This is a genomic window from Sphingomonas sp. (assembly GCF_041661825.1).
Taxonomy (GTDB): Bacteria; Pseudomonadota; Alphaproteobacteria; order Sphingomonadales; family Sphingomonadaceae; genus Sphingomonas.
In genome coordinates this window covers 282,624-339,637 of the sequence record NZ_JBAZTU010000006.1, presented here as the reverse complement: position 1 = coordinate 339,637, position 57,014 = coordinate 282,624, and the positions used below count along the sequence as shown (strand labels likewise).

The following is a 57,014-nucleotide window of genomic DNA, read 5'->3' as shown; positions in this document are numbered from 1 at the left end:
AAGGTGGGCGACGAGGTGTCGGTGTATGCGACACTCGTCAGCACTGGCCGGACGTCGATGCGGATCAACGTCGAAGCCTGGCGGCGCCCGCGTCACACAGCCGCGGCGGAGAAAGTGACGGCTGCAGCGTTCACGTTCGTGGCCGTCGACGAGGAGGGGGTTCCCCGCGCCTTACCCGACGTCGATGATTCGACGGAAGTCGCCAGGCGGGACTGAGGGCGGGCCGCGCCTCCTGGTGATTATTGCCTGCCGATTGAGGCACGTATTATCCGTCGGCCAATTAGGGCCGTTGCCATTGGCGAGCCCGCCGCTATGACTTGAGCATGAACCCGGTTCCTCAACGGCGGCGTCGCGGCCGCCCCCCCGCCAGCGAATCAGGCGCCGCCCTGACCAAGGAAAAGATCGTCGACGCCGCGCTCGAGCTGATCGATGCCAACGGGCTGTCGGCGTTCAGCGTGCGGGATGTCGCCAAGCGACTGGATGTCTACCACGCGGCGATTCTCTGGCATGTCGCGACCAAGAACCAGCTCCTGGCAGAAGTCGTTTCCCATGTGCTGAGGGACCTTCAGCCACCCCTCTCGACGGGTCCGTGGCAGGACTGGATTCGCGAACTTTTCCGCCGGTATCGCCAGGCGATTCGCGCGCATCCCAACATCGCGCCGTTGATCGGCGCCGAAATGGTATCCAACGCGCATATCGATTTTCGTCTGATCGAGACCCAGCTCAGCGCGCTGACGAGCGCGGGTTTCACCGGCCAGGATCTTATCGATGCGTTCAATGTCGTGACGGCGGCACAAGTCGGATTCGTGACCCTCGAATTTGCGCCGCCCCCGCCGGATGCCGCCGATCAATGGTCGCAGGACATGCAGAAGCGCATTCACGCGGTCGATCCCGATGAGCATCCGCTGCTCGCCGAGCATATCGAGCAGATGGCCAATCGCGCCTTCACGGTGCGATGGCAGAATGGCCGCGACGTACCGCTCGACCGCGGCTTTGATGCCTATGTCGAAACGGTCGTTCTCGGCCTCGAGGCGATCGCCGCGCGTTCGAGGCCTTGACGTAAATTATCCTTTGGACAATAAACCTCTCACATAGTTGAGAGGTCATGATGGAATTAGACGTCCTGCATGGCGAGGTACCCCTCGCCGATGCCGTTGATGCGGCACGCGCCCACTATATCGATCGCAATCCGGAAAGCCGGCGTCGCCTCGAAACCGCAAGGCAGTTCATGCCGGGCGGTAATACGAGGAGCGTGCTCTATTACGGCCCGTTTCCGATCGTGCTCGCGCGGGGCGAAGGCTGCCGGCTCTGGGACGTCGATCAGCACGAATATGTCGACGCCCTGGGAGAGTTCACGGCCGGGCTGGTCGGACACAATCATCCCGTCATCCGGGCCGCGCTGATCGAGACGTTCGACAACGGGATCAACCTTGGCGGCCACAACACGCTTGAGCCGGAACTGGCGCGGATCATCTGCGAGCGGTTCGCGTCCATCGATCGTGTTCGTTTCACCAACTCGGGCACCGAGGCCAATCTCATGGCGATCGTGCTGGCGCAGGTGTTCACGGACCGGAAGAAGATCGTCGTCTTCTCGGGCGGCTACCATGGCAGCATCCTGGGCTTTACCGAGGTGTCGCCGGCAACGGCGCCGCACGACTTCATCATCCTGCCCTATAACGACACCGCCAGGGTCGTTGAGACGCTCGCTGCGCAGGGCAAGGACGTCGCTGCCGTGCTGGTCGAGCCGATGCTGGGCGCCGGCGGCTGCATCCCGGCCGATCCCGAGTTCCTCGCCACGATCCGAGCAGAGACCGAGAAGGTCGGTGCGCTCATGATCCTCGACGAGGTGATGACATCGCGTATGTCGGGTGGCGGACGGCAACAGCTCCTGGGCCTGACGCCCGACCTGACCACCCTCGGCAAATATATCGGCGGCGGCATGTCGTTCGGTGCCTTTGGCGGTCGCCAGGAGATCATGGCGCTGTTCGACCCCGGGGCGCCGAAGGCGCTGCAACATGCCGGCACGTTCAACAACAATGTGCTGACCATGGCAGCCGGCATCGCGAGCATGAGTGAGATCTTCACCGCTGAAAGGGCCGATGCCTTCTACGCGCTCGGCGAGGCGTTTCGGGATCGCCTCAATGCCATTTGCCGCGCGCACGACGTGGCAATGCAGTTCACCGGCCTCGGGTCAGTGATGAACGTGCAATTCCGAAGCGCTCCCATTCGCACGTTCGAGGATGCCACGGATCAGGATACGAAGCTCAAGGAGCTCTACTTCCTCGATATGATCGAGGCCGGGATCTACATCGCGCGGCGCGGCCTGACCACGCTGATGCTGCCGATGGCCGATACGGACCTCGACCGTATAGCCGCCGCCGTCGAGACCTTCGTCGTCCGGCGCAAGGCCTATCTCGGCTGATCTCGCCATCTGGCGGCGTGCCGAGTGCCGCCGCGATGACCACACCGTATGAGGATATGCCAATGGCCAGACCGCCGCTGCGTTCCGCAACCATCCGCGAAGGGCTGGTCAGAGCACCGACCCGCAGTTTCCTCTATGCGCTCGGGCTCGACGATGAGGAGATCGTCCGCCCGCATATCGGCGTGATTCATACCGGTGGCGAGATGAGCCCGTGCAACCTGACGCTGCAGGCCCAGGCCCAGCATGCCAAGACCGGGATTTATGCAGGCGGCGGCGTGGCGCACGAGTGCCCGGTCGTTTCTGTGTCCGACGGGCTTTCCATCGCCCATTCGGGCATGCGCTTCTCGCTGATCTCGCGGGAGTTGATCGCCGACAGCGTCGAGGCGACGACGCGCGGTCACCAATGGGACGGCATTTTCGCGATCGGCGGCTGCGACAAGAATATCCCTGGCCTGCTCATGGGGATGGTCCGCTGCAACGTGCCGTCCCTGTTCCTGTTTGGAGGATCGAGCCTGCCCGGGCGGCTGCACGGCCGCGATATCAATATCGTCGATACCTATGAGATGGTCGGCAAGGTGATCGCCGGCGTGGCGGAAGAAGATGAGCTGGACGCCTATACCCGCAACTGCCTGCCCACTGCCGGAAGCTGCGCTGGTCAATATACCGCCAACACCATGGGCATGGTGTCCGAGGCGCTGGGTCTCGCGCTGATGGGGTCATCGATGGTGCCCGCGGTCTTCTCCGCCCGCGCCGCGATCGCCCGCCGTGGCGGGAAGGTGCTGATGCAGGCGGTCGCGGGCGACGCCCCGCTGCCGCGCGATATCGTGACGCGCGCCGCGATCGAAAATGCCTGCGCGCTGGTCGCGGCAACCGGCGGGTCGACCAATGCGGCCCTGCACCTCCCGGCGATCGCGCACGAGGCGGGCATCCGCTTCACGATCGACGATGTCGCCGAGATGTTTGCACGGACGCCGCTGATCGCGAACCTCCAGCCGGGCGGCCGGTACCTTGCGCGCGATGTCTTCTATGTCGGCGGCGCGCCCGTCATCCTGAAGGCGCTGCTCGACGGCGGCCATCTCCACGGCGATTGCCTGACCGTGACCGGCCGCACGATCGCAGAGGAACTTGGCGGCGCCGCCGAACCGGACGGGGAAGTCGTAAAGTCCTGTGAAACCGCCATCTCGCCCACCGGCGGGGTTGCGGTGCTGAAGGGCAATCTCGCGCCGGACGGCGCCCTCATCAAGGTCGCCGGCCTCAAGACGCTCAGCCACCGCGGACCGGCGCGCGTCTTCGAGTCCGAAGAGGCCTGCCAGAAGGTGATCGAGGCGCGCGGGTACGAGCCAGGCGACGTCATCGTCGTCCGCAACGAAGGTCCGCGCGGGGGCCCTGGCATGCGGGAGATGCTGGGGATCACTGCCCTGATCTACGGCCAGGGCAATGGCGAGAAGGTCGCCCTCATCACCGATGGACGCTTCTCCGGCGCGACGCGCGGCCTGTGTATCGGATATGTTTCGCCGGAAGCCGCCGCTGGTGGCGTGATCGGCCTGCTGCGTGACGGCGACATGATCTCGATCGATGCCGCACAGGAGCGCTGCTCGCTGCTGGTGGAGCTTGACGAAGCCGAACTCGCCCTGCGCCGTGCCGAAGCCCTGGCATGTCCCCGCCCGCCACTGGGCGGCCTGCTGGAGAAATATGCCGCCATGGTCGGATCCGCCCATCTCGGCGCCGTCACGCATTCAGGCGCGGTGCAGTGGGAGCGCGACCAATGACCTGTGTTGGCTTCCTGGGACTCGGCGATATGGGGCTTCCCATGGCGCGCCGACTGTTGGGCGCAGGGTTCGACGTCATCGTGTGGAATCGCAACCGCGCAAAGGTCGACATGCTCGTCGCCGACGGCGCTGAAGCGGCTGGAAACCCCGCTGAGGTGATGGCGCGGGCAGAGCTGATCGGGCTGTGCCTTACCTCCGACAAGGTGGTGGCCGAGATGGCGTTCCAGAGCGATGGCCTGCTGTCGGTACCGCGAGCGGACCGCCGGCGGTTGATCGCGGACTTTTCGACTGGCGCCCCCGCCGCAGCGCGCCAGCTCGCTAGCGCGGCAGGGCAGCTGAATATCGGCTGGGTGGACGCGCCCGTTTCAGGCGGCGTCAGGGGTGCCACGGACGGCAGCCTGGTCATCTTCGCCGGGGGCGAGCCTGCCGACGTGGACGGGCTCGCGCCGCTGTTTGCCCCCTTGTCCGCCCGGGTCACTCATATGGGCGCGTCTGGCGCTGGCCAGGCGGCAAAACTGTGCAACCAGATGATCGTGTCCGCCAATCTGATGGCGATCGCGGAAACGATCGCGGTGGCGCGAGCCGCGGGTGTCGACGTCGATCGCTTGCCCGAGGCATTCCGCGGCGGGTTCGCCGACTCTGCGCCGTTGCAGATCTTCGGGCCGCGCATGGCGGCCCGCACGTTCGAACCACGGTTGGGCGCGATCGCGTTGATGGACAAGGACGTCCAGCTCGCGCACCACATGGCGAGCGCGGCAGGTGTCGGGACGCCTGTCCTCGATGCGATCAGCGCGCTTTACGCGAGCGCCATGGGCGGTCCGGACATTCATGGCAGCGACGATCTGACCAGGCTGATCGACCTGTTCGGGGCGATCTAGGCCTTCATTTGCGGCCCATGCCGCGGGCTCCGGACGAACATGGTCATTGTCGGGAGCCGCTCTTGCCTTTTCCATTCGGCGCGCTCAAGATTCGGATTGCGTCGCCTTTCGGGTGGCGTCGAGGCGTGAGAACCTCGGGGTTTGTGATCTCCCACACCCCCGCCCCGCGCGGCGGCTCGCCGTCGCAGAGCGCCGGAAACAAGGTGTCCAGGATATGCGGCCGCGAGGTCGGCAGCAGCCGAGCGGATGCAAGATGACGGCCGTCATCACTGAGGAGGATCAGGTAGCGCGCGAGATCGTCATCGAACTGGTCGATTTCGTGGCGGCCGTCGCGAACGGGCACATTCCAGCGCAGCAGATCGACGAACACGCTCTTGCGCGCGGCAAACATCAGGTTGAGCGCGGCATCGCCGGCATCGTGCAGCGTCGTATCAAGCAGTTGAACCATGGGGGCCTCCAGCGGATGAGAGGCCCAGTTTCGCGACGCTGACGAGGGTCGCCTATACCAACAAATTGGTATGGTCAGCGCCGTCCGCCCACTTCAGAGAAGGCGATCATCCCGTCATGCAGGGCCCTGATCGAGAGTTCGCCCGTCTTGTGGACGTCATAGCGTTCTCGCGCGTGCTTCAGATGCTGGATCACCGTCCCCTTGCTGATGCCGAGAATCTGGGATGTCTCCCAGTCGGTCTTGCCCCGGGCCGACCACAAGAGACAGGCACGCTGGCGGTCGGTGATTGGCCTGTCTGGCGCCGGCCAGATCCTGCGGATGTTCGCCAGCCGCCGTGCCGCATCGAACGCATTGCCGGCGAGGACCTGCGCCGCGGAGTGCAGGTGTCGCGGAAAGGGTATCCCGGGATCCATCGCGAACGAGCAAGACCCGGTGAATTCACCCGGCACGTTGGCGGGCACGGTGTAGCCATCGCCGATCCCGACGATTCTGGCTTGCGCAAGAACGCTTCGGTCCATTGGTGTCAGCGTGATCATGGACGGCACGGCTGACCAGGCGAAGCCGGCACAGGTAAGCTGGCTTGCCCGGTGGATCGGGTCCGATCGGCCTAGCCGGTTCTCGTCGAACCAGTGCTGCCATGTCTCGGGATAATTGTGCAGGCGTATAGCGGGCGCAGTGTCGAGCCCGAAATCTACGTGGTGCACCAGCGCGAAGTAGCGAATCCCGATCGCTTCGCAGCAGTGAAACAGCAGGTTGAACAGCTCGGCCTCGCTGGTTGCAGAGCGAGCGCTGTCGACGAACGCATCAGCGATCGCCATTCGTGGCATAACGAACCGAAACGGTCGCAAGGCCGTTCCCAACCCCTGACTTGCGACACGCCCTTATCTCGCTTCGAACCGCGTCGCTTCTCACGGCGATCGCTCGAGCTGTTGCTTCCCGGGCACAAGAGTTTCAAAACAGTGTTTGGCGTCAGATAGATAAGGTTATTATGGGATGACGGTCGCCGCGATTCTGGAACCTTTGACCGTCAGCCCGGCACTTCTCTTCGAGCGCCATAACCGCTCTCCGGACCTGATGGTCGCGCGTGATCGGCTCGTCGTTACCCAGCATCTTCGGTGTGCCGGGAACAATCGCACGGCCCCGAGTTTGAGAAACCGTCTGCGCAACGCCAGCGTCACGACGCGTAGGATCCCGTTGCGACATCCTCGAGAATGTCGGTTCGGCCCGGCGCCCAGCCAAGCAGGTCCCGTGTCTTCTGCGTATCCAGCCGCTTGCTCAGTGCGAGGCTGATCCCCGGCGGTCCCGCGGCGGCGTACATTTCGTCGAGCGAAACCGTAACCGTCTCGGCATCGATGCCCAGACACGTATTCACAGCCCCTGCCAGATCTTTCATGGAGACATCTGCAGCCGCTCCATGAATCACGGTTCCCCGCAGGGCTTTCTCGACCGTCAGCCGGTAAAGCTCGCCAAGGTCGTCAATGTGTAAATAGCTGTGAAGGAAGGCGCCCTCCCCGAAATGCGGGGCGCCGCCGAGCGCACGCGCCGCGCTGATCAGCGCGGGAATGTCGAAACTTCCCCCATATCCATAAACGAGACCTGGCCTGATCACGACGCCTCGAACACCGGTAGCCGTCAGTACCGCCTTCTCGGTGTCGATTCGCGCGCGCATCGCCGCTCCAAGCGCGGCGGTCAGCATCGGATTAAGGTTCAGGTGCGGAGGCGCGACGCTGTCCGGCGCCAACGGGAGAGAGGCATATTCGTCGTGGACCTCGTCGGAACAGGCACCGCCGGTAAAGGTGCCGATGACCGCAGATCCGCTGGTGAAGATCACCAGCTTGCCCGAACCCCGTAGCGCATCGATCATGGCCGTGACAGCAACCTGGTCGCGATCGAACCCATTGCCCTGACCAGGCATGGCAGCGGTACTTGCAGTGCTGACGACCGCATCGACGCCAAGCACCGCCGCAGCAAGGCTGGCAGGGTCAGCAAAGTCGCCGGCAACCGGGGCCAATCCAGCGAGCTCCAGTCGCGCCGCGGAGTCCGGCGACCGCGCAAGGCCGAATACGTCATGGCCGGCGACTTTGAGCGCTCGGGCGACGCTTGCACCGATATAGCCAGTCGCCCCGGTAACGAGAATTTTCATTGATTATCCAACGGAAAATGATTGCCCTTTGAGATACCATGTGGTTTCCAGATGGCAACTGGTTTTGCAATGGGTGCGATTTGAAAAGCGATTGGAACTGATGATGTCATCGAGAGACCGTATCGATCCCGAGCTGATGCCGCTGGTTGAGATGAGCGCTGAATGGTCGGCGGCAACGCTTCCAGCTCAGCGGGAAGCATTGGATGCAATGGGTCAGGCCGTGGGCGCCATCCCGTTGCCCGATATGACCAGGGCCGAGCTGCGAGCGATCGACGGGCCGGATGGAGCGCCGCCGGTGCAGCTGCTCATCATGACGCCGACCGCCTCCGCGGGGAAAATGCCGGCGATCCTACATATCCATGGCGGTGGCTTCGTGGCGGGGTCGGCCCAACTGTACAGGCCGCAGCTGGCCAGCCTCTCGGCACAACTCGATGCGGTCATCGTATCCGTGAACTACCGCCTCGCTCCGGAAACGATCTTCCCAGGCGCCATCGAAGATTGCTTCGCGGCGCTCAAATGGCTTTTTGCCCAGGCCGAGGAGCTTGGTGTCGACCGCGAACGGATTGTCGTGGCGGGCGAGAGCGCAGGAGGAGGTCTGGCGGCAGCGCTGGCCATCCTCGCGCGCGACCGCGGGGTAGGTCCGCTGGTCGCCCAGATGCTCGCTTTTCCGATGCTTGACGACCGGACTGGTTCAACCCGCGACGCCGGCGACTTCGTGGGTGAATTTGTCTGGACGGCGGCCGACAACAAGTTCGGCTGGTCATCGCTGCTCGGCCGGTCCCCAGGCGACAATGAAGTTTCGCCATATGCCGCACCGGCTCGATGCGAGGATTTGTCCGGCCTGCCGCCGGCGTTTATCGCGGTTGGCGATCTTGACCTCTTTCTCGAGGAGAATCTGGAATATGCCCGGCGCCTCGCACGCGCTGGCGTACCGATCGAACTGAAAGTCTATCCTGGCGCAGTTCACGGATTCATGCTCGTCGAAACCAGCCGGGCTGCCCGGCTCTATGCCGCGGATCAGCGAGCGGCCTACCTCCGGGCTTTCGGCTGATTTCAACGCCAATATTCCTCGCACCAGCCCCGCGCGACATAGTTGATTTTCTACCCGTCTGTCGCGCGGGTGCTCCACCTGTGGCACGGCTTTTGAGGCAGGCGATTTTCGGCCTTGGCACCTTTCCAAGCCGCCCTCCGCCATTCACGTTCCGTTTCTGCGGTTGTGACAAGGTCGATTCCGGTGACGCCGGCGTGCTTCTAGCGTCGCCCTTCCGAGAAGCGACGACTTGGTACAAAATGGTCAGCGCGGGCGGATTCACGAAAACCCAGGTGGCGAGCACATGGCGCTTTGCAGACTAGGTCGTGGCTTGTGATCCATCGTTGTCGAAGGTGGCGCGAAGCCCGCGCTTGTCGATCTTGCCTACGCTGGTCCGAGGAAGTGAGGTCAAGAACGCGAAGCCTTCCGGGAGCGCCATTCGCGTGAGCCTGCCGCTGTCCACGAATGTCGACAGATGCATTCGCAGCGTTGACGCATCTCGTTCACCTGCCGTTGATACGACGAACGCGAAGGGGCGCTCTCCCCAGCGGTCATCAGGAATCGCGATGACGGCCGCCTCGCCAACGGACGGGTGCAGCAGCAGCAGCTCCTCGAGATCGCTTGGCACGACCCATTCTCCGCCCGTCTTGATGACGTCCTTGATGCGGTCCTGAATGGTCACGGCGCCGTGCGCGTCAATGGTGGCAAGATCCTGCGTATGGAGCCAACCACCAGTCCAAAGCGCCTGACTAGCCGCTTCATCGCCAGCATAGCTCGCCGTCAACCACGGTGAGCGCACCACCAACTCACCGGCGCTTGCGCCGTCCCACGGCAGCTGGCGCATCGAATCGTCAATGATTGCCGTCTGAACGAGCGGCAATGGATAGCCGGCGCGCCGCAGATCGACGTCGACCTCGGCGGATGTGCCGCTCGTCCTGGCGATGCACGTCGCGGGTCCGGTCTCAGACATTCCATAGCCTGCGAAAGCCGTGATCCCGGCCGCTTCGGCCGCCCGGCGAAGCGAGCTCGTCAGGACAGACCCACCGATCACCATTGCCCAGGGACCGAGGATCGATTGCTGGCCCGCCTGGGCCGCCTCGAGGATCATCTGCAGGACGGTAGGAACGCAGTGCGAAAAGCTGACGCGCTCCTGCCGCTGGAGCTGAAGGATCAATCGGGGATCGTAGCGGCCGGGATAGACGTGCTTCACTCCCAGCATGGTCGCGACAAAGGGCACGCCCCAGGCGTGGACATGAAACATCGGCGTCAGCGGCATGTAGACGCTATCGCGGCGCAGCGCCTGGCCGTCCGGCTGCGCGGCCAGAGTCGCCATGAGCGCGAGCGCCTGCAGCACGATTTGCCGGTGGCTGAAGCTGACCGCCTTGGGCAGGCCGGTGGTGCCTGTCGTGTGGAACGTGGTCGCGAGTGCGTTCTCGTCAAAATCCTCGAACGGAAACGCCGGAGCCGCGGCAGCCAGCATGGCCTCATAGTCGTGACGACCGGCAGGCATATCTTGGCCGTCAGCGATGACGACGACCACGCGCACCATTGGCAAGCGGTCAAGAAGGTGTTCGATCGCGCCCGCAAAATCCCGGTGCACCAGGATCACCTCGGCTTCGGAGCCGGCGAGGCAGTGAATGAGCTGCTCGGAAGACAGGCGCAGGTTAACGGTTTGGAGCACGGCCCCCATCATCGGCACCGCGAAATATCCCTCGAGGTAGCGATGACTGTCCCAGTCCAGCATCGCGACTACCGTCCCCGGCACAACGCCGAGCCCTGAGAGAGCCGAGGAAAGCCGATGAACGCGCTCGCCAAGCTGAGCGTAGGTCATTCTGGTCTGGTCGCGGTAGACGACCTCCTGGTCGCCGTGCTGCGCGAGCGCTCCCTCCAATATATGTCGAATCAGCAACTGCGGACGATGCGTTTCCGGACCGGGGTTTGCAAATCTGAGCGCCATGGGGAGAGAACGCCTTCAGTTTAAAATGCTGGCAGGGCGACTGTCAGCTCGCCTGGACCTGGAACCACTCGGCGAGCGAAATCCCCGCGGGCGCCCACCCCAGGCGCCTCGCATTGGCGGCAATGACCCTGCTGTTCGAGGCGAGGCCGTAGCGCGCGGCAAGGCCATAGCCTTGGGTGACTTCCTCGACATCGAGACTGTGGGTCTTGCCGTCCTGGCCGATCACGCGAGCGATGTTCTCGGCGATCTCCTTGAACGACATTTCACCGTTGGACGCGAAGAAGAGCGAGGCCGCCGGCGCCTTGGCGATTGCAAGCGCATAGAGTGCGACCACGTCGTCGATATGCACGTTGGAATACCGCGCCAGGCCCTTACCGAGATAGAGGCCCGCGCCCATCTGCCGCGACAACGCGGTGAGCTTCGGGAGCTGATCGCTGTCTGGATGGAGTCCGCGGCCTTCGCCGTAAATCATCGATGGACAGATAACGACCGAGCGGATGGCGTGGTTGATACCTGCTTCACGCACGCGCCGGACCATGTCGACACGCGCTTCTCGAAACGGGACTGGCGTGTAGGCTGTGTCCTCGGTCAGTTCGACGCCCGGATGCTCGCCCTGCGCATCGTCGGCGACGATGCTCGAACCGCTCGTGTGAATGAAAAGCTTGCCACTTCCCTCCAACGCCGACAGCAGCGTGTCGACCGATGCGGCATGGTCGGCATCGGCGCAATGGATGACGGCGTCTGCGGCACGAGCCGCGCTCGTAAGGACATCCACATCATCAAGCGCGCCCAGCACGGGTACAATTCCAAGCGATCGCAACTGTTCGGCATTCTCTTCCGACCGGGTCAGGCCAGTGATGTGGTGACCGTCGGCCAGTAGCCGGTGGGCAACCGAGCCGCCGATAAATCCGGTCGCGCCGGTGACGAAGAACTTCATGGGACTTCCTCTCGATGAGCCACAGGCCAAGCCCGCTGCCCGGTTCAATTCATCCGGCTGGGCGCGGCAGGCATTCTCAGCTGCCAGGCACCCGAATGCCCGTTCTGCCCGTATGTAGACTGACCCGGCTGGGTCGCACGATCACCGGCTGCAGTTCAAATATCGATTGGTATCCAAATTACAATAGACATTTATCTGCTCCGGGGTCATTTCCGGGTGCCAGGCTCCCGCACGAAGGTGAGCCCTACTAGGCCGACCGCGAGCAATAGCGTCAGCGTCGCCAATCCGCCCTGCTGGCTGTGGAAATACGCCGTGCCGAGCGTTACAAAGGTCGGCGCCAGCCAGCTGGTTGCCGTACCGGACAGAGCATAAATCCCGAAGAACGACCCCATTCGGTCGGGTGGCGACACGCGGGTCATCATCGTCCGGCTTGAGGCATAATGGGCGGTGACGAACGCGGCGATGAACAGGCCGATCACGACAAAGACAAGCTCAGGGAGCGAGCGGAACACCGGCCCTTCCCAGACTCGCCAGGCCCCGGGCGAAGGCCGGATCCACCAGTAAAGGATGCGATCGGGAGACATGCCGAGTTCGGCGATGAGGCCGAGAAATGTCATCCCGATCTCGATCTGCAAGGCGCGCTTCGGCCCGTAACGGGCATCCAGTCGCGACGCCATCAATCCGCCGATCACCGCGAAAAGGGTCAGCAACACGCCGTAAATGAGCATTTCGAGCGCGCCCCAGCGCATCACGCCGCCAGCGAAGACGCCCATATAGATGACAATCGCATTCATGCCGTCGTAGAAGAACATGCGGCTGAGCAGGAATGTCGCCGCTTCGCGGTGACCGCGCAGCGTCGCGACCAGCTTCACCAGATCGGTCGCGCCCGACCGCAAGGCAGCGGGAAGACTCGTTTTCGTGGGTGCCGCGTCAGGCGCGAAGGCGAAGAAGGGGATGGCGCACAGGATCAGGATCACCGCAGCGATCGGGCCGACGATACGCTCCGGCTGATGCAGCGCCACATCCACGCCGAACAATGGCCGGGCGGGGACGAAACTCCAGTCCACCTTGCCGGGAAGTGCGAAGGCCAAGGCGACAAGGACCAGTGCTGACAGAGCGAAGAATGCCCCGAACGAGAGGCCGAGGCTTGAGGCAATGTGCGCGCTTTCGCGCCCCGCAGCGCGGACGAGCAGCGAATTGTGGAGCAGCTCGGACAGGGTGAGAAGAATGACGTTCGCGGTGAGGATCACCATCGTCGTCTGCACACTGAGACCCGTCCCATCGGCGCGGGCCCACCACAGAGACGCCATCAGCGGAACCAGTAGCAGGAACATCGCCATCAGCGCGGGCTTGCGACGGCCGATGCGATCGATCGATGTGCCGATCACGGGTGCGGCCAGCATGATGATCCAGCCGGCATACTGGCTCCAGCGTGAGACAATCTCCTGTCCCCTGACCGGGTCGCCGATCATCGTGGTCACCACATAGGGCGTGAACACATAGATCATCACCAGGATGACGTAGGGCGTACGCCCGCCCTCGTAGATCGCCCATGCCAGCCCGGCTCGGGGCAGGGAATGCTGCCGGCTCGATGCGTCTGCGGTCATGACTGTCGGGGAGACTGTCGCGGCGTCGTTCACGCGCGAAAGCCGGAATCAATGCGATCGAGCTTGCGCAAGAGCGCGGGCCAGGCGAGCCGCTCGGCGAGGGCCGACAGATCGGTCGGGTTGGACTGGCCTGCCACCTTGGCCTCGACACCCTGCGGGGGGTTGTTGAGGTTCTCCTTCCCGGCTGTGAGCATCATCACCTGCGCTTCGCAGGCCCGCTCGAGGAAATAGAGGCGGAGAAAGGCGGCGGCCACGCTATCGCCGACGGCAAGTGTCCCATGGTTGCGCAGGATCATGGCGTCCTTTGTGCCCAGGTCCCGCACAAGCCGCTCCCGTTCATCCAGGTCGGTCGCGATCCCCTCATAATCGTGGTAGGCGACGTCATGCCGCGCAATCATGGCGGTCTGGGTGTGCGGCAGGAGCCCGAATTCCATCGCAGAAACAGCTTGGCCGTACGCCGTATGAAGATGCATCACGGCCTGGGCATCGTCGCGCGCCATATGGATCGCGGAGTGGATCGTGAACCCGGCAGGGTTCACGGGGTGGTCAGTCGGGCCGACCGGATTGCCCTCGACATCGATTTTGACGAGGCTCGATGCCGTGATTTCCTCGAACATCATGTCGTACGGGTTGATCAGGAAATGATGCTCGGGGCCCGGGACGCGCGCCGACAGGTGGGTGAATATTAGGTCGTCCCAGCCTTGGAGCGCGACCAGCCGATAGGCGGCCGCCAGATCGACACGCCGATCCCATTCGCCAGGGACCATCGCCGATTCGGTTGCGCTCATGCCGCGAGACCAAGCTGCTGGTGCAAGGCCAGACGATCAAAACAGACTTCCTGGAAGGTGATCAGTTCGCCCGCGAAGCGGTAGTGGACGACATAGCGCATCGCGATCTTCCGTCCCGGCGCAGGCCCGACCTTGGAGACTGCGTGCAGGACGCAAAATTCCGCGGCCTCGTCCCCATTGATTATAGCCGCGGTAACCTCGACCTCGCTGTCGTCGAAAGTGTCGAACAGCCGTTGCTCGTCGTCGATCCGTGCTTGTTTGCCGAGCATCTCACCATCCGGCGTGACGAAGCGCACATCCTCGTCGAAGTAGCGGGCGATGGTGTCCATATCACGTCGCTTGAAGGCCGCGTGCAGCGTGGTCAGGATCGTTGGGATGTCGGTCTGTCGGTCAGCCATGTTGTGATAGGTCCTCTGTTTGTGGGGGAATTCAGTTTGCCGCTTCAGCGCGCGCTTCGCGCACCAGGCGGACGAAATCAGGTTGGCCCGCGCCGGCGGTCATCCCGCCGTCGATGGGAATGGCGGCACCGACGATGAAGCTCGCCTCGTCCGACGCGAGAAAGGCGGCGAGCGCAGCGATCTCCTCCGGCTGGGCGAAGCGCCCGATCGGAATCGCCTTGAGCCAGGCATCCATCAGGGTGGGCATGCCCATCGGCACCGCGTTGATGTCGGTCGCGACGGGGCCCGGGCAAATCGCATTGATCCTCACGCCGGCGGCGGCATGATCCATCGCGATCGAGCGGGTGAAGTTGATCACGCCGGCCTTCGCCGCATTATAGGCGCTGTTCATATGATCGCCGCCAAGGCCGGAGATCGAGCCCATATTGACGATCGCGCCCTGCCCCTGGCGCAGCATGTGCGGAATTGCGGCCCGGCATCCGAAAAAGACGGAGTCGAGATTGATCCGAAGTATCCGGTCCCACATCTCGAGCGAGACATCCGGAAAAAGAGCGCTGCCCGGAATACCGGCATTATTGACCAGGATGTCGATGCGGCCAGTGCGCGCCGCGAGCGCATCTATCGAATCGGCGACTGCATCGGGATCGCTGGCGTCGACGCGCTCGAAGCGAGCCGAACCGCCGATATCCGCAGCTGTCCTTGCGCCCGTTTCACCATCGATATCCGTTATGGTGACCTCGGCCCCCTCGGCCGCGAAGCGCCGTGCGATAGCGGCGCCGATCCCGCGCGCTCCGCCGGTCACCATCGCGATCTTTCCCTCGAGCCTATTCGCCATCACTGCCTCATCAAGCTGGGCGGGGGCGGCGCGAACGCGCCACCCCCGGGAGTTTCAGTGAAAGCGCAAGGCCAGCGACACGCCGTAGGTCGCGGGTCGCGCGGGCTGGCGGTATACGTCGTCGGAAGCCTGGAAGACGCCGTTCCAGTAATAGACGTTCGTGATATTGCGGCCCCAGATGCTCGCCCGCCAGGCACCGTCTTTGCTCTCGATACCGGCGCGCAGATCGACCAAGGTGTAGGGTCGTATGCGAAAGACCGGCTCGGAGCCGAAAGTCGCGCTTTGCGTGCTGGCATAGGTGAAGCTGCCGCCAAGGAATGCCGAAACGTTCGACGCGATCGGGAAGCTGTACTGGGCATCGCCCGCAGCCTGATATTTCGATGTGTTGGGGAAAGCCGACCCTGCGTAATCGGCCATCACGCCCGCAGCGTTGAAACCGGTGTACTTCTGGACCTTGGTGTCCACATAGCTGCCGGCAAGGCTGATGTTGAGCCCGGGGATCGGTCGTGCGTCGATCGAGATTTCCGCGCCGGCGACGCGCGACTTCGGTACCGTGACCAGCTTTTCGATCAGCCCGAAATACGGGTCGACGGTCCGGCCGTGGAGCTGCTTGTCGGCATAGTCATAGTAGAAGGCGGCCGCGTTCACCTGCAGGTGGTGCTCGAACAGCGGCAGCTTGAAGCCGGTTTCATACGCCACGATCCGCTCCTGCGGAATGGAGGCGAAGGAGTCCGTGCTGAGGGTCAGCAATACCGGATAGCCACCCGATTTGTACCCACGGTTGACGCTCGCATAGAGCAGCACGCCGGAATCGAACTTGTAATTCACCGCGGCCCGGAACGAGAGATTGTGCTCGCGCAGGCTGTCGACCAGCGCCCCGGGATTGTTGTTGGCGTCAAGCGAGCCGCATTGTCCGACGCTCACCGGAATAACCGATCCCTTGAACAGGAATTGCAAGGTGTTGACGAGCGTCGCCGCGTTCGGATCGACGATGACGGTGCAGCCGTTGAAGTCGCGGTTCGCCTGGGTGTAGCGCAGACCACCGATCAACGTGACATGGGGCGCAACATCCACCTCGACATTGCCGAACCCGGCATAGCTGTTGAGTGTCTGATGGGTGGCCGCGGCCGAAAAGTTGAACGGCGGCACGAGCGGCCCGAGTGGCTGGTTGATACTGAGCTCAGTGAGCTCGTCGAACAGGTCGTCCTGGACGTTGGCATGGGCATAGTTCGCACCGACGATCCAGCGCACCGCAAGCGTGTCGCCGGATAGCCTGACTTCCTGCGAGAAGGATTCGATGTTGCCCGTCTGATGGAACTCTCCAGCACGGATAGCGCTGCCGTCGAGGTCGCTGAACTTATCCTGCTTGAAATGCTGGTAGGCACTGATCGACGTCAGTTTGACAGCATCGCTGATCTCATAATCGGCCCTGACCGATCCCTCGTAGAACGTATCGTTGGCGTGGACCGGATTACTCGGCGTCCAGTCGGCATGCTCGGCGTCGAGCGGCGTCTGCACCATGAGAAGCGGAGACACGCGGGCGGGATTGGTCGGTGTGACGGCAATCACCTGGCCGGCCAGCGTGTCGGAGCCATCATGCCAGCCATTGAGGTTTACCGCGACGTGAAGCCGGCTGCTTGGCGTCCAGTCGAGCAGGATCCTGCCCATGCCCTGGTGACTGTTGCCGAGCGTGTCGCCGGCGCGCGTCACACTCTTCTGCCAGGCCCCACCCTGCACGGTCTTGACCGCGATGCGCGCGCGCAACGTGTCCGAGAGCGGGCCGCTGACGAACGCGCTGGCATCGACCTGACCAAAGCGTGCGACGCTGATGTCAGACCCCGCAGCGAAACTGCTGGTTGGCTTGGCTGCAATATAGTTGATCGCGCCGCCGGTGGAGTTCTGTCCGTAGAGCGTGCCCTGCGGGCCCTTGAGGACCTCCACCCGCTCGATATCGAGCCCCGCTGCCTGGGTCATGGCAGGGAAAGCGAGAGGGACTTCGTCTACCGACACGCTGACCGCTGGTGATGCAGCGAGAGAATTATCGAAATAGCCGACACCGCGGAGCGTATAGACAGGTGTGTTGTACGGCGTCGGCGTGTAGACCATGCCGGGCACAACCTTTGCGAGGTCCGCAGCACTGGTGACCCCGCGCGCTGTGAGCGTGTCTCCGGTGACCGCTGTGATCGAGGCCCCAACCAGGTTCGCTGACTCGCTTCGGCGGTTTGCAGTGACGATAATGTCCTGGACGCCGTCGTCGGACGCTGTGGCGGGTGCTGTTTGCGCCGGCGGCGTGGCGCCATCCGCGGGCGTAACTTGCGCACAGGCTGGTGATGCCAGTCCGAGGGCTAGCGCGGTTACCGAAACCCCGCAGGTTGCTTTGACGTAGGTCTTCATGACTTTTCTCCCCTAAGTTTGTTATTTTTTTGTCGTTTGTTGATCTGTCCGTTGAGATCGGCTGGTCAGTCCGCGTGCCGCAATTGTACTTGTCCCCGATCGCAGGGATCGGCTACGAGAACGCCTGGCATCGGAATACCGATCGGTTCCGGATCGAAGGATCAGACATTGACGAAGCGCGTGCGGAAGACCCGGGTGGAACAACAGGCCGAGACGCGGGCGCGTCTTCTCGAGGCCGCCGAGACAGTGTTTTCCAACATGGGCTATCACGGCTCGTCCATCGAACTCGTCGCCGCAGAGGCCGGCTACTCGAAGGGGGCCGTTTATTCGAATTTCGCCAGCAAGGAGGAGATGTTCCTCGCCTTGCTCAAGGTTCACATGGACAGGGATTTGGAGGAGGTCGGTCAGATCGTTGACATGGCGCCCGAGGATCTGTTCCCGGCCAACACGCGCTGGCTGGAAAGCATGCATGCGCTCATGCCGGATTTTCCGACACTGATGATCGAGCTTCAACTGCACGCCCGGCGCAACCCGGAGTTCGCCAAAGCCTATTATCCGCTCCAGGACCGCAAGATGGCCGGCCTGGCCGATATCGTGACGAAATATTTCGCGGCGAGCGGCCAGCCCGTACCGATGGATCCGCTCGATCTTGCCTATGTGATCGAGGCCCTGGTTCACGGCCTCAGTCTTCAGCAGCCGCTGCGTGAGGCGGGTTCGATGAACGAGGCGGGCGCTATCATCGACCGGCTCATGAAGGTCCTGACGCATCGCGACCCAAAGAGCCGTTAGTCGTACCGAGCGCCGGCTGGCTGGTCGCCTGCGCCACCGCTGCTCCTCCCGCCACTGCCCGTTTTCCATAACAGCCTCTCCAGGTCGCGAGGCTTCGACCCCGCAAGCTTGCGGGATCGTCCTCTTATTCTGACCATGAAAAGCTGGCTACTGCACGATATTCCGCTAGTCAACGATTTTCGAAGAACGAACGGTATTCGAATGACAAGGGATGTTAGAGCGTCAGTCCTCCGTCGGCGACGATCTCGGCGCCATTGATATAACTGGCGGCGTCCGAGGCGAGGAACGCGACAATCTCCGCAATCTCGCCGGACTCTCCGGCGCGGCCGATCGGCACCATCTGTTCGAAGCGTGCATTGTCCTCGGCCGCATGCTTGGCGATCATGTCCGTCCTGATCATTCCCGGCATCACCGCGTTGACGCGAATGCCGGCGCGGCCGAACTCCGCTGCGGCACAGCCCGTCATGCCGCGCAACGCCCATTTGGTGGCCGCATAGGCGAACTGGCCGGGAATCTTCCTGGTGCCGGAAATCGACGCGATATTGATGATCGAACCATTACCTGCCGCCTGCATTGGTGCGAACACAGCCTGCATGCCCAGCATCGCTCCAGCCGCGTTGACGGCGAAGTGCTGCTGGAAGGAGGCAAGGCTGGTCTCCATCATAGGCTTCGGGTCGTACATCGCCGCATTGTTGACCAGGATGTCGATCCGCCCGAACCGCTCAAGGGTCACAGCAACCACGCGGGCCCAATCGGCCTCGCTTGAAACATCATGCTTGAGAAACACGACATTGCCGCCGATGTCCCTGGCGACGCCTTCGCCCTTATCCTGAACGTCGGTCAGCACTACGCACGCGCCCTCAGCGGCGAACAGGCGGGCCTCGGCCTCGCCTTGTCCGCCAGCCGCACCGGTGATGATCGCAACCTTGCCAGCCAGTCTGTCCATTTTCTCACTCTCAAATTGTGGAAGTCACGGTTGCCGCAGCTGGTCAGGCGGCCCGGCGCGTCGCCCGCTCCGTGAGCAGGGCCTGCATGTTGCCGGTCTCAAGGGCGGCAAAAGTCGCTGCTGCGTCCGCCCCTGCCCAATTCAGATCGGGATCAAGCCCGTCACCGAGCCGTTCTAGCTGCATGTTGAACCAGCCCATCAGGTGGAAAAGGTCCAGCGCCCGCTCCGGGGCGGGTGCCTGCTCGATCTCACCGGCCAGCAGCTTGCGCGGGCATTCCGGGTCAGCGATCATCGGCCGGCCGATACCCACTAGATCAAGGTCGCCATCTTCCAGCGCCGCCTGCATTCCCGCCAGCGTCCTGAACCCGCCGGTGACCATCACCGGCATGGTGGCGGCGGCGTGCACTCCAGCCGCGAAGTCGATGAAATAGGCCTCGCGCGCCTTGGTGCTTTCACTCCGGCCGTCGACGCCCTCATCCTTCAATGCGATGCCGACAACCTTGGGTTGCTCAAGCGAGCCTCCCGAAAGCTCGATCAGATCGAGACTCGTTTCATTGAGCCAGCCGACGACCTCAATACAATCGGCATTGGTAAAGGCACCCTTCTGGAAATCGGACGCATTGAGCTTGATCCCAATCGGGAAATCCGCGCCGACCGCTGCGCGCACGGCGGCGATAACTTCGATCAGGAAGCGCGCGCGCTGGGCGAGCGGGCCGCCCCATCCGTCGCTACGCTTGTTGGTGTGTCCGCTCAGGAATTGTGAGATGAGATAGCCATGTGCGGCGTGCAACTGCACCCCGTCGAATCCGGCATCCCGCGCGAGGGCCGCGGATCGGGCGAACCGGCCGATGGCATCCTGAATCTGAGCCTCGGACATCGCATGAGGGACAGCGAAGGAAAAACCTGCGCCCCGCAGCACATCAAGTTCAACCACCGATGGGGCCAGGGGAGCAGGGTTTATGTGGCTGTCGACCTGCCGGCCGGTGTGACTGATCTGAGCCCAGAATTTTGCGCCGCCTTCCTTTCCGGTGCTCGCCAGGCGGCCAAGGGCTTCAAGGCCGTCCCGGCCTTCAAGAACGATATTGAGCGGCCGCTCGAGGTGATCCGCGTCGACTTGGATATTGCCCGACAGCAGTAGCCCTGCCCCGCTCGCGCCCCAGCGGCGATAAAGCGCCTCGAGACGAGGCGTCGAATGGTTGCGGGCGTCCGCCATCCCTTCGCTCATCGCTGCTTTAACGATGCGGTTGGGCAAAATAGCGCCGCAAGGCAACTCGAGCGGGGTCGAGAGGGTAATGGACATCAGGTCGTTCCAATCCATATCAAACTGAGGAAGTGAGTTGCCGCGCGGCATCAGCGGAAGATGAATTCCAGCTTGAGACCGCCGGGGCCCGTGACGAAGATCTGCCGCTCGCCGGTTTCGGGAACCTGACGCTCGAAATGCTCCATGCCTGTTTTCGCAAGACGCTCGAGAAAGGCGGCGTGGTCGCCGCCTGTAAATGCGACATGGTCGATATAGGTCGAGGATGCCCCATCGGCCGGGCGCAGATAATTGGAGGCACCACTGGTGCGGGCTTCCGCAAGATGCACGACAGCTTGCCCGTCAGCGTAAAGCCAGCTGCCAGGGAACGGGAAAGGCGGGCGCACGCCTACGGTGAGATTGCCGAGATCCCGAAAGAACGCTTCGGTCCCGGCCAGATCATCAGTCATCACCAAAAGGTGATCGAGCTTCATTGCTTCATCCATTGCGCGCACTCGCTGGCCTGTCGGTTGCCACGCGTCGATCTGCACATCGTGTCCGGGTTGCCGGGACCGGATCGAGGCTCAGAAAGGCGGATCAGTTCCGACTCGTATCAAAAGATCGATCGGTATCTAGAATGCCTCCGATCTCCCGTCAACGCGTAGCGCAGATCCGCAGCAGACATAAAACATCGGTCGATCTTTGAATATCATTTGGTATCTGATATGGGCGCCGTCCTTGCCGCATGGTCCTGCGCCATCTGTCTCAGCGGAGGCGCCACTGGACCGCGGGAAAATGAGAGGAGTTGCCCGTGCGCGATTACAGGAAATTTTATATTGGCGGTGAGTGGGTCGCTCCGGCGATACCTGAACAGACCGAGGTCATCGATCCGACCACCGGTCGCGTCTCTGGCCTTATCAGCAGGGGCTCGGCGGCGGATGTCGATCGCGCCGTTGAATGCGCCCGGACTGCATTCGAGAGTTGGTCGCACACAACGCGCGAGGAGAGGATCGCTGTCCTGACGCGAATCAAGGGCTGCCTTGAGGCCCGCTATCAAGATATGACTGCAGCGATCAGCGAAGAACTCGGCGCTCCGATCTGGCTGGCGCGCGACATGCAGGCCGCGCTTGGCATCGCCCATCTCCAGGTCGCCATCGGTGTGCTGCAGAATTTCCCGTTCGAGGAAGCACGCGGAACAACGCAGATCGTGCGCGAACCGGTGGGCATCTGCGGCCTCATTACGCCGTGGAACTGGCCACTCCACCAGATTGCCGCAAAAGTTGTTCCGGCGCTCGCAGCAGGTTGCACGATGGTTCTGAAGCCAGCCGAGCTTGCGCCATTTTCGGCGCACATCTGGGCTGAAGTCCTTGACGAGGCAGGTGTACCGCCCGGAGTTTTCAACATGGTGGATGGCCGGGGGACCGTGATTGGCGCCGCGATCAGCGCGCATCCGGACATTGATATGGTGTCCTTCACAGGCTCGACAAACGCCGGGATCGAAGTCGCTCGGAATGCAGCGCAAACGGTCAAGCGAGTCTGCCAGGAGCTGGGCGGGAAATCCGCGAACATCGTGCTTGCGGACGCAGACCTTGAGCTTGCAGTCTCTGGCGCTGTCAAGGGCGCCATGCTGAACACCGGCCAGACCTGTTCGGCACTGACGCGGCTGCTGGTCCCGGCAACCCATATCGACGCGGTCGTTCGCATTGCGGCAGCAGCGGCGGATGCGATCTCTGTAGGGCCGCCGAGTGAAAATCACGAAATGGGCCCACTCGTGTCGCAAGGCCAATGGACGACGGTGCAGGCGTTGATCGAGACGGGTATCGCTGAGGGTGCCCGGTTGATCGCGGGCGGTCCTGGCAAACCCGAAGGCCTCGAGGAAGGCTATTACGCGCGGCCGACAGTTTTTGCCGGGGTGACACCCCAGATGACGATCGGCCGCGAAGAAATCTTCGGGCCAGTGTTGTCGATTATCGCTTACGATACGGTAGAAGAGGCAATCGCGATCGCGAATGACAGTCCATATGGCCTGTCGGGCGGCGTGCAGGGTAACGATCCCGCCCAGGTGCGGGAGGTCGCTCGCCGGCTTCGCACGGGTCAGGTGTACCTCAATGGCGCCGGCGTCGACTTCACCGCTCCCTTTGGAGGCTACAAGCAGTCCGGGAACGGCCGCGAATGGGGCGATTTCGCCTTTGCCGAATATCTAGAGGTGAAGGCGATCATCGGCGCCAATCCCCCGGCCTAGAGGCGACGTCGCCTCAACTCGCCCTTTCGGCGCCCATTTGGAAAGGTATCTGCTTGTCTTTCACGAGCTTCACCGCTGACCAGCGCTTTGTCCTCGACTATGTCGTGGGTATCGGTACGCTGGCAGAAGCCGATCGCTTCGCTGCCGCCACCGAAGATGTCATCGAGGCGGTGCTGGAGGGGATTGGCGATTTCGCTGCGGGCGAGTGGGCGCCGCTGTTGCGCGAGGGCGATACCGTCGGCGCCAAATGGACGCCCGACGGGGTGGTCATGCCCGAAGGCTTCGGCAAGGCGTATCGCGACTATGTCGAGGGCGGCTGGGGCACGATCGGCGTGCCCGAAGCCTTTGGCGGCCAGGGCCTGCCCTTCGCGATCCAGACCGCAGTGCTCGACACGCTCGGCGCGGCGAATATGGGTCTCGCCCTCGCCCCAACGCTGACCGTCGGCGCGATCGAGGCACTGATTCATCACGGCAGCCCCGAACAGCAAGCGCTCTATCTCCCGCATCTCGCGACCGGCGCGTGGACCGGCACGATGAACCTGACCGAGCCCCAGGCCGGATCGGACGTCGGCGCGCTGCGCACGCAGGCAAAGCCGCGCGACGACGGGACCTGGAGTATCAGGGGCACCAAGATCTTCATCTCGTTCGGCGACCATGACATGGCGCCCAACATCGTCCATCTCGTGCTTGCGCGCACGCCCGATGCGCCGGCGGGGACCAAGGGCATCTCGCTGTTCCTGGTGCCCAAATACCGGCTCGATGCCGAAGGCAACCCGGGCGAGCTCAACGATGTCCGCGTCGCCTCGATCGAGCACAAGATGGGGCTGCATGCGTCGCCGACCTGCGTGCTGAGCTTCGGCGACCATGACGATTGCGTGGGCGAGCTGATCGGCGGCGAGTATGGCGGCATCCGCGCGATGTTCACGATGATGAACAATGCGCGGCTCAATGTCGGGCTCCAGGGCGCGCAGGTCGCCGAGCGCGCGACTCAGGCAGCGGTGGCCTATGCGCTGGACCGCATCCAGTCGCCGCGCGCGGGATCGGCCAGCAAGGAGAGCGTCGCGATCATCGAGCATCCCGATGTGCGCCGCATGCTGATGCGGATGAAGGCGCAGACTCAGGCGGCGCGTGCGCTGGTCTATTATGCCGCGAGCCATGTCGACCGCGCCACGATCGACGAGGCGGGCGCGCAGGATCGGCTCGAGCTGCTCACCCCGCTGGCGAAGGCACATGGCACCGATATCGGCTGTGAGGTCAGCTCGATCGGTATCCAGGTGCATGGCGGCATGGGCTATATCGAGGAGACCGGCGCGGCCCAGTTCTTCCGCGACGCGCGGATCACGCCGATCTATGAGGGCACCAACGGCATCCAGGCGGCCGATCTGGTCGGGCGCAAGCTTGGCCTCGACAATGGCGGCGTGTTCGCGCGGCTGATCGCCGACATGCGCGCCGAGGCCAAGGATGAAGGGCTGGTCGAGCTGATCGAGGCCTGCGACGCGATCGGGCGCGACCTGATGAGCCGCGATGCCGATGACCGGCTGGCGGCGAGCTACCCCTTCCTCACCATGCTCTCGACCGCAGTGTGCGGCTGGCTGATGGAGCGGCAGGGCCGCGCAGCTGCGAAAGCGAGCGGCGATCCGGCGTTTCTGGCGATGAAGACGGCCAGCGCGCGCTTCTATGTCGAGCAGATCGTACCCGACGCGATGGGATTGAAGGCCGCAGCGACTGCTAGGGCGGAGATTCTCTATTCAGTATCCGCCGAAGTGTTTGCCCATTGAGCGCCGTGCCCGCCTTTCTATGCTCGTGACAGAATTGGTCGCCCGGCTGTGTCGCACTTCCATTCGGAATCGCATGGGGACCGCGTTGCGTCGCGTTCGACTCCTGCCGCCCGGTGCTCTGATGCTCGCTGGCGAGCGCCGGCGCGAAGTGCCTCTGGGAACCCTATAGGTGACTTCGCTGGTTGCGGCGGGAATAGCGGGCCATACCATCCAGAATCCGCGGATAACTTGTCGCCAGAGTCACGAAGAATAATGTGTGCGCGGCGGCGAACCAGACCATGCCCATCACCGTGAGGTGGGCGCTGCCTGCGACGCCCTCTCCCGTCAATGGCAACACGATGAACGCGTTGGCCAACCACACGGCCAGCGCATAGATCGCACCCTTGAGCCAAGGCGCTCCGCGCATGGGTGGCTCAAGCGCGAAGGCATAAAATAGCGCCATGGCGAGTCCGACGAGCCCGTGGAACCAGAACTGGAATGATCGGTCGTGAGGCAGTTGCACGACCCCATCCAGAATCGCCGAAAGCAGTCGCAACAGGCCGCCGCGTGCAGTTTGGAGAGGAATCAGATCCGCCAGCGCCAGCACACCCGAATTGAGCATGATCGCAAAGGCACCAGCGATCGTAGCAGCTTCTGCGCGACGGAACGGCGAAACACGGCGACCCGGCGCGGCGGAAACGCTCCATGAAGACGGCAAAGCAGTGGCTCCATTGCAGTTCATCTTGCCCAAAGATCGGGTGCCGACCTTTAGCCGCACGTCCCTCGCACTCCGAGCGGAATATTTTTCCAACAGGAGGGAATAAGCGGCGGCTCTGCACTGTCTCACTCGCGTCACTCAGAGGAAGATGCGCAATGCCTCGATCCAAATTCTTTCTTTCGGCGGGGGCGCTTTTGCTGGCGACCGGCGCCAGCGCGATGAGCGGCGGCTCCGACTTCGCCAGCGCGATGGACGTCGCTATGGACCGGATGATGTCCGGCATGCACGTGTCGCCCACGGGCAACGTCGACCGCGATTTCGTCACGATGATGATCCCGCACCACCAGGGCGCGATCGACATGGCCGTAGCGGAGCTGCGGTACGGCACCGATCCAAACCTCAAGAGGATCGCCCAGGAGATTATCGTCGACCAGCAGCAGGAGATCGCGGCCATGCGCCTTGCGATGGGCGACCCACTGCCCCCGTCCGCGCCCGCTCCGACCCAGCAACCCGCCCACCACACCTCCGCGAAGGCACAATGACATGAAGACTACGGCCCTGCTCCTGGCACTAGCCACCGCAGCCTCTCCCGCGCTTGCCCAGGATGCCCCGCAAGCGCCGTGGAACCGTAGCGTTCCGGCGAGCCATCGCGACCGCGTCTATGCAGCCGAACAATTCTCGAACACCGTGTCGGTGACCGATCCAATCGACGGCAAACTGCTCGGCGTCATCCGCCTGGGCGATCCCCAGCCCGCCAATTTCAGCCCGCTCTACAAGGGACAGGTGCTGGTACACGGCCTTGGCTTCTCGCCCGACGGCAGGACGCTGGCGGTCGTATCGATCGGCTCGAACTCGGTGACGTTCATCGATACTGCCACCAACAGCGTGAAGCACACCACCTATGTAGGGCGCTCCCCGCATGAGGCCTTCTTCACGCCCGACGGCAAGGAAGTGTGGGTCACCGTGCGCGGCGAGGATTATATCTCGGTCATCGATCCGACGACGTACGAGGAGAAGATGCGGCTGAAGACACCCGGCGGCCCCGGCATGACGATTTTCTCGCCCAACGGGAAATACGGCTATGTCTGCTCGTCCTTCAATCCCGAGCTGGTCGTGTTCGACGTGGCATCCCACACCATTGTCGGCCGTGTCGCGCAACCCAGCCCCTTCTGCCCCAACATCGCAGCAACACCGGACGGCAAGCAGGTCTGGTATACGCTCAAGGACATCGGCAAGACGGTCGTGATCGACGCCAACCCGCCCTTCGCCACGCTCAAGGTGATCGACACCGGCCCGATCACCAATCACGTCAACTTCGCGCGAACGACCAGGGGCCTTTTCGCCTACGTCACGGTCGGGGGTCTCGGCGAAGTGCAGGTGTTCCGGACGGACAGCTACGAGAAGGTTGCCACCATCCCGGTCGGTCGGCTTCCGCACGGCGTCTGGCCGTCGGGCGACGGCCGCCGCATCTTCGTAGGCCTCGAGAATGACGACGGCCTGGCAATGATCGACACCATGACCAACAAGCTGGTCGGCACCGTGCCGATCGGCCAGGCGCCCCAGGCGATCGGCTATGTCGCCAATGCCGTGCCGCAGGGTGACGGTCTCCAGAACCTCCAGCCGCTGGGTGTCGCCGGCCAGACGACCAAGCTGGCGCTCGCCATGGGCGGCAAGGCGGTGACCAGCGTCACACTGTTCGACCAAGGCCTCATCCAGATCCTCCAGGCTTCTGCGACCGGGCTCATGCCCAAGCACCCCTATCAGCTCGTGCTTGCGGCCAATGCCGATGGCACTGGCGATGTCCAGCCGCTTGCCAGCTTCATGACCAATCCGGCAGGGTCAGCGATCGTCAACGCGACCGGACCGATCCGGCAAGTGGTCCAGGCAGATGCGCCGTCCGCGCGACGCTGGCTCGCTATCCGTGAAGGCACCGCGGACGCCCCCGGCGCGATCGTGCAAATGCAGCAGCCCTGAGTTGCCATGCACGACATGATGCTCCTCGTCGAACCGCTGATCCCTCGGCTGCGGCGCTACGCCCGCGTGCTGCTGCGCGACAGCGTCGCGGCGGACGATCTCGTGCAGGACTGTCTCGAGCGCGCGATCAGCCGCTGGCACCAGCGGCGCGCCGACGGCGATGCCCGGACCTGGCTGTTCACGATCCTCCACAATCTCGCGATGAACCGCATGCGCCAGACGGCGCGGCGCGGGCCGCACGTCCCGGTGGAGGATGCCAGTCCGGCCGCTATCGCGCGCGCCCCCGACCAGGAAGCGGGAATCCATCACCACGACGTCATGCGGGCGCTCGATCGCCTGCCCGACGACCAGCGCGCGGTCCTGCTGCTCGTGACCATCGAGGAACTGAGCTATGCCGACACGGCCAAGGCGCTGGGCATACCGATCGGCACGGTGATGTCGCGGCTGTCCCGCGCGCGGACGCGTCTGCGTGACGAGATTGCGGGCCGCGACCAACCCGCCGCACCCTATCTGAGGAGAGTGAAATGAACGGCGGTCGCCCGATCACCGATGACGACCTCCAGGGATATGTCGACGACGCAATCGACAGCCGCCGACGGGCGGAGGTCGAAGCCTATCTGGCCGGGCATCCCCAGGTCGCCGAGCGCATCGCGATCGACCTCGCGCTGCGCGGCGCAATGCGCGATGCGCTCCGGCCGCTCGCGGACGAGCCGGTGCCGGCGGAGCTCAACCTCGGCCGCCTGGTCGATCGTCACCAGCGCCAGCGCCGACATTGGCGCAGCGGCCCCTGGCAGGTGGCTGCCGCGCTGCTGCTGATGGTGATGAGCGGCCTGGGAGGCTGGGGCCTGCGCTCGGCGCGGGAAGCTCCGCGCGCCGGGATCGCCGCGCTCGCCCAGGAGGCGACGGACAGTTACGCGGTCTACGCGCCCGATATGGGCCGGCCGGTGGAGATCAAGGCCGCCGACGCGCCGCAGCTGATCAAATGGGCTTCGCGCCGCCTCGAACGTCCCATGTCGATCCCCGATCTGTCGGGTTCGGGATACAGTTTCATCGGCGGTCGCGTCGTCCCGACGCCGCACGGGCCGGCGGTGCTCTACATGTTCGACAACGGCAAGGGCACGCGACTGACGTTGCTGTCGCGCAACATGGCGATCGATCGCGACACGCCGATGAAGCTGGGCAATGCCGGGCGGGTGACATCGGTGAGCTGGTCGCGTGATGGGCTCGGGTTCAGCCTGGTCGGGCCGCTCGACGAGGCCGAACTCCATCCCATCGCCGATGTGGCCAGGGCGCAATTCAACCAGGCGATTTAGTTGGTTCGAGCGGGAATAGAAGCGGCCGACCGGGGTCTAACGATGGAGCGCTTCACCCGGCGCTCGACCGGCCGGTCCCGCCTGGCGGGATGCGGCGTCCATTGGAGAACCGACATGCGTTTCCTCACCCTTTGCGGCCTTGCGCTGCTCACGGCCAGCCCCGCCTTTGCCCACAACCCGCCCTCGATCCACGTCGCCACGACCGCCAAGGGGCAGACATTGGTCGATGCGGCGGGAATGACCCTCTATATGTTCGACAAGGATGCCGACGGCCGCTCTGCCTGCAACGGCGCTTGCGCCGCGAACTGGCCGCCGATCGTCGCCGATCCCGGCTTTGCCGCCCATGCCGACTGGTCGATCGTGACGCGCGACGACGGCAGCCGGCAATGGGCCTATCGCGGACATCCGCTGTATCGCTGGATCAAGGATGCGAAACCCGGCGACATGACCGGCGACGGACTCCTGAACGGCACCTGGCACGTCGCCCTGGCCGAGTAATCCCCGCGATGTTCGACCAAATGCCGACGCGAAAGAATTTCGGTCGTCCGGAATAATTGTTGCCAACGGGTGTCTGACAAGCACCGTGCCCGCCAAGTGGCGGCCCGGACAGTCACAGACCTAAAGGGAGTTTCCCCATCATGTATCCCCACCGCGACGGCGGGCGTCTCGCCCGCCGCATCCTGTCGTGCGCCCTGCTTCTGGCCGGCGCGGCGAGCGCGCCGGCGTTCGCCCAGTCCGTTTCCGATCCGACCGGAGATTTCATCCCGAGCTTTACCGGGCCGAAGAATGGCGATCTCGACCTCAAGAGTATCAAGGCGACCTTCGACGGCGCCAGCTATCGCCTCGACGCTACGGCGGCCGCACCGATCGGGACCACCTCGACCGGCCTCTATGTCTGGGGCTTCAATCGCGGCAAGGGCACGGCGGGCTTCGCCGCGATCGGCGCAACGGGCGTGCTGTTCGATTCGGTCGTTATCGTGAATCCTGGCGCTGGAACGGTGACGATCCGCGACCTCGTCGCCGGCACCGGCACGACGCTGCCGGCGAGCGCGATCAAGATATCGGGCAACCAGATCAGCGTCGCGATCCCCGCGAACCTGCTCACCCCGCAAGGCCTCGAGCAGGCCAAGTTCCTCGTCAATCTCTGGCCACGCAGCTCCAATGGCGGCAACGAGACGATCAGCGACTTCGCGCCCGACAATGCCGACGCACGGCTCACTTTGGCCTTTCCGACGCCCGAGGAAGCCTCGGTGCAGACCGAGGCGGTGTTCGACGATGCCAGTGATCGGTTCGCGCGCATCCAGCGCCGGCTCGACGAGCAGCGGGCGGATGGCACGGGGGGCCGGATCGGTGGCTTCCTCGATCTCGGCGCGCGCTTCGGCTCGCGGGGCGCGGGAGATTCGCTCGCGCGCAATACCGTCAATCGCGTCACGGCCAGCGGCATAGACTATGCGCTGGGTCGCAATGCGGTAATCGGACTCGGCTTCGCCGCGGACCGGACGCATGCCGACCTGGCGTCGGGCGGAACGCTCAACGCCGACATCTCCTCCCCCGAGCTCTATCTCGGCTATCGGTCGGGCGCGCTCCATGTCGATGGTTATGCAGCCTATAGCATCGTGCGCTACAAGTCGCGCCGCCTGCTGCCGATCGGCACCGATCTGCTGCCGGCGACCGCGAACCCGGATGGCAATGCCTATAGCTTCGGCGGCTCGGTCGGCTATGATCTCGGCGCGCATGGGCTGACCTTCACGCCCGGCATCGACCTGCTCGCAACGCGCGCCCATGTCGATGGCTATGCCGAGGCCAACGACCAGGATTTCGGTGCGGCGCTTGCCGCCCGCAACCGCACCAGCGCCCGGCTCGGCATCGGCGCGGCCGTTCAATATGGGAAGCACTATGACTGGGGTAGCGCTGCCCTCCACGCCAAGGGACGCTATGTCACCGAACTCGGCGACAAGCGCGACACCATCGCTTTCGCCTACACAGCCCAGCCCGACCTCGTCTTCGATCTCGCGGGACCGAAGACCGGCGTCGATTATGGCGTGATCGAGATCGGTGCGGACGTGACGAGCCGGACGGGTCTGCATGCAGGCCTGTCCTATGCGCCACGCCTCGACGGGCATGGCTTCATCGACCATGCCGCCGTGCTGAACCTGGGCTTCGGGTTCTGATGATGGGCGCTCCGCGAAACCTGTGGAGCGCCCTATCAATCACAAATCCCGATTGAAATCATAAGAGCAATCACATGGACCGATGGATCTCTACGGCGCATCAACGCACCAGGAGGTCCATTCAATGACCCTTGAACAGCTTCGCATCTTCGTCGGCGTCGCCGAACGCCAGCATGTCACACGCGCCGCCGAGGCGCTGAACATCACCCAGTCGGCCGCCAGCGCCGCGATCGCGGCGCTGGAGGCGCGCCACGGCGTGCCGCTGTTCAACCGGGTGGGCCGCGGCATCGAGTTGACCGAGGCGGGCCGCATGTTCCTTGATGAGGCACGCGCGGTCCTCGGACGCGCGGCGAGCGCAGAACAGGCCCTGGCCGACTATGCCGGCCTCAAGCGCGGGACGTTGCGGCTCGTCGCGAGCCAGACCATCGCCAGCTACTGGCTCCCCCCAAGGCTCGCGACCTTTCACGATCGTTATCCGGCTATCGCCGTCGAGCTCGCGATCGACAATAGCGAGGGTGCCGCCGCGCGAGTCCTGAACGGCGCGGCGGAACTGGGCTTCGTCGAAGGTATGATCGACGAACCCGCGCTCGCGCACTGGCCGATCGCCAGCGACCGGATGGTGCTGGTCGGTCGCAAGGCAGTGGAGGTCGTCGACCAGACGTGGCTCTGCCAGGCGCGATGGATCGTCCGCGAGCAGGGGTCGGGCACGCGCTCCTCCTTCGAGGACGCGCTCCGCCGCGACGGTATCGATCCGGCCATGCTGCCCATCGCGATGACGCTGCCGTCGAACGAGGCGGTTCGCACCGCAGTCGAAGCCGGCGCCGGCGTCGCCGTCCTGTCGGAGCTGGTGGTCGAGTCCGCGCTGGCTGCCGGCACGCTTCACATGCTGCCGCTCGACCTGCCGGCCAGGCGCTTCCATGCGCTGCGCCACAAGGAGCGCTATCGCACCCGTGCCGCCGATGTGCTCACCGATCTGGTCAAGGAGCTGGCATGATGACCTCGCTGCCTTCCACGACGCGCGGCCTGCCGCGCTTCGACGACCTTCGCGACATTATCCGCCAATTCACCCCCAACTGGTTCGCTGCCACCATGGGCACCGGCATCCTGGCGCTCGCTCTGCCCCAGGTTCCGACTATCGGCCCAGCACTCGCGCCGTTCGGCGAGGCATTGTGGTTGTTCGACATCGCCTTGTTCGGCCTGTTCGCCGGCCTCTATGGCGCGCGCTGGATCCTCTTCACGAACGAGGCACGCCGCGTATTCGGACATGAGAGCATGTCGATGTTCCTCGGCACGATCCCGATGGGCCTTGCCACCATCATCAATGGCTTCGTAGCCTTCGGCCTCCCCCGTTTCGGCGACGGCGTCCTGCCGGTTGCCTATGCCTTGTGGTGGATCGACGTTGCAATGGCGCTCGCCTGCGGCGTGCTGATCCCCTATTTCATGTTCACACGGCACGCCCATGCGCTCGACCGTATGACGGCGATCTGGCTGCTGCCGGTCGTTGCCGCCGAGGTGGCGGGCGCAAGCGCTGGCTTGCTCGCTCCCCATCTCGCCACCGCCGCAGACCAGATCACGGTGCTCGTGACCGGTTATGTGCTGTGGGCCTATTCGGTCCCGGTCGCCTTCGCCATCCTGACGATCCTGATGCTGCGCCTGGCCCTGCACCGGCTACCGCACGCGAGCATGGCCGCTTCCTGCTGGCTGGCGCTCGGACCCATTGGCACCGGCGCGCTCGGCCTGCTCGTACTGGGCGGCGATGCGCCTGCTATGTTTTCCGCCCATGGCCTGGCGCAGCTCGGCGCCGTTGCCGCCAGTCTCGGCCTGATCGGTGGGTTGATGATCTGGGGCTATGGCTTGTGGTGGCTGGCGCTCGCGGCGCTGCTCACCGTCCGCTACTGGCGCGAAGGCATCCCGTTCAATCTGGGCTGGTGGGGCTACACCTTCCCGCTCGGTGTCTACACCGTTGCGAGCTTTAAGCTGGGTACGGCGCTTCATCTCGCCTTTTTCGGCTGGGTCGGCGCAATGCTCACGATCGCCCTGTTTGCGATGTGGCTCCTGGTCGCGAGCAAGACGCTGGCCGGCGCCCGGACCGGTCGCCTTTTTCACTCACCCTGCATCGCCAGCGCCGCCTGAAAGGGAGCTCGCCATGGATAGTTTCGATACCCTCCTTGCCCGCGCCACGAGCCGTCGCCGCCTGCTCGGCGGGGTCGGCAGGGGCAGCGCCGCGCTGCTCGCCGGCCCCGGCCTGGCGGAGACACTGGCCAATTTGAGCCTGCCCGGCGGTCCGTCCGCGCGCCCGATGACGACTGCCTTCCCCGGCAAGGGCAGCATGATCCTCCAGCGCATCCATCCGCCGCTGCTCGAGACGCCCATCGAGGTGTTCGACGGTGACGTCTTCACGCCCAATGATCGCTTCTTCGTGCGCTGGCACTGGGCGGACATCCCGACGTCAATCGACGCAACGACCTACAGGCTGGCGGTGCGCGGCCACGTCAACCGGCCAGTGTCGATCAGCCTCGCCGAGGTGCTGCGCCTGCCGCGTATCGAAATGGCCGCGGTGAACCAATGCTCGGGCAATTCGCGCGGCCTGTTCGAGCCGCGCGTGCCGGGCGCGCAGTGGCGTCACGGCGCGATGGGCAACGCGAAATGGCTCGGCGTGCGGCTGCGCGACGTGCTCGACATCGCCGGGGTCAAGCCGGGCGCGGTCACGGTCCGTTTCGGCGCGCTCGACCAGCCCGTCGTCGCCGGTGCGCCGGATTTCGGGAAGTCGCTCGGCATCGATCACGCCCGCGATGGTGAGGTGATGATCGCCTTTGGAATGAACGGCGAGCAGTTGCCCCTCCTCAATGGCTTTCCGATCCGCCTGATCGTGCCGGGCTGGTATTCGACCTACTGGGTCAAGATGCTCAACGACATCGAGGTGCTGCCCGGCCCAGATGAAGAATATTGGATGGCCAAGGCCTATAAGGTGCCCGCGACGCCGGGTGCCAATGTCACGCCGGATACCAAGGATTATCCGGCCGTGCCGATCAGCAAGATGGTGCCGCGATCCTGGGTGACCAGCCTGTCAGAGGGCCAGGCGATCGCGTTCGAGCCCATGATCCCCCTGGGCGGAATCGCGATGGGCGGCGACGCGGGCGTTGGCCGGGTCGATGTCTCCGCCGACGGCGGACGCACCTGGCACAAAACGGCGCTCGGCCCCGACCAGGGCACATACGGCTTCCGGCGATGGGACGCGCGCGTGCCGCTGCCGAGGCCGGGTCATATCGCCCTCATGTCGCGCTGCACCAGCACAGCCGGCGTGACCCAACCGATGAAGCCGATCTGGAATCCCGGCGGATTCATGCGCGCCAATGTTGAGACCACCAACATCATCGCCGCGTGAGGAGAGCGAGCATGAAGACGCCATCGTTCGGAACCCTGTCCTTCGCAATCCTGGGTCTCGCCGCGCTCGTCCTCGTAGCGATCGGCCCTCCAGGCTCGCGTCCGATTCAAACCAACCCCGTCGCGGCCACACCGCCACCGAGCGTGAGTGCAGGCGGTTTCACCCTCGTCTCTACTTCAGTCGACTTTCCTGTCGACGATGACGCCTATCCGGATGGCCCGCACGCCGATGTGATCAACGCCAACTGCACATCCTGCCACTCGGCCAGCATGGCACGCACCCAGCCCCGCCTCTCCCCCGAGCAATGGACAGCCATCGTGAAGAAGATGCGCGAAACCTACAAGGCGCCGGTCGCCGAAACCGATGTCCCGACGATCGTCGCCTATCTCACCGCGATGAGCCGCAAGCTCGGAGCAGAGCCGAACACGGGAGCTTCCGGCCGGGCGCCATCCCTGGCGGCTGGCAAGGATGTGACCGGCTGAACTGAGCTATCCCCGCCTTGATTGGACCCGAGCGACCTTGGCGAAGGGTAGGCGCCGCCGCAGCTTCTGACGCCCAACTTGTCGCGTCGCGCACGCCGTTCGAACGCGTTCTCTCGTGGAGAATCCGATGAAGCTTCTCAGACCGCGACATGGGGCAACGCCTCTTTGCGGCGATGCCCCCATCCCGATGCCGGTTTCCTATCGAACCCCCTGCAGAAGGGGGTGCATCCGGTGCCGCCCACTATCGGCGTGAACATCAGATCGACACGATGGAAGATCCTCATCGCTGCTCAAGAGTGCGACCTGCGTTCCGGGCCAGCCGTTTGAGCGCTTAACGCCGGCGCAGCATAGCGCCAGCCGCCTCCTGTCGCGCGCGCAAGCCGGACGCTGGCCTGTAGTTTACGTGTTGTCAGATCGATCAGGGTCCGGCGAATGCGCAGTGCAGTGGCCTGCGCCGTGACGACGTCGAGATAGGTAACCGCGCCCTTTACATAGCGGTTGAGAGACAATGCCTCGACCTGTCCTGCCTGGGATTCCGCCTGTTGCTCGGCTGCCGCCTCGTCGCCGACGAGATGGAGTTGTGAAAGGCTGTCCTCGACATCCTGAAAGGCTTTCAGGACATTGCCGCGATAGGCTGCGGTCGCCTGGTCCCAATTGGCTCGGGCGAGCGCCACCTGGGCTCGGCGCCGGCCACCGTCGAACAGACTGAGCACCGCGCTCGGCCCCACCGACCAGAACAGATTGGGAGCGCTGGCCAGCCCGGCCAGGCCGGTGTTCTGGAAGCCGCCTTGCCCGCCCAGCGAGATCGACGGGAAGAACGCGGCGCGTGCAACGCCGATCTCGGCATTGGCGGCCATCATCCGGCGCTCCGCCGCGGCGACGTCGGGGCGCCGCTCGAGCAGCGTCGATGGCAGGCCGGCCGGGATCGCCGGCATCGCCGGCCCGGTCGTGGCGGAAGCGATAGTGAAGCTCGATGCGGGTACGCCGACAAGACTCGCGATGGCATGTTCGATCAGCGCGCGCCCGGCCATGACGTCGCTCAATTGTGCCCTCGCCTCTGCCAGTTGAGCACCTGAGCGCCCGGTATCGACGCCTGAAGCAATGCCGCCGCGAAAGCGGCGCTGGGTCAGCGCATCGGCCTGCGCATAATCGTCGACGGTATTGCGGAGCAGCGCGATCTGTTGGTCAGCGCCACGCAACCCGATATAGTCGCTGGCGAGTTCACCCCCGAGGCTGAGCTTGATCGCGGCGACATCGTCGGCGCTCGCCTCGGCCTCGGCGCGACCGGCAGCCACCTGGTTGCGGACGCGCCCCCACAGATCGAGCTCATAGTCGATCGCGCCGCTGATCGTATCGGCAGCATAGAGATCGGGCTGTCCAGAACCTCGGAGCGGACGATTATCGGATTGACGGTTGTCGGTGAGCTGGGTGGCGATCGCGACGCTTGGCAGAAGGTCGGACCGTGCCCGGGCAAGATAGGCGCGGGCCGCATCGTAACGACCGACCGCGCCGGCAAGCGTCGGATTGGCATCAGCCAGCTGCTGCTCCAGCCGGTCGAGGGTCGGATCATGGAACAAGGTCCACCAAGCCTCGGGCGGCGCGATGTTGGCGGGGCTCGCGGGCAACCACGGCCCGGTTTCCTTGAACCCAAGGGGCGCCGCGATGACCGGCGGACGATAGGCAGGCGCCATCGAGCAACCGCTGAGCGCAGCAAGTAGCGTCAGGGCAGCGGCCCGCCACGGACGGTCAGACATGGTTTGCCTTCCCGACCCTCACCAGCTCGCCATCGGCGAGAGAATCGGGCGGATTGTCCACCACCTTCGCACCTGGCACGAGCCCGGCGCTGATCTCGACTGTCGCGCCGAGGTCACGCCCTACTTTCACCGATAGCAGCTTGATATGCGCGTCGGGCCCGACCAGCGCGACCTGCGTGCCCTTGGCGCGGAAGATCAGCGCACTCGACGGGATCTGCGGGGCGACGGCGCTGCCCGGCACATCGAAGCGGACCTGGGCAAAACCGCCAGGCTTCAGCAGGCCACCCGGGTTGTCGGCGACGAGCTGAACAAGCATGGTGCCGCTTTGCGGGCTGATCGCGTTGGCCTCGCCAACCAGACGTGCCCGGAACAAGCGCCCCGGATACTCCGGAACCGCCAGCGTCGCGGTGAGGCCAGGCTTCATCCCCGCAGAATAGGCCTGAGGCACCGGTACATAGATTCGCAGGCGATTTATATTCGCGATCGCGAACAGCGGCTGTTGACTGGTCGCGCCGGGCCCCACGAGATCGCCGATATCGGCGGCGCGTGTCGTCACGACGCCTGCGAAGGGCGCGCGCACCGTGGCGAAGCTCTTCTGCGCGAGCAGCCGGCCCAGATCGGCGGCCGCGCCCTGAACCGCAGCATGCTTCACCGCGAGGTCGCCATTCTTCTCGGCTGCCTCCTGCTTCGAAACCGAATTGGTGGTCAGCAGGTCGTTCCAGCGCGCCGCCGTGTCGCGGGCCAGTGCCTCGGCGGCGCGGGCACTCGCGAGGCCCGCCCGTGCCTGGACGATCTGTTCATCGAGCTCCGGCGTATCGATCGAACCGAGTGGCGCGTCGGCCGGCACGACCGCGCCGATATCACGGTACCAGGCCTTCACATAACCGGGGACGCGGGCGTAAATCTTGGCTGCGTCCCAGGCTTCCATCGTCCCCGGCAGGCTGATCGCGTCGCCCGCGCCGCCGCCAGCGACCGGGACGAGGTGAACCGTCGGGATCGCTCCCGCGTCCGAGACATGCTGCGCCTCATGGCTTTCCTCCGCACGGGTCACGGCGCCGAGCGCAACGACCGCGATGGCGACGACGACGGCGCCAATACCGACTGCCTTCAGTCCCTTCGGCGCGGTCGCTGCCTCGATTGGATCGGGATCAGACATGAACCAAGGCTCCATCAATTTCGGTGTCTACAGGATAGGGGGCGGCCCGGCGTACCTTGCGGTGCGCGATGCCGAACAGCACCGGCACGAACACCAGAGTCGCGATCGTCGCGCAGATCAGGCCGCCGATCACGGCGCGACCGAGCGGCGCGTTCTGCTCGCCGCCTTCGCCGAGCCCGAGCGCCATCGGAGCCATGCCGATGATCATCGCGAGCGCGGTCATCAGGACGGGGCGGAAGCGGGTCGCGCCGGCCTCGGCTGCGGCGCGTAGCGCGTCGCCGGTCGCGGCCAGCCGCTCGCGGGCGAACGTCACCACCAGCACGCTGTTGGCGGTGGCAACGCCCATGCACATGATCGCACCGGTCAGTGCCGGCACCGAGAGTGGCGTATGGGTGGCGAACAGCATCCAGACGATACCGGCAAGTGCCGCAGGCAGGGCCGAGATGATCACGACGGGATCGATCCACGACTGGAAGTTGACCACGATCAGGAGATAGATCAGCGCGATAGCGCCGAGCAGGCCCAGCAGCAGGCCGATGAACGCGGTGTTCATCGTCTCGACCTGGCCACGCAGGGTGACCGAGGCCCCCTTCGGCAGATCCTTCGCCGTGTCGTCGAGGACATGCTGGATATCGGCCGCGACCGTCCCGAGATCGCGCCCCTGGGTGGTCGCATAGACGTCGAAGGACGGCTGGACCGCATAGTGTGTCACCACCGCCGCCGACGGCTCGCGACGAAAGGTGCCGAGCGCGCCGAGCAGCTGGTAGGAATCCGGCTTTGCCCCCGTCACAGGCACATTCTGCATCTGCGACATCGAATCGACCCGATATTGCGGCGCCTGCACGACGATCGGATAGGACACACCGTTTTTCGGATTGAGCCAGAAGGCCGGTGCGACCTGGAAGCTGCCGGCGAGATTGACGGCGAGGCTCTTCGTTACGTCATTCTCGGTGATCCCGACGCGGTCGGCACGGCTGCGGTCGACCGCGAAGCCAAGCTCCGGATAGTCATTGGCCTGCTGGAGCCGGACATCGGCAATGCCGGCGATGTGCTGCATCCGGACGACCAGGTCATGGGCATAGGCCTCGTTGGCCTTGATGTCCGGGCCAGTGACCATCACGTCGACTGGTGCCGGCGACCCGAAATTCAGGATCTGGCTGATGATGTCGGCGGGCAGGAACGAAAAGGTCGAGCCCGGGAAGGCGTCGGGCAATTTCCGGCGCAAGGTCTTCAGATAGCCCGCAGTCGGCGCGTGATCCTTGTTCAGCGTGATCAATATGTCGCCGTCCTGCGGGCCGACTCCGCCTGTGTTCGAATAGGCGCGATTGATGCCGCTCACCGGCAGGCCGATATTGTCGACGATCGAGGCGAGCTGGTCGCGCGGGATCGCCGCGCGGATACTGTCCTCGATATGATCGAACAGGGCGGCGGTCTCCTCGATCCGCGTGCCGACGGGGGCGCGGACGTGGAGATTGATCTGCCCCGCGTCGACCGTCGGGAAGAAGTTGCGGCCCAGCATCGGGATCAGCGCGAACGATAGCAGCACGACGGCGAGGAATGCGGGCACGAATTCCCTGCGCTGCGCGATCGCGAAGCCGAGCAACGCGACATAATAGTCCCGCACCCGTTCGAATCGCCGCTCAAACCCGCGCTGGAAACGCCGGAACGGGTTGCGGGTGCTGGGACGCCCCGCACCGGCATCGTGCGACAGCATCACAGCGGCCGTGTGGGTGCTCGCATGGTCGCGCAGCAGGTAATTGCCCATCGTCGGCACCAGGGTGCGTGACAGGACGAACGAGGCGATCATAGCGAACACCACCGCCTTGGCCATGGGCGCGAACAGGAAGCCGGCGATGCCGGGCAGAAAGAACATCGGCACGAAGGCGATGCAGATGCACAGCAGCGAGACGAAGGCGGGCTGGACGATCTGCTCAGCGCCGTCAAGGATCGCCCGGTTGACTGTCTTGCCCTGTTCCAGATGCCAGTTGATGTTCTCGATCGTCACCGTTGCGTCGTCGACCAGAATGCCGACCGCGAGGGCGAGCCCGCCAAGCGTCATGATGTTGAGGGTCTCGCCCGAGATGGCCAGCGCGGCGACCGCCGCCAGGATGGCCAGCGGGATCGACGCAGCGATGATCACAGTCGAGCGCCATGAGCCCAGGAATAGCAGGATCATCAGCGAGGTGAGCGCGGCCGCGATCACCCCTTCGCGGACCACCCCGGACACCGCTGCCTTGACGAACAGCGATTGGTCGGCGAGCGCCGCAACATTGAGGCTGGCGGGCAGGGTCTCCTTGAGCTTCGGGAGCAACGCCTTGACCTGATCGACGATCGCAATGGTCGAGGCAGAGCCGCTTTTGAGCACGGTCATCAGCACCGCACGGCCGCCATCGACGCGTACGACGTTGCGCTGCGGTGGCGAGCCGTCGCGGACATGCGCCACGTCGCGCATGAAGACCGTGCCGCCATCGACCGTCCTGATCGGGAGATCATTGAGCTGGTCGATCACCTCCGGGCTGTTGTTGAGGCGGATGTTATATTCGAACTGGCCGATCTTGGTCGTGCCGGCCGGGACAATCTGGTTCTGCGCGGCCAGCGCCGCACCGACATCGCTCGCTGACAGATGCCTCGCTTGCAGCGCTTCGGGATCGAGATCGATCTGGATCTGGCGTTCCTTGCCGCCATAGGGCGACGGGATCGCGGCGCCCTGCACCGAGGCGAGCGACGGCCTGATGAAGTTCTGGCCGAGATCGAAGATCTTCTGCTCCGACAGAGCCTTCGACGACAGGGCGAGCTGCAGGATCGGGACGGTCGAGGCATTGTAGTTGAGGATCAGGGGCGGGGTGATGCCTGGCGGCATCTGCTTGAGCACGGTCTGCGAAACCGAGGTAACCTGCGCGGTCGCGGTGCGGATATCGACGCCCGGGCGGAAGAAAATCTTGACGATGCCGACGCCTGACAGCGACTGGCTCTCAATATGGTCAATATCGTTGACCGAGGTGGATAGCTGGCGCTCGTAATAATAGATGACCCGCCCGGCCATGTCCTGAGGGGGCAGGCCGCGATAGGTCCAGACAGCCGCGATCACCGGAATCTTGATGTCGGGGAAGATGTCGGTCGCCGTGTCGAACCACGCGATCGTCCCGCCAATCAGGATGAGGATCGCCAGCACGACAAAGGTATAGGGTTTGCTGAGCGCAAGCTTGACGAGCTGGAGCATTTGGCACCGTTGGTTGGATCAGGGTGCCAATGGCGGCCGTGGCAGGACGGTTCGGGGGAGTGCTGCGGCGCACCATTGGCGCGCACCCAATTGATCGATTTGGCGGCCGCGCCAAGTTAAATGAAATTCACCTGGCCGGCGGCGACGCCTGGGCGAGGGGGATGCGCAACCGCGCGATCAGACCCGGGTCGCCGTCGAGCAGTTCGAGCGTGAAACCGTGCAGATGGAGTATCGCGGCGACGAGACTGAGGCCGAGGCCGGTGCCCGGATACCCCGCCGCCTTCGCGCCGCGATGAAAACGGCGCAGGACGGCTTCGCGCTCGTCGCCGGGGATGCCCTGGCCATCATCGCGCACGTCTAACGAAAGCCCATCGCGATCACGAGCGGTGACGATCGCGACGCGTCCGCTGCCGAACTTGATCGCATTGTCGATGAGGTTGCTGATCGCTTCGAACAATAGGTGTCGGTCGCACATGATCGGCGGCAGCGGCGCCGCGGCAAGCGACAGCGCGATGTGGCGCTCCTCAGCCAGTGGTTCATACAGCGCGATGACGTCCGTCAGCAGCCGCGCGAGATCGGTCGACGCGAAGGCCGCGCGCCGCGCACCCGCTTCGATCTCGGAAATGCGCAACAGCGCCGCGAATCGGTCCAATACAAGTTCGAGGTCGCCGTCCGTGTTGCCGAGCAGGTCGGCCAGTGCAGGAGCCGTTTCCGGCAGATGCCGCGCACGGTGGAGCTGGGCGCGTACCCTGGTGAGCGGTGATCGCAGATCATGGGCGATCGCGTCGGTTACGCCCTTCACCTGTTCCATCAGCCGCGCGACATCGGCCACCATCACGTTCACGGTCAGCGCAAACTGGTCGAGCTCGTCGTGCCTGCCCGCGATCGGCACACGCACGTCGAGCCGGCCGGAGGCGATAGCACGCGAGGCTCGCTGAAGGTCGCGGACGCGCCGCAGCGGTTCTCGGCTGAGCGCCAACGCTGCGAGCGCCATCCCGACCGTGGTCAACAAGCCGCTGGATATGAGAATGATCAGGAGACGCTCACGCAAATCGTGGATCTGGCTGATGTCGCGGCCGATCAGGATCGTCTCACCGGCCGATGTGACTTCGGCGAGCACGCGCAAGGGTCCATGCGTGGAGTTGGCGGCGACATCGAGCGGCCTGTGGGGGGTGACATGATCCACCCTCGTCAGATTGCCGGCGATGCGCTCCCCGTCGCGCGCGAACAACGCGCCATAGTTCAGATCGCTGTCGCCGGTGGTGATATCGGAACGGATGCGCGCGGGCAGCGCGGTCGCCGGCACCGAGAGCCACTGCGCCGCCTCATCGCGCAGGATGCGGTCGCTCCGCGCGGTCAGTTCGCGCGCCGTCAGGCCATAGATCAGGCCGAGTTGCAGGACGATGCCGATCAGAAACAGCGTCCCGAGGATGACGGTCAACCGGAAGGGGCTGGTGCGGCGAATGTCGTGGAAACGCAGCCGATCAGATAGCATCGAGCCTATAGCCCTCGCCTTTGACCGTGGTGATCGGAGAGGCGCGGCCGGGCCGGTCGAGTTTGCTGCGCAGCCGCGCGATATGGACGTTGATGAGATTCGCGCTGGGGTCGAAATAATAGCCCCAGACCTGCTCGAAGATGATCCGGCGGCTCATCACCTGGCCGGCATGGCGCGCGAGGAACTCCAGCAGGCGGAACTCCATATGCAACAGCTTCACCACTTCGCCGTCGATCGACACCTGGCGATGGATCAGGTCGAGGCGCAGCGCACCGAGCGTCAGCATCGTCTCGCGACCGGATGAAGCCGCGCGCCGCAGCAAGACCTCGACGCGGGTCGCCATCTCACCGGGGGCGAACGGCTTGACGAGATAGTCGTCGCCGCCCGCCCGCAGCCCCGCGATGCGCTCGTCGACATCGCTCAGTGCGCTGATCATCAGCACCGGCGCGGCGACTCTTCGTTCCCGCAACCTGGCGACGATGTTCAGGCCGTCGAGCCCGGGCAGCATCCGGTCGAGCGTGATGGCGTCGAAATGCTCCTGCGTTGCGCGCTCGAGCGCCTCGTCGCCGTCATGGCTCTCAATTACCGTGTGGCCGAGCGCTGCGAGTTCGGCGGCGATTTCCGTGGCGGTCGTCCTGTCGTCTTCAATGACCAGAATGCGTGCCATGCTAGTAGGATAATCAGAAGGTCTTCCGGCAACAATGCCCTATGTCGGTTCCGCCCCGGGGCGCTCGTGCCACCTGCAACGCCCCTGAGCTCCATTCTCCCATATTATCATGTTATCTCAATTATATATGCCTATTCTCTCGATCGCCAGCCAACTCTTCCGCAGGTTCGGGCTTGCCACCCCGCTACCTGCCGGAGAGGTTCGATCGATCCCTGATCCGTTCACGACCGATCGCGCACGTCGTCCATCAACTGCCGGCTTGTCGGGAACGCGATGGACGGGCGAGGGGAACATCGGTTTGGTTAGTGCTGATATCGGGCATGAAATCATCAGCTTCGTTCCGCTTCCGGGCACGTGGGCCGCAGGCAGCGACGGTAGCCTGGTGGAGGCGTGCAAGACGGCGCGTACACCTCGGTCTCATCAATGCGGTGGGCCGACCTGGATAAAAGGTCAGAGTCTCTTCAACCGGCACAACAATGCACGGTAAGTAAGGCGGGAACTTGACTCTGACACGGTACGGCGCCCCCTAATGCAGGTTGGGTGGCGGCGCCGGTCGCTCACAACGTGATCCGGTCGATCGGGCCCATGCTGGGCATCTATCCGGATCTGGATCGCGACATCGATCTGACCTCCATAATGCCTCTCGTCGCTGGCAAGGCCGCCGAATGACCCGGCACGCCGGCGCTCGAACGGGTCACCCGCGGTCGAAGGGCAATCCACGAATCAGATCCGGTGGGATGCGGCCGCATCGATAATCGGCCGGCCGGGAGCGGGTCCGTGATCTCGTGAGGTCGGGCGCGGGACCATATTCGACATCAGATCAAAGGGCTGGCCTGACGGTTTGCCGGACGCAGACGCCGACAATGCGCTAAAAAAATGCCCGCTTGAGTCGTGAGGTCTCAGGAGCGGGCACGGAAGCCCGGAGAGGCGTAGAGCGTCAGGCACCCCCAGCGACATGGCCGCGTCCATGGCGGCGATCGGGAGAGAGAAGCAAGCTTGGTTTCGAGGGCACGAACGGCTAGCGGATCAAGCAAACCATGGTTCTGGAATCAATAATGCCGTTGCCGGGCAACCATTTGAACTTCGCCGATTTGCACCTGAATCCGATCGCGCTCTCGATCGGCCCTCTGGATATCCGATGGTATTCGCTGGCCTATATCGCAGGAATCGTCATCGGATGGTGGTATATGCTCAAGCTGCTCGCGCAGCCGGAAGCCCCGATGGAGCGGCGGCAAGCGGACGATCTCATCTTCTACGCCACCATTGGGGTCATCCTGGGCGGCCGGATGGGGTACGCGATCTTCTACGCTCCGGAGATGCTGGTCCACCCCCTGCAGTTGCTCAGCCTCTGGGACGGCGGCATGTCGTTTCACGGCGGGGCGCTGGGCGTCTCGCTTGGCATCATCCTTTTTGCCCGTAGATACGGGCTCAGCTGGCTCCGCCTTCATGACTATGTCGCCTGCTGTGTACCGTTCGGATTGTTTTTCGGGCGCCTTGCCAATTTCGTGAACGGCGAGCTGTGGGGCAAACCGGCGGACCTGGCATGGGCGATCGTCTTTCCCAGGTCCGGGGACGGCCTGGCCCGCCACCCGAGTCAGTTGTACGAAGCCGGTCTGGAGGGCATCGCCCTGTTCGCATTGCTCGCTTTCCTCTTCTGGGGAACGGATGCCCGACGTCGCCCCGGACTTCTGGTCGGAGCATTCCTGATCGGCTACGGGATCGCGCGATTCACCGTGGAGTTCTTTCGCGAGCCGGATGCGCAGCTGGTCGAATTCGCGGCGCGCACCGGCTTGCACATGGGGCAGTGGCTGACCGTGCCGATGATGCTGGGCGGTGTATGGCTGGTGGCAACGGCCCGAAATCGAAGAGCGGATTCGGGCGTCGTCAAGTCAAGGTGAATATCGCGTGGCTCGGCCGTGTCGGTGTCGGGCGGCTCCCTCTCGATCCGGCGTGCGCACGCGCCGAGTCGGCAACGGCTTCCGGAGCGGACCGCAGACATTCCCGCACCCAGCTCGCGGCGCATGGCCCATCCGTCGTGGCGACGCGCTTGCGTCATGCTCCACCGACTCCGTTCGGCGCACGAGTGGTCGCAAACCGTTGAGATCGCGCGCTTGCGGATGTACAGCGGCGTAGGGTCGACGGCAGGTCCGCATTCCCGGGAGGAATTGCGCTGCGTACTTGAGGCTGTCACACCGGAGGGACAGCTATGGATACAAGAAAAGGCAAGGAGGTCCACGACCTCGTCAGCTTTGTGGGCCTGCGCGCTCATGCAACCGCGGTCGGTCTGATTCAGCTTTCGGTGGAACTCGCCCGCGCGGGTGTGATTCAGGAGGATGCGATCACCCGCATCAAGGAAGCAATATTCGATGACCTGGCGTTGGGGCGGCCGGGGTCGCTGTCGAAGGAAGAATTCGAGCGCTCCACGCGGCTTCGGCTTGACCGGCTGTTCGCCGGGGAAGAAAAACTCGGTCCCGGCGAGGTCGCGGCGCCCGGTTCATAGCTGTCCCGCCCTTCAGGTTGGGGGCACCCTGATCCGGCACGGCGCACCAGCGGCCGTAGCGCCGCATTGTCGTACCCGTCGAACGCTGGGTGACAAGATGCTACGGTTCCTCGTCGGGAGTCCGGCACGCATGCTCGTTCTGTGCCGGGTGCCGCCAGGACGGCGACTGGCGACTTGGCCGCAGCAGCAGGATCCAGGCTAGGCCGCGAACGCCCGGGCGAGGGCAATGCTGACGGGTGGACGCACCCTCCAGCCGGGACTAGGGCATTGGAGACGGTCCGCGAGAACCATGAAAAAGTCCAGCACCCTTCTGTTTTTGGCCAACCAGCGACGTCGACTGCGGTCGAGCGAGACAGCGCTCATTGGCGTGTCGGTCATGGTCGGCCTGTGGGCCGGAGTGATGACGCTCATCCTTGCCGGCACGGCCCATCTTCTGCAGAATATCCTCTACGGGGTCGGCATCGATCGCCTGAGTGCCCTGTCCTCGGTCCCGGCCTACCGCTTGCTCGCATTGCCTGCCGGCGGGGCTTTGCTTGCCGCTCTTGGCTATTTTGTGCGCGCCAGGACACGGGCACCGGTTGACGTAGTCGAGGCGAACGCTCTTCATGGCGGCACCATCCCGATGAAGGACAGCCTCCTGGTCTCTGCCCAGACGCTGATCTCCAATGGAGCGGGCGCCTCGGTCGGCCTCGAAGCCGCCTATGCCCAGATGGGCGGCGGTCTCGCCTCGGTCATGGGCCAATGGTTGCGGCTCCGCCGCAACGACCTGCGCATCCTTGTCGGTGCCGGCGCGGGCGCCGCCGTCGGTGCCGCATTCGGCGCCCCCCTGACCGGCGCTTTCTACGCCTTCGAGGTCGTCATCGGCGCCTACACGCCGGCCGCGATCGCACCGGTCGTGGCTGCCTGCCTGACCGCCGCCGTCACGGTCCGGGCCTCGGGGATGCCGGCCTATCTGATCGCATTGCCGAGCGCCCATGCAATCACCACGCTGGACTATTTTCTCTACGCCGCGCTTGGGCTGCTGTGCGCGGTTCTCGGTATCGGGCTGATGCGGGCGGTGACCCGCATCGAACTGCTGGTGCGCCAGTCGCCGATACCCGATCTCTATCGGCCAGTGCTTGGCGGCTTCCTCCTGATCCCGATTGCCTGGCTGTCGCCGCAGGCGCTGTCGGCCGGGCATGGCGCGCTCCATCTGGACCTGACCGAGCAGGTAACACTCGGCTTTCTGGTCGCCGTCTTCCTGCTCAAAATGACCGCGTCGGCGGTTTCTCTGGGGTTTGGCTTCCGCGGCGGGCTGTTCTTCGCCTCGCTGTTCCTCGGATCTCTTGCCGGGCAGATCTATGCAGCGCTGATCGGCCTGGTGCCGGGCGCCCCCGCGATCGATCCGACCGATGCCGCGCTCGTGGGCATGGCGGCGATGGCGGTCTCGGTCGTTGGCGGGCCGATGACGATGTCACTGCTGGTGCTCGAGGCGACCCATGATTTTGCACTGACCGGAACCGCCATCACCGCAGCCCTGTGCGCGAGCGCCCTGGTTCGGGAAAGGTTCGGCTTCTCCTTCTCGACCTGGCGGCTCCACACGCGTGGCGAAACGATCCGGAGCGCCCGCGACATCGGCTGGGTCAAGACGCTCACCGCCGGCAGGATGATGCGTCGGGAGCCGCCCACGGCCGAGGAGTCGATCAGCATTGCCGAGTTCCGCCGCCGGTTTCCGCTGGGCTCGGTGAGCCGGGTGGTCCTGACCGACCCTGACGGCGCATATGCCGGACTGGTGCAGACACCAGCCGCCTATACGATTACCGATGATCTCGACGCCCCCGTGCGGACCCTGGCGATCCTGGTCGAGAGCGCGCTGCGGCCGGAGCAGGATGTCGCGCAGGTCATGGCCATGTTCGAAGCGCTTGAAGCGGATGACCTCGCCGTGCTCGATCAGTCCAACAGAGTCCTCGGGACCGTCAGCGAGAAATATGTACGGCGGCGCTATTCCGGCGAAATCGAAAAGGCGCTGAAAGACCTGTACGGGGAGGGTTGAAAACTGCCGCCGGAGATGGTTCGTCGTCCTGAGGCGCCTTGATGGCCCGATGTTCCAAGGACATGACATTGCGCGCATCTGTGACAAAGATCCCAGCACCGTGAGGCTGGACCGCTCCTCTGTCGCCCCGCTTGCCATCGGGACACTGGTTGCCCTGATCTTGTTGGCCGGCGGTTCGCTGATTGGCGCCACGATCTGGCCGCGGGTGGTCAAGGTCGAGCAACGCGTGGTCGCGCCGGCGATGAACGCAGCCGGGTTCACCCCAGCGATCGAGAACCTCGCGGACATGATCGGACAACGCTGCCCTGCGATCGTCGCCATTCGGCAAGATGCCCAGCCCACGGGCACGGGTACAAAAGCCGCGCTGCCATTGGAGCGAGGGCCGCAGGTGGCGCACCAGACGATGCCCGCCACCCTCGCAGGCTTCCTGGTTTCCGCCGACGGCTATCTCGTCACGGACAGCGATGGTCTTGCAGACCAGGATGACATTCATGTCCTCCTCAATGACGGGCGTGTGCTTGATGCGGCACGGGTGGGCTCGGACCCGATTTCGGGCCTTGCGCTGCTCAGGGTCGAGGCAACCGGTCTGCCCTTTCTCAGATTCTCGACTTCGAATTTCCCGCGTGTCGGCGAGTGGGCGGTCGCGCTTGCCTCGCCCAATGGCAGCGGGTGCGCGGCCGCCCTTGCCACGATCAGCACGGATTCGCTGGCGGAGCACGCCGATCTGCGCACCTATGTCAGGGTCAGGCCGGTACTCGAGCCGGCGCTGGCGGGCGCCGCGCTCCTCAACCTGAACGGTGACGTCGTCGGGATTGTCGGCCTTGGCGGGCAGGCCGACGATCCGGACCTGGCGAGTTCGGTGCTCACCGCAGCCACGGCGGGCCGGATCGTGTCCGGGCTCCTGCGAAACACCCAGCCAACTAATAACCGGTTTGGCATCGTCGCCGACGACCTCTTGCCGGCGCTTGCGAGCCGCCTCGGCGTCGACGGCCAGCGCGGCGCGGTAGTGTCGCTCATCGAAAAGGGCTCGCCAGCCGACAAGGGCGGCCTTCATGCCGGCGACCTGATCCTTGGAGTGTCCGGCGCCCCGATATCGGGGGCCTCGGAGCTGGCGCGGGCGCTGGATACGTCGGAAGACGCGCTCTCGCTTGATGTCGTGCGCGCGTCGAAGCGACTGACGATCTCGCTCGGGTCGTGACGTCGCTGGACAACGAATTTTTGCCGACTCTAACAGGTCTGCGGATGGCGGGGCGAAGGTATGGCAATGTTCGCACCACTTGGAACAACGGAGTCGAGACCAGGATCAGCTCTGAAGAGCGACGGTTTAGCGTGGCAGGTAGTTTGCCTCGTCCCGCCGCTGCGGATGCACGCCACGGCGCGTATGCGGCGATCAACCCGGGCCTGTGCTTTAGGGTCGAAACCTGCTTAACGGAGGATCGATATGCAGCTGAAGACAAGCCTTTTCGTGGTTGCGATGCTCCTTTGCGGCAGCAGTGCGATTGCCCAGTCAACGGCAAGCGCGCCACCCGCGGCACCGGCGCCCGAACTCAAGCCCGGGACCGTAATATTCGATCCCGCGGGGGCTGAGGTTGGGACAATTGAGTCGCTCGCTGGAGAGGCAGTTGTCGTGTCGACCGGGACCAACAAGGTTACGCTGTCGGCCAAGTCTTTCGGCAACAGTCCGAAGGGGCCGGTACTCGGCATGACAAAGACCCAGCTGGACAGTGCTGCGACTCAGGCTGCGGCTGAGACCGCAACGGCGCTAAAGTCAAAACTCGTGCCGGGTGCGGTGGTTCATGGTGTGGGCGGCACCAACGTGGTTGGTACGGTAAAGGAGGCGGCCGACACGACCGTGGACGTTACCACGGCGAGAGGCGATGTGCGCCTTCCTATCGGCGCCTTCAGCCTGAGTGCTGCCGGCGCGATCATTATCGGCATGTCCTCGGCGGATTTCGATGCTGCCGTGGCGGCCGCCCGGAAGTAGCGTGATCCTCTATTGGCGGTGATGAGACGGGAGCAATCCGGTATGCTTTGGCCGGCGTGGAAAACCGGTCGCCGGTCGATGCGTCCGGTTCAGACGGTCGCGACCTGCTCGCCGGACAAAGCACTTGCCGCCGGAATGCAGATCCGGCGCGGCGACGGCGCGTGGTCCTGCGCTGGAACTACGATCCGGCGGGGCGCAGAGTCGCAGTGATGGATGCCGACAAAGGGACGGTGGAGCGGGCGTTCGAACTCGCCCGTGACGGATCGTGCCAGTCGGTGGAAGACATTCGACGTAGCTTGGCGAATGAAGGATATGAAGGCGTGCGCGCGCATCTGGCCGGCGCTGCGATCAGCAGACAGCTGAAGGACCTGCTTCACGCCAAGGATTAGAGCTGACGTCGACGGGCTACGCGAGGGCGCCACGATCCTCGCGTCGCGATGTGGTGGGGTAGCGGGCTTGCGCTTGCTTACGGTCATGTCCTGCTCTTGCGGGCCGGCCCCCTTTTCAGGCAAGCCTCCCGCTCTGTGTGCGCTGGTGACTGCCCGCGTCCGCGATGGTCGACGATATCGCCAGGCTTATCTTGCCGTCGCCGGAGCCGGTCTGTGACAACTGCCTCTGCGTGCGCCCGGATCGTTCCCTCCGCCGGATCATCGGCTCGCACCGCTGTGAGCGCCGAGAGGCGAGTAGCGTGTGCGGCGTGACCAAGGTCCTTGTTGGGCGCTGTCGATGGGGAGCGAGCGACCTGTGGAGGTGAGACGCCGCGCTTCGCCATTGCATTCGAGAGGCTTTTGCCTGGCCGGCGATATCCAGCGATAGCAGCTCTGACGGAACGTTGGTCGGCCTGAGGTAAAGTCTCCATCCTGCAGGGCGGGGACCCTGTATGGTCGTCCGGAACGAGGACCGGTCTCTTTAACCCCGGTGTACCCGCGATGGCTTCGATCAATAACAGCGGCTGTACGGTGAGCCTGCATCGGTCCCGCTTGTCGCACGGGCATGGCGCACCTGATGCGGGGTGGAGTTCGCCGGCGCATTGGCCATCAGTTGCGTTCAAACCAGGTCGGGTCCCCTGAGAATGCGCTGACCTTCTGCTGATCGAAACCAAATTGACGACGGCCCCAAGAGAAGAATCTTTCTCAGCAGTTCGGATCGGCGCGGTGTGGCGCATCGTCCCGATCGAGAGCAGCACGCCAGGGTTTGGCGAGGCCGTGATACAAGCGTTCTTTGCACACCAGCGCCGACACCGCATGCGCGATCAGCGCTGCAAGGAAGAGCGGAAGGATAAGTCCACGGCTGGCGGTCGCCTCGACGATGATGATCACTGCCGTAAGGGGCGCGCGCACGACCCCCGTGAAATAGGCGACCATGCCGAGCAGCACGACCGCGCCGCCCGGATCACCCGGGAACATCGGCCGCAACACCGCTCCGAGCCCGGCGCCAGTCGCGAGCGAGGGTGCGAAGATGCCGCCCGGCATGCCCGAGGACGCGGTCGCAAGCGTTGTGGCAAACTTGGCTGGCCCGAACCAGTAGGGCGCGTTGGTGCCGTCGATAATCGCGCGGGCCGCCCCATAGCCAGTGCCCCATGTAAGACCGGTCAGAATACCCGTGGCCGCCACGACGACACCGCAGGCCAGCGCCCAGATGACGGGCCGCTCACTCAGCCAAGGCAGCCAGCGGTCGCGCGCCGCGCCCATGCCGAGCATGGCGCGGGCGAAGAGACCGCCAGTGAGGCCGCCGAGCACGCCGGCCACGGGTGCCACGCGAAGCACTGCGCCTGCCTTCATCGTTTCGCCCACGGCACCGAAATAGACATAGTCGCCGGCCAGACCGAGGCTCACCATGCCAGCGATTAGGATCGTGGTCATGACCAACAGCGCGACGCGCTGCTCATAGGCGTCGGCCAATTCCTCGATGGCGAATGTCACGCCGGCGAGCGGCGTGTTGAACGCAGCTGCGACGCCCGCCGCGCCCCCAGCGATGACCATGGAGGCGCGCAGTGGCGCCCGCAGAATTCGGTGATGGAAGCTCAGGATCGCCGCCGAGATCTGGACCGTCGGACCTTCGCGGCCGACCGACGCACCGCACAACAGGGCGGCGATGGTGAACGCGCATTTGAGCAAAGCCGCCCTCAGCGAGATCAGGACCTGGCCGGCCCGTCCCGGATTCTGCGCGGCGGCGATCACCTGCGGGATGCCGGAGCCCGCCGCTTCGGGCGCGATCCTCCGGGTCAGCCAGGCAATCGTGGCAAAGCCGAGTGGTGTCGCGATCAGCGGGAACCACTGCCAGGTCAGGATCAGATGTGCGAACAGGTCGCTCGCCCGGTCAGCGAGACGCGCGAAGAGCAACGCGACGAGACCAATCGAGACTGCTCCGGAGCCCATCGCGATCCGGCGGCGCCAGACGGCCGAGGCGGGTCCATGGCGTCGCAGCAGGACGCGCCACCGCCTGTTGAATGACAGCTTCATAATGGGCCGGGCCTAGCGCGGGGTGTAGGCTGGCGCCAGCATTTGCCGTCTCCGCATCCCTTGGATGGCAGTTGGCGTCGCCCATCGGGTGTGATCCAGACCAGGCTCTTAGAAAGCCCTCATGCCGGCCAGCGCAGAATTTGGTGAGTTCGTCAAAATCAAGCGGTCGCACCCCCGGGCCTTCCCCAGCCTGGCTCCCTCGGTCGCTGTCGCCCCTCGATATCCGCAATCCATCGGAGGGAATCGAAACGGTGAGGCGAATGCCGACTGAAGGCCTGGGAGATCGTGTCCCACCTCGTGGCGTAGCTTCGTCGGTCCGGGCACAAGGATCTCCCGGCTTTGGCCGGATTGGTCATGCAGCCATGGCTGGCAGCGTGACGAGCGGTGTCCAGTGCCGCTGAAGGGCTTACGGCGATGGTTTGGTCAGAGGCGACGGCGCATGCGATCCCGGTTTCACTCCGTTTCTAGGACTTGTCATCGCATGTCAGCGCAGTGCTGATTGCTTCCCGCACGCCGGCCGCCGCCGCCGTCTGAAGATAGCCGGGATGATCGGCCAGGTAATCAGTGACGATCCGCGCGGCATCCCGGGTATTGAGCTTCGCTCGGCACAAGGTGTTGCCCGGCGCGTCCAGTTCGGAAAGGAAAACGCCGTCGACGACTCCGGCGATATACATGGAGCATTTTCCATCGCTTGGGTGCCGGCAGATCTCATAGAGCCGCTCCCCGGTGAAAAATGCTGGTACGGGCGGAGCATCGACCTGCGCCGCCGCAAGGGCGAGTGTCATGATCATGTCGGTCTCCGGTGCCGCGCTGGCGAAGCGCCATGCATTACTGAGGATGGGTTCCGACATAGAGGCCGGAACGGCGGTAGCCAAGCCTAACCACCACCCCGGCGCGAGCAATCGGAATGGGACGAACGACGGCAATTATGGGAGGAAGCGCGCCAGCTACGCCACAGGTGCTCGCATGGCGGCCAGGACAGGACATGTCACTCCAGCAGGGCAAATCCCGCTCGCTGCGCCAGTCCAGCGGTGCCCGTCTACACGGACATCCTTGCCGCCGGGCCAACGAGCATTGCCGAGAATGGGAAGAGACCCGCGCCGACGTCGCCACGAATTGGCCGCGATACGGCCAGGTCGACAGGCGATCGCGGAAGCGGTCCTTGTGGCGAACACTTCCCTCTCGCCGATCTCTTGCCTCGTGCTGCGGCTACAGCTTCGGTGCCCTTGCCATGTACCTCGTACCAGAACGCTATCGTCTGCGATTCTTGAGCCCGATCGCGATCAGGATCAGCACGAACGCAAAGAGCCGGATCAGATAGAGCCAGCTGCGTTCCTCGGCCGGCACGCTCGAGAAGGCCAGCATCGCCTGGTTCAGACCGAGCAGCCAGAACGCCACGGCAAAAGCGAGGAACAGCCCATCGCGGCTGTTTCGCCAGAACCGCAGGAAAAACAGCCCGGCGAGCAGGAAGCCGGCGACGACAAGGCCGGAAAGGAACGGTACCAGCATGGCTATTCCTTCAGGTCCCAGACAAAGCCGAACAGGAGCACACCGAGTCCCGCAGCCGAAAAGGCGAGGCGAATAACGCCCAGATTGATGTCCGGCAGGACAAGCAGGTCAAGGATAACCATGAAGTTGTTGCCCGCGAGAAGGACAAAGCAGATGGCGCTCCACAGCAACACCCGAATGCCGGTCTGGAGATAGCGGCGGGCGAGCAGGAAAGCGCAGGCCCCGCTCGTCGCGAAGCAAAGTGAATAGACAGCGGTCGGAAATATTTCCGGCATCAATCCCTCCTGAGCCTGAATGCGTCGGCGAAGGCCGAGATGTCGCCGCCAGGCGAGACGATAAGCCGCCTCACGGAGTCGGGCTTGCTGGCATAAAGGCTCGCGGTATCTCCCACCAGCCGTTCTAGGCTTTCACTGGCCGGGCCATAGCGCACCTCGCCCGTCTCTCCGACCACCACGAGGCCGCCGGCGAGGAGGTTGTCGAGACTCGTGCCGATGACCGCCTGGCTAGCCCTGAACGCGACGACGAGCTCGTCGCGCGACCAAGGCCTGTCGGCATGGCGCCGCAGATGCAACACCAATTCAAGGGCCCAGACCGACCGGAAATGGCTCCTGATAAAGCCGGCAAGTTCTGCGCTGGCGGGCATCGCAGCCTTCTAGGGAATCGGGCGCGCATGACAACCGGTTCCGGGGCACGAGGCCTGACATCGCCAACCCACGGGTGACAGCGAGGCATAACTGTTCCGGGAGCGACCGGCGAAACCCCGAACGGCCGGGATGTGCACACAGCACTGCGTGAGCGGGCAGCGAGAGCAACCAACGCGCGGCGCCTGGCCGACCCCAGCATCGTCATGCCACGGGTCTTGGAGCATCCATGAACCGGCATCCCAAATGGCGCGTCTGGCAGCGCATAAGAATTTTCGTAAGCCGCCACCATGGTGCCCTATCGGTTGCGATGCGGACATCGAGATACTCGGGCTACCCGTTCAGTGACTCGGCCGGGTCGGTCCAGGCGCATCGCGCTGCCGGATATCGATCACGGCACTATCGTCCCGGCAACCTTCCCCATCGGGCCGTCCTGCATCGAGGGGCAGCGGCGGCTCCCCGAGAATCCGCCTCCCGTTCAGGATGCCGTGTCCGACCCGGCCATCGGTGGCGCCGCGCGCCGTGCACGCCAGGCATCGCCCTCCCCCCAGCAGATCATCGCGGTCACGGCAGTGAAAAACGCTGTGGTCTGAAGGAACGGGCTGGAAGAACTGCGCGTCCACATCGTCACCATCAGTCCAAGGAGGACGAGACACGGTCCCCATTCGGGATGGCGCACCAGCTTGAACAGAGTCCAGGACATCCAGCTGATCAGGATTGCGGCGACAAGGGCGCCGGCCAGCATCAGCATGACCTCGCCCATCTCCTCGAGCAGATACATCTCGGCACCTCTCCCACGCGGAAATCTTCGTCTCACGCATGGCTTATTCAGTGAATTTATGACGGCATCCGATATTCGTCAACATGGGTGCGGCTTCGGCTGGGCGCTCCTCGGCAGAGTTTGATATGCTGCCCGGCGCGTGGTTCAACCGGGCCGGTAATGGCGCACGCGCAATGCCGACAAGGCCCAGCAAGAAAGCAGAAGCACGACGAAGCCTAGCCTTCGACGGGAAGGCGATACCGGCCGAACGGCGCATCAAAGTTGGACGGCGGAACCAACCGCAAGACGCTGTCTATACGCCCGCCGCCTCGCGGGACGCACGATAAGTGCGACTGAATGCAGTTCCGCTTGCCGCCGGGCGCGGGTCCCGCGAGGCGGTCAACCTGTATCTCCAGCGCGAGCAGCTCGACGGCGAACACATCGTCCAGTTGCTCGCCCGTGCCGATGCGGAAGCGTGGGCGCGCGCACGGGAAACCAGACCGATGAACATTTGATGGCGCGACGCCGACGAATTGCGCCCGATGCCCGTCGTTCGATGAGGCCACCAGGGATCTCGACACACGCCGACATGGGGATCCCTCCTGTGCCGTCACAGCGATGTGCAGATAAACAGGTGATCGGACATCGAGAGCGTCGTCAGCATCCCCAGTCGTTGAGACCGCGCCGTGGCCCAGGGAGCATGACGGTTGCCGGACCAACGAGGCGCCCGAAGCGTTAATCGACGTTCCTGATCAGGGCTCTCGTTACGTCGCCCATGAGGCGCATCCGGTCCGGAATCGGGCGCCGGGTGCTGCCGATCATCACGGCGACCGAATAGCTATGGCCATCGGGGGATCGCAACAGCCCGACATCGTTATAGCCCGTCGAGAGCCTTCCCAGATCCTGTCCGGTTCCGGTCTTGTGGGCAAAGGTCCAGCCGGGCCGGAGGCCCGATTTGAGGCGCAATGGCCCGGTTTTGCTCGCGCGCATCAAGGTCAGCAGGTGCACGGTCGACGCGTCGCTGAGTAGCATGCCGCGCTGCAACAGTGTGAGTCCCAGGGTGACACCGTTCGCGGAAGCGCCGTCATAGGGCGCGGCGAGATACCGGCGGAGCGCCTTGTCGCGCGCCTCGTACGTCATCTTGGCGCGCGCCTGCAAAAAGCCCCACCCACCGGCCCATTCGGGTTGCCAGTGCAAGCCCGCTGTCCGCGCCTGGAGAACACGCTCGCCCGGACCAAAGCCGACACCAGCGATCCCCTTCCCGGCGAGCATATCGCAGATTGCCGTTGGGCCACCTACTTTCCACAGGAGGACATCGTTGGCTGTGTTGTCGCTATGCGTCATCGCCTCCCGCAACAGAGCGCCGACAGTCGTTCGATACCCGCCCTTCCCCACGAAGCTCCGGATCGGCTGATGAAAAACGGTCAGATCGGAACGGCGGACGGTTATGGGGTCGGAGAGCGAGAGCGCCCCCCGATCGATCGCGTCCATCACGGCAATCGCCACCCAGAGCTTGCTGACGCTCTGCTGAGGCAGCGGAATGTCGGCGTTGTAGCCAATGGCCCATCCCTCATCGACAGCCCGGATCGAGATGCCCACGCGGCCGTCAAAGCCGGCGCCCAACATTTGCAGCGCATTCAGCAGATCCGCCCGAGGCCGATCGGGCTCGGCAGCCGGTTTGCTGGGTGCGGTGACCACGGATAATGGCGTCGAGGGGGGAGGGGCAGGAGGCGCGCGCACGACAGGGGTAGCCTGTCCTGGTGGGGAGCCCCTTGGCACACACCCTGCCACAAGGACTCCAGCGGCAAGGGCAGCGACGGCCACCCGGCTCGGGAAGAAATTACGCAACAACACAACCCCAAAAACGGCTGCCTTCCTACGCTGGCACGATGCGCATCTGCCAGCGGCGTTGCGTCAACCCACCCCGACAGACGCAGCATTGATCGTAAACAGGGTCGCCGAGCGCCTATTGGCTCGCGGGTCCGCGTGCCTCGACGGTCCAGGTCGCAAGCACGGTCGAGGTTGCGGGGTTTTCGATGGCGATCTCATCGGTGACGATGCCGACAACGCAGATCGGGCGTTGCTCGGCACCGGCCGGCTGCCGGCACGATACGGGGCCGCTGCCGGGAATATTGGCGATCCTGCCTCTGATCTTCAGGCGAAATCCCTGCTCGCCGTGAAGCTCATCGGGCGCCATCCGCACGACGGTATCGT

At 64.4% G+C, this 57,014-nt stretch carries 53 protein-coding genes (2 of these 53 cut by a window edge); 26 read left to right on the top strand and 27 right to left on the bottom strand.

The features are described from left to right. The 5 genes from WC729_RS26700 to WC729_RS26680 form a co-directional block, all read left to right on the top strand. Window positions 1-216, top strand: partial view of an acyl-CoA thioesterase gene (locus tag WC729_RS26700; RefSeq protein WP_372857634.1) — the 3' portion only. The gene continues 195 nt to the left of window position 1, outside the view; 216 of the gene's 411 nt are visible here — the last part of the coding sequence; its start codon lies beyond the left edge, outside the window; the stop codon is at window positions 214-216. 107 nt (window positions 217-323) lie between these two features. Next, complete coding sequence (locus WC729_RS26695; protein ID WP_372857632.1) at window positions 324-1,058, top strand: TetR family transcriptional regulator; 735 nt, start codon at window positions 324-326, stop codon at window positions 1,056-1,058. Between the two features lie 50 nt (window positions 1,059-1,108). Continuing rightward, complete coding sequence (locus tag WC729_RS26690; protein WP_372857630.1) at window positions 1,109-2,422, top strand: aspartate aminotransferase family protein; 1,314 nt, start codon at window positions 1,109-1,111, stop codon at window positions 2,420-2,422. A gap of 62 nt (window positions 2,423-2,484) precedes the next feature. Continuing rightward, a complete protein-coding gene (ilvD, locus tag WC729_RS26685) occupies window positions 2,485-4,191 on the top strand; it encodes a dihydroxy-acid dehydratase (protein ID WP_372857628.1) in 1,707 nt (568 codons plus the stop codon). Continuing rightward, a complete protein-coding gene (locus tag WC729_RS26680) occupies window positions 4,188-5,069 on the top strand; it encodes an NAD(P)-dependent oxidoreductase (RefSeq protein ID WP_372857626.1) in 882 nt (293 codons plus the stop codon). The genes ilvD and WC729_RS26680 overlap by 4 nt, the downstream gene beginning before the upstream one ends. Before the next feature lie 43 nt (window positions 5,070-5,112). On the opposite strand, the gene WC729_RS26675 is transcribed toward WC729_RS26680, so the two are convergent. The 3 genes from WC729_RS26675 to WC729_RS26665 all read right to left on the bottom strand — a co-directional run bounded on the left by WC729_RS26675 (window position 5,113) and on the right by WC729_RS26665 (window position 7,660). Continuing rightward, window positions 5,113-5,517 (bottom strand): acyl-homoserine-lactone synthase, encoded by a 405-nt coding sequence (locus tag WC729_RS26675; RefSeq protein ID WP_372857624.1) that lies wholly within the window; start codon window positions 5,515-5,517, stop codon window positions 5,113-5,115. Window positions 5,518-5,591: 74 nt separating this feature from the next. Continuing rightward, on the bottom strand, window positions 5,592-6,335 hold the full coding sequence (locus WC729_RS26670) for a LuxR family transcriptional regulator (protein ID WP_372857622.1): 744 nt from the start codon (window positions 6,333-6,335) through the stop codon (window positions 5,592-5,594). A gap of 356 nt (window positions 6,336-6,691) precedes the next feature. Further along, window positions 6,692-7,660 carry an NAD-dependent epimerase/dehydratase family protein gene (locus WC729_RS26665; RefSeq protein ID WP_372857620.1) on the bottom strand — a complete coding sequence of 323 codons (969 nt, stop codon included), beginning with the start codon at window positions 7,658-7,660 and terminating at the stop codon, window positions 6,692-6,694. Between the two features lie 40 nt (window positions 7,661-7,700). Between WC729_RS26665 and WC729_RS26660 the strand changes: the two genes are divergently transcribed. Beyond that, a complete protein-coding gene (locus WC729_RS26660) occupies window positions 7,701-8,711 on the top strand; it encodes an alpha/beta hydrolase (protein WP_372857618.1) in 1,011 nt (336 codons plus the stop codon). Window positions 8,712-9,009: 298 nt separating this feature from the next. On the opposite strand, the gene WC729_RS26655 is transcribed toward WC729_RS26660, so the two are convergent. From WC729_RS26655 to WC729_RS26625, 7 genes are all read right to left on the bottom strand, one after another. Next, window positions 9,010-10,599 (bottom strand): long-chain-fatty-acid--CoA ligase, encoded by a 1,590-nt coding sequence (locus tag WC729_RS26655; RefSeq protein WP_372857616.1) that lies wholly within the window; start codon window positions 10,597-10,599, stop codon window positions 9,010-9,012. A 91-nt stretch (window positions 10,600-10,690) separates the two neighbouring features. Further along, the gene (locus WC729_RS26650) at window positions 10,691-11,584 is read right to left on the bottom strand and encodes an NAD-dependent epimerase/dehydratase family protein (protein WP_372857614.1); all 894 of its coding nucleotides are present in this window, start codon (window positions 11,582-11,584) and stop codon (window positions 10,691-10,693) included. A 206-nt stretch (window positions 11,585-11,790) separates the two neighbouring features. After that, on the bottom strand, window positions 11,791-13,191 hold the full coding sequence (locus WC729_RS26645) for an MFS transporter (RefSeq protein ID WP_372857611.1): 1,401 nt from the start codon (window positions 13,189-13,191) through the stop codon (window positions 11,791-11,793). A 29-nt stretch (window positions 13,192-13,220) separates the two neighbouring features. Continuing rightward, complete coding sequence (locus WC729_RS26640; RefSeq protein WP_372857609.1) at window positions 13,221-13,979, bottom strand: class II aldolase/adducin family protein; 759 nt, start codon at window positions 13,977-13,979, stop codon at window positions 13,221-13,223. Then, window positions 13,976-14,377 carry a nuclear transport factor 2 family protein gene (locus WC729_RS26635; protein WP_372857607.1) on the bottom strand — a complete coding sequence of 134 codons (402 nt, stop codon included), beginning with the start codon at window positions 14,375-14,377 and terminating at the stop codon, window positions 13,976-13,978. The genes WC729_RS26640 and WC729_RS26635 overlap by 4 nt, the downstream gene beginning before the upstream one ends. A gap of 31 nt (window positions 14,378-14,408) precedes the next feature. Further along, entirely contained in the window at window positions 14,409-15,212 is an 804-nt protein-coding gene (locus WC729_RS26630) for an SDR family NAD(P)-dependent oxidoreductase (protein ID WP_372857605.1), read from the bottom strand. A gap of 54 nt (window positions 15,213-15,266) precedes the next feature. Beyond that, entirely contained in the window at window positions 15,267-17,606 is a 2,340-nt protein-coding gene (locus tag WC729_RS26625; protein ID WP_372857603.1) for a TonB-dependent receptor, read from the bottom strand. A gap of 168 nt (window positions 17,607-17,774) precedes the next feature. Here WC729_RS26625 and WC729_RS26620 point away from each other — a divergent pair, with 168 nt between their 5' ends. Next, window positions 17,775-18,395, top strand: a complete 621-nt coding sequence (locus WC729_RS26620; protein WP_372857601.1) for a TetR/AcrR family transcriptional regulator — start codon at window positions 17,775-17,777, stop codon at window positions 18,393-18,395. A gap of 214 nt (window positions 18,396-18,609) precedes the next feature. Here WC729_RS26620 and WC729_RS26615 read toward each other — a convergent pair whose 3' ends face one another. From WC729_RS26615 to WC729_RS26605, 3 genes are read right to left on the bottom strand one after another with little or no spacing between them, the layout of a single operon-like run. Next, entirely contained in the window at window positions 18,610-19,341 is a 732-nt protein-coding gene (locus WC729_RS26615; RefSeq protein ID WP_372857599.1) for an SDR family NAD(P)-dependent oxidoreductase, read from the bottom strand. Window positions 19,342-19,384: 43 nt separating this feature from the next. Beyond that, the gene (locus WC729_RS26610) at window positions 19,385-20,692 is read right to left on the bottom strand and encodes an NADH:flavin oxidoreductase/NADH oxidase family protein (RefSeq protein ID WP_372857596.1); all 1,308 of its coding nucleotides are present in this window, start codon (window positions 20,690-20,692) and stop codon (window positions 19,385-19,387) included. Next, on the bottom strand, window positions 20,692-21,072 hold the full coding sequence (locus WC729_RS26605) for a VOC family protein (RefSeq protein ID WP_372857594.1): 381 nt from the start codon (window positions 21,070-21,072) through the stop codon (window positions 20,692-20,694). The genes WC729_RS26610 and WC729_RS26605 overlap by 1 nt, the downstream gene beginning before the upstream one ends. Before the next feature lie 317 nt (window positions 21,073-21,389). Between WC729_RS26605 and WC729_RS26600 the strand changes: the two genes are divergently transcribed. Both WC729_RS26600 and WC729_RS26595 read left to right on the top strand, forming a co-directional pair. Then, window positions 21,390-22,820, top strand: a complete 1,431-nt coding sequence (locus WC729_RS26600; protein WP_372857592.1) for an aldehyde dehydrogenase family protein — start codon at window positions 21,390-21,392, stop codon at window positions 22,818-22,820. A 53-nt stretch (window positions 22,821-22,873) separates the two neighbouring features. Beyond that, a complete protein-coding gene (locus WC729_RS26595; RefSeq protein ID WP_372857590.1) occupies window positions 22,874-24,598 on the top strand; it encodes an acyl-CoA dehydrogenase in 1,725 nt (574 codons plus the stop codon). Window positions 24,599-24,761: 163 nt separating this feature from the next. Here WC729_RS26595 and WC729_RS26590 read toward each other — a convergent pair whose 3' ends face one another. Further along, window positions 24,762-25,355: a hypothetical protein gene (locus tag WC729_RS26590; RefSeq protein WP_372857588.1), complete on the bottom strand. Its 594-nt coding sequence runs from the start codon at window positions 25,353-25,355 to the stop codon at window positions 24,762-24,764. A gap of 95 nt (window positions 25,356-25,450) precedes the next feature. Between WC729_RS26590 and WC729_RS26585 the strand changes: the two genes are divergently transcribed. The 10 genes from WC729_RS26585 to WC729_RS26540 all read left to right on the top strand — a co-directional run bounded on the left by WC729_RS26585 (window position 25,451) and on the right by WC729_RS26540 (window position 34,620). Further along, entirely contained in the window at window positions 25,451-25,837 is a 387-nt protein-coding gene (locus WC729_RS26585) for a DUF305 domain-containing protein (protein WP_372857586.1), read from the top strand. A 1-nt stretch (window position 25,838) separates the two neighbouring features. Next, the gene (locus tag WC729_RS26580; protein ID WP_372857584.1) at window positions 25,839-27,269 is read left to right on the top strand and encodes a YncE family protein; all 1,431 of its coding nucleotides are present in this window, start codon (window positions 25,839-25,841) and stop codon (window positions 27,267-27,269) included. Window positions 27,270-27,275: 6 nt separating this feature from the next. Next, window positions 27,276-27,797 carry an RNA polymerase sigma factor gene (locus tag WC729_RS26575; RefSeq protein ID WP_372857582.1) on the top strand — a complete coding sequence of 174 codons (522 nt, stop codon included), beginning with the start codon at window positions 27,276-27,278 and terminating at the stop codon, window positions 27,795-27,797. Beyond that, entirely contained in the window at window positions 27,794-28,582 is a 789-nt protein-coding gene (locus WC729_RS26570) for an anti-sigma factor (protein WP_372857580.1), read from the top strand. Before WC729_RS26575 ends, WC729_RS26570 begins: the two co-directional genes overlap by 4 nt. 114 nt (window positions 28,583-28,696) lie before the next feature. Beyond that, complete coding sequence (locus WC729_RS26565; RefSeq protein ID WP_372857578.1) at window positions 28,697-29,080, top strand: hypothetical protein; 384 nt, start codon at window positions 28,697-28,699, stop codon at window positions 29,078-29,080. A gap of 140 nt (window positions 29,081-29,220) precedes the next feature. Continuing rightward, window positions 29,221-30,753, top strand: coding sequence for an autotransporter outer membrane beta-barrel domain-containing protein (locus WC729_RS26560; RefSeq protein ID WP_372857576.1), 1,533 nt, complete (start codon window positions 29,221-29,223; stop codon window positions 30,751-30,753). 124 nt (window positions 30,754-30,877) lie between these two features. Beyond that, window positions 30,878-31,747, top strand: a complete 870-nt coding sequence (locus tag WC729_RS26555; RefSeq protein WP_372857574.1) for a LysR substrate-binding domain-containing protein — start codon at window positions 30,878-30,880, stop codon at window positions 31,745-31,747. Further along, on the top strand, window positions 31,747-32,886 hold the full coding sequence (locus WC729_RS26550) for a TDT family transporter (protein WP_372857572.1): 1,140 nt from the start codon (window positions 31,747-31,749) through the stop codon (window positions 32,884-32,886). Before WC729_RS26555 ends, WC729_RS26550 begins: the two co-directional genes overlap by 1 nt. Before the next feature lie 13 nt (window positions 32,887-32,899). Next, window positions 32,900-34,138, top strand: a complete 1,239-nt coding sequence (locus WC729_RS26545; protein WP_372857570.1) for a molybdopterin-dependent oxidoreductase — start codon at window positions 32,900-32,902, stop codon at window positions 34,136-34,138. Between the two features lie 11 nt (window positions 34,139-34,149). Further along, the gene (locus tag WC729_RS26540) at window positions 34,150-34,620 is read left to right on the top strand and encodes a hypothetical protein (RefSeq protein WP_372857568.1); all 471 of its coding nucleotides are present in this window, start codon (window positions 34,150-34,152) and stop codon (window positions 34,618-34,620) included. 290 nt (window positions 34,621-34,910) lie between these two features. Here the strand turns inward: WC729_RS26540 and WC729_RS26535 are convergent, their stop codons facing one another. From WC729_RS26535 to WC729_RS26515, 5 genes are all read right to left on the bottom strand, one after another. Continuing rightward, window positions 34,911-36,374: an efflux transporter outer membrane subunit gene (locus WC729_RS26535; protein WP_372857566.1), complete on the bottom strand. Its 1,464-nt coding sequence runs from the start codon at window positions 36,372-36,374 to the stop codon at window positions 34,911-34,913. Next, window positions 36,367-37,530, bottom strand: coding sequence for an efflux RND transporter periplasmic adaptor subunit (locus WC729_RS26530; RefSeq protein ID WP_372857565.1), 1,164 nt, complete (start codon window positions 37,528-37,530; stop codon window positions 36,367-36,369). The genes WC729_RS26535 and WC729_RS26530 overlap by 8 nt, the downstream gene beginning before the upstream one ends. Next, window positions 37,523-40,750, bottom strand: a complete 3,228-nt coding sequence (locus tag WC729_RS26525) for an efflux RND transporter permease subunit (protein ID WP_372857563.1) — start codon at window positions 40,748-40,750, stop codon at window positions 37,523-37,525. Before WC729_RS26525 ends, WC729_RS26530 begins: the two co-directional genes overlap by 8 nt. A gap of 127 nt (window positions 40,751-40,877) precedes the next feature. Then, a complete protein-coding gene (locus WC729_RS26520; RefSeq protein WP_372857561.1) occupies window positions 40,878-42,245 on the bottom strand; it encodes a sensor histidine kinase in 1,368 nt (455 codons plus the stop codon). Beyond that, the gene (locus tag WC729_RS26515) at window positions 42,235-42,912 is read right to left on the bottom strand and encodes a response regulator transcription factor (protein WP_372857560.1); all 678 of its coding nucleotides are present in this window, start codon (window positions 42,910-42,912) and stop codon (window positions 42,235-42,237) included. The genes WC729_RS26520 and WC729_RS26515 overlap by 11 nt, the downstream gene beginning before the upstream one ends. Before the next feature lie 1,037 nt (window positions 42,913-43,949). On the opposite strand from WC729_RS26515, the gene lgt reads away from it, so the two are divergent. The 6 genes from lgt to WC729_RS26485 all read left to right on the top strand — a co-directional run bounded on the left by lgt (window position 43,950) and on the right by WC729_RS26485 (window position 49,817). Beyond that, window positions 43,950-44,810 carry a prolipoprotein diacylglyceryl transferase gene (gene lgt / locus WC729_RS26510; RefSeq protein ID WP_372857558.1) on the top strand — a complete coding sequence of 287 codons (861 nt, stop codon included), beginning with the start codon at window positions 43,950-43,952 and terminating at the stop codon, window positions 44,808-44,810. 308 nt (window positions 44,811-45,118) lie between these two features. After that, window positions 45,119-45,412: a hypothetical protein gene (locus WC729_RS26505; protein WP_372857557.1), complete on the top strand. Its 294-nt coding sequence runs from the start codon at window positions 45,119-45,121 to the stop codon at window positions 45,410-45,412. 289 nt (window positions 45,413-45,701) lie between these two features. Then, the gene (locus tag WC729_RS26500; protein ID WP_372857555.1) at window positions 45,702-47,444 is read left to right on the top strand and encodes a chloride channel protein; all 1,743 of its coding nucleotides are present in this window, start codon (window positions 45,702-45,704) and stop codon (window positions 47,442-47,444) included. 49 nt (window positions 47,445-47,493) lie between these two features. Further along, on the top strand, window positions 47,494-48,642 hold the full coding sequence (locus WC729_RS26495) for a S1C family serine protease (RefSeq protein WP_372857553.1): 1,149 nt from the start codon (window positions 47,494-47,496) through the stop codon (window positions 48,640-48,642). A gap of 243 nt (window positions 48,643-48,885) precedes the next feature. Next, entirely contained in the window at window positions 48,886-49,428 is a 543-nt protein-coding gene (locus WC729_RS26490) for a hypothetical protein (RefSeq protein ID WP_372857552.1), read from the top strand. A gap of 47 nt (window positions 49,429-49,475) precedes the next feature. Then, window positions 49,476-49,817, top strand: a complete 342-nt coding sequence (locus WC729_RS26485; RefSeq protein ID WP_372857550.1) for a hypothetical protein — start codon at window positions 49,476-49,478, stop codon at window positions 49,815-49,817. Between the two features lie 744 nt (window positions 49,818-50,561). On the opposite strand, the gene WC729_RS26480 is transcribed toward WC729_RS26485, so the two are convergent. From WC729_RS26480 to WC729_RS26455, 6 genes are all read right to left on the bottom strand, one after another. Continuing rightward, window positions 50,562-51,890 (bottom strand): chloride channel protein, encoded by a 1,329-nt coding sequence (locus tag WC729_RS26480; RefSeq protein WP_372857549.1) that lies wholly within the window; start codon window positions 51,888-51,890, stop codon window positions 50,562-50,564. Window positions 51,891-52,354: 464 nt separating this feature from the next. After that, entirely contained in the window at window positions 52,355-52,681 is a 327-nt protein-coding gene (locus WC729_RS26475) for a Rap1a/Tai family immunity protein (RefSeq protein WP_372857547.1), read from the bottom strand. A gap of 460 nt (window positions 52,682-53,141) precedes the next feature. Then, window positions 53,142-53,399 carry a DUF5985 family protein gene (locus tag WC729_RS26470; protein ID WP_372857545.1) on the bottom strand — a complete coding sequence of 86 codons (258 nt, stop codon included), beginning with the start codon at window positions 53,397-53,399 and terminating at the stop codon, window positions 53,142-53,144. A 2-nt stretch (window positions 53,400-53,401) separates the two neighbouring features. Next, window positions 53,402-53,674 (bottom strand): DUF5985 family protein, encoded by a 273-nt coding sequence (locus tag WC729_RS26465; RefSeq protein WP_372857543.1) that lies wholly within the window; start codon window positions 53,672-53,674, stop codon window positions 53,402-53,404. After that, the gene (locus WC729_RS26460; protein ID WP_372857541.1) at window positions 53,674-54,042 is read right to left on the bottom strand and encodes a hypothetical protein; all 369 of its coding nucleotides are present in this window, start codon (window positions 54,040-54,042) and stop codon (window positions 53,674-53,676) included. The genes WC729_RS26465 and WC729_RS26460 overlap by 1 nt, the downstream gene beginning before the upstream one ends. A 476-nt stretch (window positions 54,043-54,518) precedes the next feature. Next, on the bottom strand, window positions 54,519-54,821 hold the full coding sequence (locus WC729_RS26455; RefSeq protein ID WP_372857539.1) for a hypothetical protein: 303 nt from the start codon (window positions 54,819-54,821) through the stop codon (window positions 54,519-54,521). Between the two features lie 326 nt (window positions 54,822-55,147). Between WC729_RS26455 and WC729_RS26450 the strand changes: the two genes are divergently transcribed. Further along, complete coding sequence (locus tag WC729_RS26450) at window positions 55,148-55,315, top strand: hypothetical protein (protein WP_372857537.1); 168 nt, start codon at window positions 55,148-55,150, stop codon at window positions 55,313-55,315. 220 nt (window positions 55,316-55,535) lie between these two features. On the opposite strand, the gene WC729_RS26445 is transcribed toward WC729_RS26450, so the two are convergent. Together WC729_RS26445 and WC729_RS26440 are read right to left on the bottom strand one after the other, a co-directional pair. Beyond that, on the bottom strand, window positions 55,536-56,498 hold the full coding sequence (locus WC729_RS26445; protein WP_372857535.1) for a serine hydrolase: 963 nt from the start codon (window positions 56,496-56,498) through the stop codon (window positions 55,536-55,538). A gap of 268 nt (window positions 56,499-56,766) precedes the next feature. Beyond that, a protein-coding gene (locus tag WC729_RS26440; protein ID WP_372857533.1) for a hypothetical protein crosses the window boundary here: on the bottom strand, window positions 56,767-57,014 show its 3' end. 649 nt of this gene lie beyond the right edge of the window; the window shows 248 of its 897 coding nt (coding positions 650-897); its start codon lies off the right edge, out of view; it ends in the stop codon at window positions 56,767-56,769.

Excerpts from the sequence above, each read along its gene's own strand:
- WC729_RS26695 (WP_372857632.1), top strand. The coding sequence starts at position 324 with ATGAACCCGGTTCCTCAACGGCGGCGTCGCGGCCGCCCCCCCGCCAGC.
- WC729_RS26690 (WP_372857630.1), top strand. The coding sequence starts at position 1,109 with ATGGAATTAGACGTCCTGCATGGCGAGGTACCCCTCGCCGATGCCGTT.
- ilvD (WP_372857628.1), top strand. The coding sequence starts at position 2,485 with ATGGCCAGACCGCCGCTGCGTTCCGCAACCATCCGCGAAGGGCTGGTC.
- WC729_RS26680 (WP_372857626.1), top strand. The coding sequence starts at position 4,188 with ATGACCTGTGTTGGCTTCCTGGGACTCGGCGATATGGGGCTTCCCATG.
- WC729_RS26675 (WP_372857624.1), bottom strand. The coding sequence starts at position 5,517 with ATGGTTCAACTGCTTGATACGACGCTGCACGATGCCGGCGATGCCGCG.
- WC729_RS26670 (WP_372857622.1), bottom strand. The coding sequence starts at position 6,335 with ATGGCGATCGCTGATGCGTTCGTCGACAGCGCTCGCTCTGCAACCAGC.
- WC729_RS26665 (WP_372857620.1), bottom strand. The coding sequence starts at position 7,660 with ATGAAAATTCTCGTTACCGGGGCGACTGGCTATATCGGTGCAAGCGTC.
- WC729_RS26650 (WP_372857614.1), bottom strand. The coding sequence starts at position 11,584 with ATGAAGTTCTTCGTCACCGGCGCGACCGGATTTATCGGCGGCTCGGTT.
- WC729_RS26645 (WP_372857611.1), bottom strand. The coding sequence starts at position 13,191 with ATGACCGCAGACGCATCGAGCCGGCAGCATTCCCTGCCCCGAGCCGGG.
- WC729_RS26640 (WP_372857609.1), bottom strand. The coding sequence starts at position 13,979 with ATGAGCGCAACCGAATCGGCGATGGTCCCTGGCGAATGGGATCGGCGT.
- WC729_RS26635 (WP_372857607.1), bottom strand. The coding sequence starts at position 14,377 with ATGGCTGACCGACAGACCGACATCCCAACGATCCTGACCACGCTGCAC.
- WC729_RS26630 (WP_372857605.1), bottom strand. The coding sequence starts at position 15,212 with ATGGCGAATAGGCTCGAGGGAAAGATCGCGATGGTGACCGGCGGAGCG.
- WC729_RS26625 (WP_372857603.1), bottom strand. The coding sequence starts at position 17,606 with ATGAAGACCTACGTCAAAGCAACCTGCGGGGTTTCGGTAACCGCGCTA.
- WC729_RS26615 (WP_372857599.1), bottom strand. The coding sequence starts at position 19,341 with ATGGACAGACTGGCTGGCAAGGTTGCGATCATCACCGGTGCGGCTGGC.
- WC729_RS26610 (WP_372857596.1), bottom strand. The coding sequence starts at position 20,692 with ATGCCGCGCGGCAACTCACTTCCTCAGTTTGATATGGATTGGAACGAC.
- WC729_RS26605 (WP_372857594.1), bottom strand. The coding sequence starts at position 21,072 with ATGAAGCTCGATCACCTTTTGGTGATGACTGATGATCTGGCCGGGACC.
- WC729_RS26585 (WP_372857586.1), top strand. The coding sequence starts at position 25,451 with ATGCCTCGATCCAAATTCTTTCTTTCGGCGGGGGCGCTTTTGCTGGCG.
- WC729_RS26580 (WP_372857584.1), top strand. The coding sequence starts at position 25,839 with ATGAAGACTACGGCCCTGCTCCTGGCACTAGCCACCGCAGCCTCTCCC.
- WC729_RS26575 (WP_372857582.1), top strand. The coding sequence starts at position 27,276 with ATGCACGACATGATGCTCCTCGTCGAACCGCTGATCCCTCGGCTGCGG.
- WC729_RS26570 (WP_372857580.1), top strand. The coding sequence starts at position 27,794 with ATGAACGGCGGTCGCCCGATCACCGATGACGACCTCCAGGGATATGTC.
- WC729_RS26565 (WP_372857578.1), top strand. The coding sequence starts at position 28,697 with ATGCGTTTCCTCACCCTTTGCGGCCTTGCGCTGCTCACGGCCAGCCCC.
- WC729_RS26560 (WP_372857576.1), top strand. The coding sequence starts at position 29,221 with ATGTATCCCCACCGCGACGGCGGGCGTCTCGCCCGCCGCATCCTGTCG.
- WC729_RS26555 (WP_372857574.1), top strand. The coding sequence starts at position 30,878 with ATGACCCTTGAACAGCTTCGCATCTTCGTCGGCGTCGCCGAACGCCAG.
- WC729_RS26550 (WP_372857572.1), top strand. The coding sequence starts at position 31,747 with ATGACCTCGCTGCCTTCCACGACGCGCGGCCTGCCGCGCTTCGACGAC.
- WC729_RS26545 (WP_372857570.1), top strand. The coding sequence starts at position 32,900 with ATGGATAGTTTCGATACCCTCCTTGCCCGCGCCACGAGCCGTCGCCGC.
- WC729_RS26540 (WP_372857568.1), top strand. The coding sequence starts at position 34,150 with ATGAAGACGCCATCGTTCGGAACCCTGTCCTTCGCAATCCTGGGTCTC.
- WC729_RS26535 (WP_372857566.1), bottom strand. The coding sequence starts at position 36,374 with ATGTCTGACCGTCCGTGGCGGGCCGCTGCCCTGACGCTACTTGCTGCG.
- WC729_RS26530 (WP_372857565.1), bottom strand. The coding sequence starts at position 37,530 with ATGTCTGATCCCGATCCAATCGAGGCAGCGACCGCGCCGAAGGGACTG.
- WC729_RS26525 (WP_372857563.1), bottom strand. The coding sequence starts at position 40,750 with ATGCTCCAGCTCGTCAAGCTTGCGCTCAGCAAACCCTATACCTTTGTC.
- WC729_RS26520 (WP_372857561.1), bottom strand. The coding sequence starts at position 42,245 with ATGCTATCTGATCGGCTGCGTTTCCACGACATTCGCCGCACCAGCCCC.
- WC729_RS26515 (WP_372857560.1), bottom strand. The coding sequence starts at position 42,912 with ATGGCACGCATTCTGGTCATTGAAGACGACAGGACGACCGCCACGGAA.
- lgt (WP_372857558.1), top strand. The coding sequence starts at position 43,950 with ATGGTTCTGGAATCAATAATGCCGTTGCCGGGCAACCATTTGAACTTC.
- WC729_RS26505 (WP_372857557.1), top strand. The coding sequence starts at position 45,119 with ATGGATACAAGAAAAGGCAAGGAGGTCCACGACCTCGTCAGCTTTGTG.
- WC729_RS26500 (WP_372857555.1), top strand. The coding sequence starts at position 45,702 with ATGAAAAAGTCCAGCACCCTTCTGTTTTTGGCCAACCAGCGACGTCGA.
- WC729_RS26495 (WP_372857553.1), top strand. The coding sequence starts at position 47,494 with ATGTTCCAAGGACATGACATTGCGCGCATCTGTGACAAAGATCCCAGC.
- WC729_RS26490 (WP_372857552.1), top strand. The coding sequence starts at position 48,886 with ATGCAGCTGAAGACAAGCCTTTTCGTGGTTGCGATGCTCCTTTGCGGC.
- WC729_RS26480 (WP_372857549.1), bottom strand. The coding sequence starts at position 51,890 with ATGAAGCTGTCATTCAACAGGCGGTGGCGCGTCCTGCTGCGACGCCAT.
- WC729_RS26475 (WP_372857547.1), bottom strand. The coding sequence starts at position 52,681 with ATGATCATGACACTCGCCCTTGCGGCGGCGCAGGTCGATGCTCCGCCC.
- WC729_RS26470 (WP_372857545.1), bottom strand. The coding sequence starts at position 53,399 with ATGCTGGTACCGTTCCTTTCCGGCCTTGTCGTCGCCGGCTTCCTGCTC.
- WC729_RS26465 (WP_372857543.1), bottom strand. The coding sequence starts at position 53,674 with ATGCCGGAAATATTTCCGACCGCTGTCTATTCACTTTGCTTCGCGACG.
- WC729_RS26460 (WP_372857541.1), bottom strand. The coding sequence starts at position 54,042 with ATGCCCGCCAGCGCAGAACTTGCCGGCTTTATCAGGAGCCATTTCCGG.
- WC729_RS26455 (WP_372857539.1), bottom strand. The coding sequence starts at position 54,821 with ATGTATCTGCTCGAGGAGATGGGCGAGGTCATGCTGATGCTGGCCGGC.